This window comes from Pseudomonas sp. IT-P100, from assembly GCF_949767185.1.
GTDB lineage: Bacteria > Pseudomonadota > Gammaproteobacteria > Pseudomonadales > Pseudomonadaceae > Aquipseudomonas > Aquipseudomonas fluorescens_B.
Window position 1 is genome coordinate 111,701 of sequence record NZ_CATKQK010000057.1, and the last position, 57,671, is coordinate 169,371.

At 54.2% G+C, this 57,671-nt stretch carries 53 protein-coding genes and 1 pseudogene (2 of these 54 running past the window's edge); 43 read left to right on the forward strand and 11 right to left on the reverse strand.

Annotated features, from left to right (window positions below; genetic code table 11):
- Positions 1 to 256 carry the 5' end (the start) of a chromosomal replication initiator protein DnaA gene (gene dnaA / locus ACM6IQ_RS27350; RefSeq protein WP_017341708.1) on the reverse strand. 1,265 nt of this gene lie to the left of the window's left edge, so 256 of the gene's 1,521 nt are visible here — the first part of the coding sequence; its start codon is at positions 254 to 256; its stop codon lies beyond the left edge, outside the window.
- Between the two features lie 566 nt (positions 257 to 822).
- Between dnaA and rpmH the strand changes: the two genes are divergently transcribed.
- From rpmH to ACM6IQ_RS27480, 26 genes and pseudogenes are all read left to right on the forward strand, one after another.
- Entirely contained in the window at positions 823 to 957 is a 135-nt protein-coding gene (gene rpmH / locus ACM6IQ_RS27355) for a 50S ribosomal protein L34 (RefSeq protein WP_003213577.1), read from the forward strand.
- A gap of 16 nt (positions 958 to 973) precedes the next feature.
- Complete coding sequence (gene rnpA, locus ACM6IQ_RS27360; protein ID WP_031319201.1) at positions 974 to 1,375, forward strand: ribonuclease P protein component; 402 nt, start codon at positions 974 to 976, stop codon at positions 1,373 to 1,375.
- Positions 1,368 to 1,613 (forward strand): membrane protein insertion efficiency factor YidD, encoded by a 246-nt coding sequence (yidD, locus tag ACM6IQ_RS27365; protein WP_010207715.1) that lies wholly within the window; start codon positions 1,368 to 1,370, stop codon positions 1,611 to 1,613. The genes rnpA and yidD overlap by 8 nt, the downstream gene beginning before the upstream one ends.
- 2 nt (positions 1,614 to 1,615) lie before the next feature.
- Complete coding sequence (gene yidC / locus ACM6IQ_RS27370; protein WP_414880302.1) at positions 1,616 to 3,304, forward strand: membrane protein insertase YidC; 1,689 nt, start codon at positions 1,616 to 1,618, stop codon at positions 3,302 to 3,304.
- A 79-nt stretch (positions 3,305 to 3,383) separates the two neighbouring features.
- Positions 3,384 to 4,754 carry a tRNA uridine-5-carboxymethylaminomethyl(34) synthesis GTPase MnmE gene (gene mnmE, locus ACM6IQ_RS27375; RefSeq protein WP_017341705.1) on the forward strand — a complete coding sequence of 457 codons (1,371 nt, stop codon included), beginning with the start codon at positions 3,384 to 3,386 and terminating at the stop codon, positions 4,752 to 4,754.
- Positions 4,755 to 5,305: 551 nt separating this feature from the next.
- Positions 5,306 to 7,204, forward strand: coding sequence for a tRNA uridine-5-carboxymethylaminomethyl(34) synthesis enzyme MnmG (gene mnmG / locus ACM6IQ_RS27380; RefSeq protein ID WP_226298302.1), 1,899 nt, complete (start codon positions 5,306 to 5,308; stop codon positions 7,202 to 7,204).
- Complete coding sequence (gene rsmG, locus ACM6IQ_RS27385; protein ID WP_414880303.1) at positions 7,201 to 7,845, forward strand: 16S rRNA (guanine(527)-N(7))-methyltransferase RsmG; 645 nt, start codon at positions 7,201 to 7,203, stop codon at positions 7,843 to 7,845. Before mnmG ends, rsmG begins: the two co-directional genes overlap by 4 nt.
- Positions 7,846 to 7,863: 18 nt before the next feature.
- On the forward strand, positions 7,864 to 8,661 hold the full coding sequence (locus tag ACM6IQ_RS27390) for a ParA family protein (RefSeq protein WP_017341702.1): 798 nt from the start codon (positions 7,864 to 7,866) through the stop codon (positions 8,659 to 8,661).
- 9 nt (positions 8,662 to 8,670) lie between these two features.
- Entirely contained in the window at positions 8,671 to 9,543 is an 873-nt protein-coding gene (locus tag ACM6IQ_RS27395) for a ParB/RepB/Spo0J family partition protein (RefSeq protein WP_008027541.1), read from the forward strand.
- Positions 9,544 to 9,691: 148 nt separating this feature from the next.
- Positions 9,692 to 10,099 carry a F0F1 ATP synthase subunit I gene (locus ACM6IQ_RS27400; protein WP_010465473.1) on the forward strand — a complete coding sequence of 136 codons (408 nt, stop codon included), beginning with the start codon at positions 9,692 to 9,694 and terminating at the stop codon, positions 10,097 to 10,099.
- 16 nt (positions 10,100 to 10,115) lie between these two features.
- Entirely contained in the window at positions 10,116 to 10,985 is an 870-nt protein-coding gene (gene atpB, locus ACM6IQ_RS27405; protein WP_017341701.1) for a F0F1 ATP synthase subunit A, read from the forward strand.
- Positions 10,986 to 11,118: 133 nt separating this feature from the next.
- Positions 11,119 to 11,376, forward strand: coding sequence for a F0F1 ATP synthase subunit C (atpE, locus tag ACM6IQ_RS27410; protein ID WP_002555987.1), 258 nt, complete (start codon positions 11,119 to 11,121; stop codon positions 11,374 to 11,376).
- Positions 11,377 to 11,432: 56 nt separating this feature from the next.
- Positions 11,433 to 11,903, forward strand: a complete 471-nt coding sequence (locus tag ACM6IQ_RS27415; protein ID WP_008027535.1) for a F0F1 ATP synthase subunit B — start codon at positions 11,433 to 11,435, stop codon at positions 11,901 to 11,903.
- 12 nt (positions 11,904 to 11,915) lie between these two features.
- Positions 11,916 to 12,452: a F0F1 ATP synthase subunit delta gene (locus ACM6IQ_RS27420; RefSeq protein ID WP_017341700.1), complete on the forward strand. Its 537-nt coding sequence runs from the start codon at positions 11,916 to 11,918 to the stop codon at positions 12,450 to 12,452.
- Positions 12,453 to 12,473: 21 nt separating this feature from the next.
- Positions 12,474 to 14,018, forward strand: coding sequence for a F0F1 ATP synthase subunit alpha (atpA, locus tag ACM6IQ_RS27425; protein WP_017341699.1), 1,545 nt, complete (start codon positions 12,474 to 12,476; stop codon positions 14,016 to 14,018).
- Between the two features lie 50 nt (positions 14,019 to 14,068).
- Entirely contained in the window at positions 14,069 to 14,929 is an 861-nt protein-coding gene (gene atpG, locus ACM6IQ_RS27430; protein ID WP_017341698.1) for a F0F1 ATP synthase subunit gamma, read from the forward strand.
- Positions 14,930 to 14,956: 27 nt separating this feature from the next.
- On the forward strand, positions 14,957 to 16,336 hold the full coding sequence (gene atpD / locus ACM6IQ_RS27435) for a F0F1 ATP synthase subunit beta (RefSeq protein ID WP_008155715.1): 1,380 nt from the start codon (positions 14,957 to 14,959) through the stop codon (positions 16,334 to 16,336).
- Between the two features lie 45 nt (positions 16,337 to 16,381).
- Positions 16,382 to 16,807, forward strand: coding sequence for a F0F1 ATP synthase subunit epsilon (locus ACM6IQ_RS27440; protein ID WP_007969909.1), 426 nt, complete (start codon positions 16,382 to 16,384; stop codon positions 16,805 to 16,807).
- Positions 16,808 to 16,925: 118 nt separating this feature from the next.
- Positions 16,926 to 18,293: a bifunctional UDP-N-acetylglucosamine diphosphorylase/glucosamine-1-phosphate N-acetyltransferase GlmU gene (gene glmU, locus ACM6IQ_RS27445; protein ID WP_017341697.1), complete on the forward strand. Its 1,368-nt coding sequence runs from the start codon at positions 16,926 to 16,928 to the stop codon at positions 18,291 to 18,293.
- A 97-nt stretch (positions 18,294 to 18,390) separates the two neighbouring features.
- Positions 18,391 to 19,167: a DeoR/GlpR family DNA-binding transcription regulator gene (locus tag ACM6IQ_RS27450; RefSeq protein WP_017341696.1), complete on the forward strand. Its 777-nt coding sequence runs from the start codon at positions 18,391 to 18,393 to the stop codon at positions 19,165 to 19,167.
- A 1-nt stretch (position 19,168) separates the two neighbouring features.
- Positions 19,169 to 21,001 (forward strand): glutamine--fructose-6-phosphate transaminase (isomerizing), encoded by a 1,833-nt coding sequence (gene glmS, locus ACM6IQ_RS27455; RefSeq protein ID WP_017341695.1) that lies wholly within the window; start codon positions 19,169 to 19,171, stop codon positions 20,999 to 21,001.
- A gap of 267 nt (positions 21,002 to 21,268) precedes the next feature.
- Positions 21,269 to 22,162 carry a TnsA endonuclease N-terminal domain-containing protein gene (locus tag ACM6IQ_RS27460; RefSeq protein ID WP_414880304.1) on the forward strand — a complete coding sequence of 298 codons (894 nt, stop codon included), beginning with the start codon at positions 21,269 to 21,271 and terminating at the stop codon, positions 22,160 to 22,162.
- Entirely contained in the window at positions 22,155 to 24,320 is a 2,166-nt protein-coding gene (locus ACM6IQ_RS27465; protein WP_414880305.1) for a transposase, read from the forward strand. Before ACM6IQ_RS27460 ends, ACM6IQ_RS27465 begins: the two co-directional genes overlap by 8 nt.
- Complete coding sequence (locus ACM6IQ_RS27470; RefSeq protein WP_414880306.1) at positions 24,317 to 25,753, forward strand: ATP-binding protein; 1,437 nt, start codon at positions 24,317 to 24,319, stop codon at positions 25,751 to 25,753. Before ACM6IQ_RS27465 ends, ACM6IQ_RS27470 begins: the two co-directional genes overlap by 4 nt.
- Positions 25,754 to 25,778: 25 nt before the next feature.
- Positions 25,779 to 26,246, forward strand: a pseudogene (locus ACM6IQ_RS27475) (TniQ family protein); the annotation flags it as partial.
- Between the two features lie 216 nt (positions 26,247 to 26,462).
- A complete protein-coding gene (locus ACM6IQ_RS27480; RefSeq protein WP_414880370.1) occupies positions 26,463 to 27,275 on the forward strand; it encodes a TnsD family Tn7-like transposition protein in 813 nt (270 codons plus the stop codon).
- 11 nt (positions 27,276 to 27,286) lie between these two features.
- Here ACM6IQ_RS27480 and ACM6IQ_RS27485 read toward each other — a convergent pair whose 3' ends face one another.
- Positions 27,287 to 28,105: a hypothetical protein gene (locus ACM6IQ_RS27485; protein ID WP_414880307.1), complete on the reverse strand. Its 819-nt coding sequence runs from the start codon at positions 28,103 to 28,105 to the stop codon at positions 27,287 to 27,289.
- A gap of 760 nt (positions 28,106 to 28,865) precedes the next feature.
- On the opposite strand from ACM6IQ_RS27485, the gene ACM6IQ_RS27490 reads away from it, so the two are divergent.
- The 9 genes from ACM6IQ_RS27490 (at position 28,866) to ACM6IQ_RS27530 (ending at position 42,932) form a co-directional block, all read left to right on the forward strand.
- On the forward strand, positions 28,866 to 30,344 hold the full coding sequence (locus ACM6IQ_RS27490) for a sigma-54 interaction domain-containing protein (RefSeq protein ID WP_414880308.1): 1,479 nt from the start codon (positions 28,866 to 28,868) through the stop codon (positions 30,342 to 30,344).
- Positions 30,345 to 30,392: 48 nt separating this feature from the next.
- Positions 30,393 to 33,773, forward strand: coding sequence for a DEAD/DEAH box helicase family protein (locus ACM6IQ_RS27495; protein ID WP_414880371.1), 3,381 nt, complete (start codon positions 30,393 to 30,395; stop codon positions 33,771 to 33,773).
- Between the two features lie 8 nt (positions 33,774 to 33,781).
- On the forward strand, positions 33,782 to 35,638 hold the full coding sequence (rmuC, locus tag ACM6IQ_RS27500; protein ID WP_414880309.1) for a DNA recombination protein RmuC: 1,857 nt from the start codon (positions 33,782 to 33,784) through the stop codon (positions 35,636 to 35,638).
- A gap of 33 nt (positions 35,639 to 35,671) precedes the next feature.
- On the forward strand, positions 35,672 to 37,255 hold the full coding sequence (locus ACM6IQ_RS27505; protein WP_414880310.1) for a type I restriction-modification system subunit M: 1,584 nt from the start codon (positions 35,672 to 35,674) through the stop codon (positions 37,253 to 37,255).
- On the forward strand, positions 37,252 to 38,313 hold the full coding sequence (locus tag ACM6IQ_RS27510) for a restriction endonuclease subunit S (protein WP_414880311.1): 1,062 nt from the start codon (positions 37,252 to 37,254) through the stop codon (positions 38,311 to 38,313). The genes ACM6IQ_RS27505 and ACM6IQ_RS27510 overlap by 4 nt, the downstream gene beginning before the upstream one ends.
- 14 nt (positions 38,314 to 38,327) lie before the next feature.
- Positions 38,328 to 38,654, forward strand: a complete 327-nt coding sequence (locus ACM6IQ_RS27515; protein WP_414880312.1) for an AAA family ATPase — start codon at positions 38,328 to 38,330, stop codon at positions 38,652 to 38,654.
- 49 nt (positions 38,655 to 38,703) lie between these two features.
- Complete coding sequence (locus ACM6IQ_RS27520) at positions 38,704 to 40,425, forward strand: DUF3696 domain-containing protein (RefSeq protein ID WP_414880313.1); 1,722 nt, start codon at positions 38,704 to 38,706, stop codon at positions 40,423 to 40,425.
- A complete protein-coding gene (locus tag ACM6IQ_RS27525) occupies positions 40,425 to 41,318 on the forward strand; it encodes a hypothetical protein (RefSeq protein WP_414880314.1) in 894 nt (297 codons plus the stop codon). Before ACM6IQ_RS27520 ends, ACM6IQ_RS27525 begins: the two co-directional genes overlap by 1 nt.
- 171 nt (positions 41,319 to 41,489) lie before the next feature.
- Entirely contained in the window at positions 41,490 to 42,932 is a 1,443-nt protein-coding gene (locus ACM6IQ_RS27530) for a hypothetical protein (RefSeq protein ID WP_414880315.1), read from the forward strand.
- A 216-nt stretch (positions 42,933 to 43,148) separates the two neighbouring features.
- Here ACM6IQ_RS27530 and ACM6IQ_RS27535 read toward each other — a convergent pair whose 3' ends face one another.
- The 7 genes from ACM6IQ_RS27535 to ACM6IQ_RS27565 all read right to left on the reverse strand — a co-directional run bounded on the left by ACM6IQ_RS27535 (position 43,149) and on the right by ACM6IQ_RS27565 (position 49,722).
- Positions 43,149 to 43,709: a hypothetical protein gene (locus tag ACM6IQ_RS27535; RefSeq protein WP_414880316.1), complete on the reverse strand. Its 561-nt coding sequence runs from the start codon at positions 43,707 to 43,709 to the stop codon at positions 43,149 to 43,151.
- Between the two features lie 14 nt (positions 43,710 to 43,723).
- Positions 43,724 to 44,809, reverse strand: a complete 1,086-nt coding sequence (locus tag ACM6IQ_RS27540) for a patatin-like phospholipase family protein (RefSeq protein ID WP_414880317.1) — start codon at positions 44,807 to 44,809, stop codon at positions 43,724 to 43,726.
- On the reverse strand, positions 44,809 to 45,714 hold the full coding sequence (locus tag ACM6IQ_RS27545; protein WP_414880318.1) for a diguanylate cyclase regulator RdcB family protein: 906 nt from the start codon (positions 45,712 to 45,714) through the stop codon (positions 44,809 to 44,811). The genes ACM6IQ_RS27540 and ACM6IQ_RS27545 overlap by 1 nt, the downstream gene beginning before the upstream one ends.
- Entirely contained in the window at positions 45,711 to 48,125 is a 2,415-nt protein-coding gene (locus tag ACM6IQ_RS27550) for a dynamin family protein (RefSeq protein ID WP_414880319.1), read from the reverse strand. The genes ACM6IQ_RS27545 and ACM6IQ_RS27550 overlap by 4 nt, the downstream gene beginning before the upstream one ends.
- Before the next feature lie 315 nt (positions 48,126 to 48,440).
- A complete protein-coding gene (locus ACM6IQ_RS27555; RefSeq protein ID WP_414880320.1) occupies positions 48,441 to 48,728 on the reverse strand; it encodes a hypothetical protein in 288 nt (95 codons plus the stop codon).
- Between the two features lie 444 nt (positions 48,729 to 49,172).
- Entirely contained in the window at positions 49,173 to 49,457 is a 285-nt protein-coding gene (locus ACM6IQ_RS27560; RefSeq protein WP_414880321.1) for a hypothetical protein, read from the reverse strand.
- Between the two features lie 10 nt (positions 49,458 to 49,467).
- On the reverse strand, positions 49,468 to 49,722 hold the full coding sequence (locus ACM6IQ_RS27565) for a hypothetical protein (RefSeq protein WP_414880322.1): 255 nt from the start codon (positions 49,720 to 49,722) through the stop codon (positions 49,468 to 49,470).
- A gap of 119 nt (positions 49,723 to 49,841) precedes the next feature.
- On the opposite strand from ACM6IQ_RS27565, the gene ACM6IQ_RS27570 reads away from it, so the two are divergent.
- Complete coding sequence (locus ACM6IQ_RS27570; protein WP_122603514.1) at positions 49,842 to 50,714, forward strand: WYL domain-containing protein; 873 nt, start codon at positions 49,842 to 49,844, stop codon at positions 50,712 to 50,714.
- A gap of 456 nt (positions 50,715 to 51,170) precedes the next feature.
- Positions 51,171 to 51,293 (forward strand): ATP-binding protein, encoded by a 123-nt coding sequence (locus tag ACM6IQ_RS27575; RefSeq protein ID WP_241001815.1) that lies wholly within the window; start codon positions 51,171 to 51,173, stop codon positions 51,291 to 51,293.
- A 55-nt stretch (positions 51,294 to 51,348) separates the two neighbouring features.
- On the opposite strand, the gene ACM6IQ_RS27580 is transcribed toward ACM6IQ_RS27575, so the two are convergent.
- Both ACM6IQ_RS27580 and ACM6IQ_RS27585 read right to left on the reverse strand, forming a co-directional pair.
- Complete coding sequence (locus ACM6IQ_RS27580; protein WP_414880323.1) at positions 51,349 to 52,527, reverse strand: PD-(D/E)XK nuclease family protein; 1,179 nt, start codon at positions 52,525 to 52,527, stop codon at positions 51,349 to 51,351.
- Positions 52,528 to 52,889: 362 nt separating this feature from the next.
- A complete protein-coding gene (locus ACM6IQ_RS27585; RefSeq protein ID WP_414880324.1) occupies positions 52,890 to 53,978 on the reverse strand; it encodes a helix-turn-helix transcriptional regulator in 1,089 nt (362 codons plus the stop codon).
- Positions 53,979 to 54,076: 98 nt separating this feature from the next.
- Here ACM6IQ_RS27585 and ACM6IQ_RS27590 point away from each other — a divergent pair, with 98 nt between their 5' ends.
- From ACM6IQ_RS27590 to ACM6IQ_RS27615, 6 genes are all read left to right on the forward strand, one after another.
- On the forward strand, positions 54,077 to 54,946 hold the full coding sequence (locus ACM6IQ_RS27590) for a hypothetical protein (protein WP_414880325.1): 870 nt from the start codon (positions 54,077 to 54,079) through the stop codon (positions 54,944 to 54,946).
- A 102-nt stretch (positions 54,947 to 55,048) separates the two neighbouring features.
- Positions 55,049 to 55,417 (forward strand): hypothetical protein, encoded by a 369-nt coding sequence (locus ACM6IQ_RS27595; protein WP_414880326.1) that lies wholly within the window; start codon positions 55,049 to 55,051, stop codon positions 55,415 to 55,417.
- A gap of 187 nt (positions 55,418 to 55,604) precedes the next feature.
- Positions 55,605 to 56,240 (forward strand): helix-turn-helix domain-containing protein, encoded by a 636-nt coding sequence (locus ACM6IQ_RS27600; protein ID WP_122603509.1) that lies wholly within the window; start codon positions 55,605 to 55,607, stop codon positions 56,238 to 56,240.
- Between the two features lie 11 nt (positions 56,241 to 56,251).
- Positions 56,252 to 57,061: a hypothetical protein gene (locus ACM6IQ_RS27605; RefSeq protein WP_414880327.1), complete on the forward strand. Its 810-nt coding sequence runs from the start codon at positions 56,252 to 56,254 to the stop codon at positions 57,059 to 57,061.
- Between the two features lie 31 nt (positions 57,062 to 57,092).
- On the forward strand, positions 57,093 to 57,236 hold the full coding sequence (locus tag ACM6IQ_RS27610) for a hypothetical protein (protein WP_164488184.1): 144 nt from the start codon (positions 57,093 to 57,095) through the stop codon (positions 57,234 to 57,236).
- Between the two features lie 28 nt (positions 57,237 to 57,264).
- Positions 57,265 to 57,671, forward strand: the beginning of a protein-coding gene (locus ACM6IQ_RS27615) for a hypothetical protein (RefSeq protein WP_414880328.1). Its footprint extends 823 nt past the window's final position; the window shows 407 of its 1,230 coding nt (coding positions 1-407); it begins with the start codon at positions 57,265 to 57,267; its stop codon lies beyond the right edge, outside the window.

Here is a 57,671-nt window from a genome sequence, read left to right on the forward strand (position 1 = left end):
GCGCCGAACTGCGTTTGCTGCCTATTAATAAGGACAGCGCAGGCGCCATGCCATTGCCGTGCTCATCAAGCAGTTCAAGGACGCGACCCAGGTACTTTTCGTTAACCCAGTCGAGAACAAAACGATTTGGCGCGTAGACACGCAACTCGTCGCCTTCGGCTTCGACCTGTAGTGGACGGATCCAAGTGTTGAATTGTTGGGCAGGCAGCTCATCGCGCAAAAGCTCTACGCACTGCTGCCAAAGTTCCACTGACACGGATATCCCCTAAGTTGAAAGCCGGTGAGGCAAAAACAAGCGGCCATTGTAGCGACCAGACGCCGACTTATCCACACGTAGGTGGGTCACCGACCAAGAAGAATCAACGATTTATACGCAAAAAAGGCGACCAATGGTCTGTGCATAAGGTCTGTGGATAACCGACCCTGAGGTCGTTGTACAAGTGGGGGCGAAACTCGGTGGATAACCTGCCTGTGGATAACCACGCGTTTCACACACAGCTTATCCGACAGCGCAGCACAGGCTGACCACCGTTTTCCACCGTAGTTGTCATTCTCTGTACACCACGGGATATAAGGCCTAAATGTAGTTATCCACAGATGATCGGTGCCCTAGCTTTTATAAGCTTTACAGAAAAGCTTTAAATACTTTCCTTCTTTATTTTTATATTTGGCCAAGGCGGAAGACGAGTAAAACCACTGGAGATCTATTTATAAGGAAACGCTGGTTGGAAATTGACCTAGAGGCTTGCTTTCTCTAGAATCCCCGGTCTCTTAAAACGGGGGCCATTCCGGCCCGTTGTGGACGAACCAGGTAACACGACAATGAAACGTACTTTCCAACCAAGCACTATCAAACGCGCTCGTACCCACGGCTTCCGTGCTCGCATGGCTACCAAGAACGGCCGTGCCGTTCTGTCGCGTCGTCGCGCCAAAGGTCGTGCGCGTCTGGCAGTTTGATAAGCCGGCACTGGAGGTGAGTCAGGACTTCAGTCGGGAAAAGCGTCTGCTTACTCCCCGGCATTTCAAGGCAGTCTTTGACTCCCCTACCGGCAAGGTTCCGGGGAAAAATCTCCTGCTCCTTGCGCGCAACAACGATCTTGATCACCCCCGTCTCGGGCTGGTTATCGGGAAAAAGAGCGTAAAGCTCTCCGTCGAGCGCAATCGCCTCAAACGTCTGATGCGCGAATCGTTCCGTCTGAACCAGGATTCACTGGCCGGTTGGGACATCGTTATCGTCGCGCGCAAAGGTTTGGGTGACGTAGAAAACCCCGAATTGATTCAGCATTTCGGCAAACTCTGGAAGCGACTGGCACGCAGCACGCCGGTACCAGCAGTCAAAACCGAAACTGTAGGGGTAGACAGTCCCGATGCGTAAACTGGCACTCGTTCCGATCCAGTTTTATCGCTATGCCATTAGTCCTCTGATGGCCAGTCACTGTCGTTTCTACCCCAGTTGTTCCTGCTACGCGTTAGAAGCCATAGAAAATCATGGCCTTCTGCGCGGTGGCTGGCTGACCTTTCGTCGTTTAGGTCGCTGTCATCCGTGGAATCCCGGTGGTTATGACCCGGTTCCACCTATCCCTACCTCCCGTTCTTCTTCGATGGCCGAGTAATCATGGATATCAAACGCACGATCCTGATCGTCGCCCTGGCAATCGTGTCCTACGTTATGGTTCTTAAATGGAACCAGGACTATGGCCAGGCTGCCCTGCCGACTCAGAATGTTGCTTCCAGTACTACCGCACCGGGCCTACCGGACACGGCGACTGGCAATAATGCTTCTGTCAGTGACGACATTCCACGCGCCGCAAGCGATACCAGTGCCACTGCTCCTGCTGAAACGCCAGTAGCTGCAAGCAAAGACCTCATCCAGATCAAAACGGATGTGCTCGACCTGGCTATCGATCCACAAGGTGGCGATGTCGCCCAGCTGAAATTGCCGCTGTACCCACGTCGCCAGGACCATCCGGAAATTCCGTTCCAGCTGTTTGATAACGGCGGTGAACTGACTTACCTGGCGCAAAGCGGGTTGATTGGCACCAACGGCCCGGACGCAAGCCCGGCTGGTCGTCCGGTGTACACCTCGGAGAAGAAGATTTATCAACTGGCTGACGGTCAGGACCAATTGGTCGTGGACCTGAAGTTCAGCAAGGACGGCGTCAACTACATCAAACGTTTCACTCTGAAACGTGGCCTGTATGACGTAACCGTTTCCTACCTGATCGACAACCAGAGCGCACAGCCCTGGTCTGGTGCGATGTTCGCGCAACTGAAGCGTGACGCCAGCGGCGATCCTTCTTCAACTACCGCCACCGGTACCGCCACTTACCTGGGCGCAGCCCTGTGGACAAGTAACGAGCCGTACAAGAAAGTGTCCATGAAGGACATGGACAAGGCGCAGTTGAAGGAAACCGTCAGCGGTGGTTGGGTTGCCTGGTTGCAGCACTACTTCGTGACCGCATGGATTCCGGCGAAGGGCGAAAACAACGTCGTCCAGACCCGCAAAGACAGCAAAGGCAACTACATCATCGGTTATACCGGCCCGGCAATAAGCGTTGCCCCGGGTGCAAAAGCCGAAACCAGCGCTATTCTGTACGCCGGTCCGAAAAGCCAGGCCGTGCTGAAAGAGTTGTCCCCAGGTCTGGAACTGACCGTCGACTACGGCATTCTGTGGTTCATTGCCCAGCCAATCTTCTGGCTGCTCGGACACATCCACGCCATCGTCGGTAACTGGGGCTGGTCGATTATCTTCCTGACCATGCTGATCAAAGGGATCTTCTTCCCGTTGTCGGCAGCCAGCTACAAGTCCATGGCTCGTATGCGTGCAGTGGCCCCGAAACTGGCGGCACTGAAAGAGCAACATGGCGATGACCGGCAGAAAATGTCGCAAGCCATGATGGAGCTGTACAAGAAAGAGAAGATCAATCCGCTGGGTGGTTGCTTGCCAATCCTCGTGCAGATGCCGGTATTCCTTTCGCTGTACTGGGTTCTGCTTGAAAGCGTTGAAATGCGCCAGGCGCCGTTCATGCTGTGGATTACTGACCTGTCGATCAAGGATCCGTTCTTCATTCTGCCGATCATCATGGGTGCAACCATGTTTATCCAGCAGCAGTTGAACCCGACTCCTCCGGACCCGATGCAGGCCAAGGTAATGAAGCTGATGCCTATCATCTTCACCTTCTTCTTCCTGTGGTTCCCGGCTGGTCTGGTGCTGTACTGGGTAGTGAACAACTGCCTGTCCATCGCCCAACAGTGGTACATCACGCGTAAGGTCGAAGCGGCTACCAAAAAAGCCGAGGCGTAACTTACTCTGTGGGTAACCACTCAAAACGCCCCCTAGTGGGGCGTTTTGCTATCTGTCACTTTTGTCTGGATACCGGTTTATGAGCGTTCCTCGTGAAACCATCGCTGCCGTCGCCACCGCTCAAGGTCGCGGCGGTGTGGGCATCGTCCGTATTTCCGGGCCATTGGCGAGCGTTGCGGCCAAAGCGTTCAGTGGTCGTGAACTCAAGCCGCGATTTGCCCACTATGGCCCGTTCCTGAGTGAAAACGATGAGGTGCTGGACCAAGGCATCGCGCTTTATTTCCCGGGGCCTAATTCGTTCACCGGTGAAGATGTGCTGGAGCTCCAGGGCCATGGCGGCCCGATTGTTCTCGATATGCTGCTCAAACGTTGTCTGGAACTGGGCTGCCGTCTGGCCCGTCCGGGTGAATTCAGTGAGCGTGCGTTCCTCAACGACAAACTCGACCTCGCCCAGGCTGAAGCCATCGCCGATTTGATCGAGGCAAGTTCTGCACAGGCAGCGCGAAATGCACTGCGTTCCTTGCAGGGCGCCTTTTCCGACCGTGTGCATAACCTCACCGAGCAACTGATTGGCCTGCGTATCTATGTCGAAGCGGCGATCGATTTTCCTGAAGAAGAAATCGACTTCCTTGCCGATGGCCACGTGCTGAGCATGCTCGACAAAGTTCGCGACGAGTTATCCACCGTACTGCGAGAAGCCGGGCAGGGTGCGTTGTTGCGTGATGGCATGACGGTGGTCATCGCCGGTCGGCCGAACGCTGGTAAATCCAGCTTGCTGAACGCCCTGGCCGGACGAGAAGCGGCGATCGTGACCGAGATTGCCGGCACCACCCGGGACATTCTTCGCGAACATATCCACATTGATGGCATGCCGTTGCATGTGGTCGATACGGCAGGCCTGCGGGACACCGAGGATCAGGTCGAGAAAATCGGTGTGGAACGGGCATTGAAAGCCATCGGCGAGGCAGATCGCGTGCTGCTGGTCGTCGACGCCACCGCTCCTGAAGCACTCGATCCGTTCGCGCTATGGCCGGAGTTCCTCGAGACCCGCCCGGATCCGGCCAAAGTCACACTGATCCGTAACAAGGCAGACCTGACCGGTGAAGCTATTGCCCTGGAAGTCAGCGAGGATGGGCACGTCACCATCAGCCTCAGCGCCAAGTCTGCAGGCGAGGGCCTGGAATTGCTGCGTGACCACCTCAAGGCCTGCATGGGCTATGAGCAGACCTCGGAAAGCAGCTTCAGTGCTCGCAGGCGTCACCTTGAAGCATTGCGTCATGCCAGTGCTTCCCTCGAGCATGGACGTGCACAGCTGACCCTGGCAGGTGCCGGTGAATTGCTGGCCGAGGATTTGCGCCAGGCACAGCACGCTTTGGGTGAAATCACCGGCGCATTCAGCTCCGATGATCTGCTGGGACGAATCTTTTCCAGCTTCTGTATCGGTAAATAGTCTTTCCGTTATCCACAGACAGGCCGTTCGTGCCTGTCTGTTCTCCTTCCTTTTCTTGAATTGTCTCCAGTGCCGGGCAGATTCTTTCTGCTTGGGTGGATTTTCCATGCCTGGAATTTGACCACTCACCGTCTTTCTGTGGATTAAGCCCTGTGAATAACTGCCACTAAGGTCAGTTGATAACAGGGCCTCAAAACTGAAGATAACCGCCTCTGTGGATAACCACCCCTTTCATCCACAGGCTTACACCGGTTATCCAAGGCCCTAATTGGCACATGACCACAGGGTTTTGAATCTCTGTACATATTGAATTTAAAGGGCTGTATAAATCTATCCACAGAAATGTGCCTCAGTAGAAATAAACATAAAAACAAAGATTTAATAAATTTCTCTCTTTTTAATTTCTATAACCCCGACTTCTCCACAGCTGGTTAAATTTTGTGCAAAGGGTTCTTTAGGAAGGGCGAAGTCCCTATACTTGCCGCCCAGGTCCAAAAACCTGAGCTCAAACTATTCCTGATTACCTAACTGAAGCAGGCACGAGGTGCGTGGTGGATTTCCCTTCCCGTTTTGAAGTGATCGTCATCGGCGGCGGTCATGCCGGTACCGAGGCAGCACTGGCCTCAGCACGCATGGGTGCAAAAACCCTGTTGCTGACGCATAACGTGGAAACCCTCGGTGCCATGAGCTGCAACCCTGCCATCGGCGGGATCGGCAAAAGCCATCTGGTGAAAGAAATCGATGCCCTCGGCGGCGCGATGGCCATGGCGACCGATAAAGGTGGCATCCAGTTTCGCGTTCTGAACAGCCGCAAAGGCCCTGCCGTTCGTGCAACTCGCGCTCAGGCAGACCGGGTTCTGTACAAGGCCGCTGTCCGCGAAGCATTGGAGAACCAGCCGAACCTGTGGATATTTCAACAAGCCGCTGATGACCTGATCGTCGAGCAGGAACAGGTGCGCGGTGTTGTCACCCAAATGGGCCTGCGTTTCTTCGCGGATTCCGTGGTGTTGACCACTGGCACCTTCCTCGGTGGACTTATCCACATCGGCATGCAGAATTATTCCGGTGGTCGCGCCGGTGATCCGCCATCGATTGCCCTGGCTCATCGTCTGCGTGAATTGCCGCTGCGTGTTGGCCGCTTGAAAACAGGGACACCGCCGCGCATCGACGGTCGATCGGTTGATTTCTCGGTGATGACCGAGCAAGCCGGCGATACGCCGATCCCGGTGATGTCGTTCATGGGTTCCAAAGAGCAGCACCCGAAACAGGTGAGCTGCTGGATTACCCACACCAACGCCCGAACCCACGAGATCATCGCAGCGAACCTCGACCGTTCGCCGATGTATTCCGATGCAGGGTTGATCGAAGGCATCGGCCCGCGTTATTGCCCGTCGATCGAAGACAAGATCCACCGCTTTGCCGACAAGGAAAGCCACCAGGTCTTCATCGAACCGGAAGGGCTGACCACCCACGAGCTCTACCCGAACGGGATATCCACTTCCCTGCCGTTCGACGTGCAATTGCAGATCGTGCAATCGATCCGCGGCATGGAGAATGCGCACATCGTGCGTCCGGGCTACGCCATCGAATACGACTATTTCGATCCTCGCGACCTGAAGTACAGCCTGGAAACCAAAGTGATTGGCGGCCTGTTTTTCGCCGGACAGATCAATGGCACCACCGGTTATGAAGAGGCCGGGGCCCAAGGTTTGCTGGCCGGGGCCAACGCGGCACTGCGCGCGCAGGGCAAAGACGCCTGGTGCCCGCGTCGCGACGAGGCGTACATCGGCGTTTTGGTCGATGACCTGATTACATTGGGCACTCAGGAACCGTACCGGATGTTCACGTCCCGCGCCGAATACCGCCTGATCCTGCGCGAAGACAACGCCGACCTGCGCTTGACCGAAAAAGGTCGCGAACTGGGTCTGGTCGATGATGCGCGCTGGGCGGCTTTCTGCACCAAACGCGAAAGCATCGCTCTGGAAGAACAACGTCTGAAAAGCACCTGGGTTCGCCCGGGCACCGAGCAGGGCGATGCGATTTCCGAAAAATTCGGCACTCCACTGACCCACGAATACAACTTGCTCAACCTGCTGAGCCGTCCGGAAATCGACTACGCTGGTCTGATCGCCGTCACCGGCGGTGGCGCAGAAGATCCACAGGTTGCCGAGCAGGTTGAAATCAAGACCAAATACGCCGGCTACATCGATCGCCAACAGGATGAAATCGCCCGTCTGCGGGCCAGCGAAGATACAAAACTGCCTGTGGATATCGATTACACGAACATTTCCGGTCTCTCGAAAGAGATCCAGAGCAAGCTCGGTGCGACCCGTCCAGAGACCCTGGGCCAGGCGTCGCGTATTCCGGGCGTTACCCCGGCAGCGATTTCGCTGTTGATGATTCATTTGAAAAAACGCGGCGCGGGCCGTCAGTTGGAGCAAAGCGCTTGAGTTCGTTGGTCACCTCGCAACACGCAGAAGAGTTATCCACAGGTGCTCGCCAGCTCGGTGTCACACTGACCGAAACCCAGCACGCGCAACTGCTGGGCTATCTGGCCCTGTTGATCAAATGGAACAAGGCTTACAACCTGACCGCCGTTCGCGATCCGGACGAAATGGTCTCGCGTCACCTGCTCGATAGTTTGAGCGTGATGGCGTTCATCGAAAACGGCCGCTGGCTGGACGTTGGCAGCGGTGGCGGCATGCCGGGTATACCGCTTGCCATCCTGTTTCCAGCGTCGCAAGTGACCTGCCTGGACAGCAACGGCAAGAAAACCCGCTTCCTGACCCAGGTCAAACTCGAACTCAAACTGGATAACCTGCAAGTTATCCACAGTCGCGTCGAAGCCTTCCAGCCTGCGCAGCCATTCAGCGGGATCATCTCCCGGGCGTTCAGCAGCATGGAGAACTTCAGCAACTGGACGCGGCACCTCGGCGACGCCGATACACGCTGGCTGGCAATGAAGGGCGTTCATCCAGCCGATGAGCTGGTAGCATTGCCGGCAGACTTCCACCTCGATAGCGAACACGCCCTGGCCGTACCTGGTTGCCAAGGCCAACGCCATCTGCTGATACTGCGCCGCACGGCATGATTGGGAACACAAGCAAGAATGGCTAAGGTATTCGCGATAGCGAACCAAAAAGGTGGTGTGGGTAAAACCACCACCTGCATCAACCTCGCAGCTTCCCTGGTCGCTACCAAGCGCCGGGTGCTGTTGATCGATCTTGATCCACAGGGCAACGCCACCATGGGCAGCGGTGTGGATAAACACGGCCTGGAAAATTCGGTTTACGACCTGCTGATCGGCGAGTGTGATCTGGCCCAGGCCATGCACTACTCCGAGCATGGTGGTTACCAGCTGTTGCCGGCCAACCGTGACCTGACCGCGGCCGAAGTGGTCCTGCTGGAAATGCAGATGAAGGAAAGCCGCTTGCGCAGCGCGTTGGCGCCGATCCGTGAAAACTACGATTACATTTTGATCGACTGCCCGCCGTCGCTGTCGATGCTGACACTGAACGCTCTGGTCGCGGCTGACGGGGTCATTATCCCCATGCAGTGCGAGTACTTTGCGCTCGAAGGCTTGAGCGACCTTGTGGATAACATCAAGCGCATCGCTGAACTGCTGAACCCGAACCTGAAAGTCGAAGGCTTGTTGCGCACGATGTACGACCCGCGCCTGAGCCTGATGAACGACGTGTCGGCTCAGCTCAAGGAACACTTCGGCGAGCAGCTCTACGACACCGTCATTCCGCGCAACATCCGCCTGGCCGAAGCGCCAAGCTATGGCATGCCGGCGCTGGCGTACGACAAAACATCACGGGGCGCCATTGCCTATCTGGCATTGGCGGGCGAGATGGTTCGCCGTCAGCGCAAAAACTCACGCACCGCCGCTGCTCAGCCAACTTAAGGAATCCCCATGGCCGTCAAGAAACGAGGTCTCGGACGTGGACTGGATGCACTGCTGAGCGGTCCGACTGTCAGCTCGCTGGAAGAGCAGGCCGTACAAGCCGATCAGCGTGAGCTGCAGCATTTGCCCCTGGACCTGATCCAGCGCGGCAAGTACCAGCCACGTCGGGACATGGACCCGCAAGCGCTGGAAGAACTGGCGCAGTCAATCAAGGCCCAAGGGGTGATGCAGCCAATCGTGGTTCGTCCGATCGGCAGCGGTCGCTTCGAAATCATTGCCGGCGAACGCCGCTGGCGCGCCAGCCAGCAGGCTGGCCAGGAAACCATCCCGGCGATGGTTCGCGATGTGCCGGATGAAACCGCCATCGCCATGGCACTGATCGAGAACATCCAGCGCGAAGACCTCAATCCGATCGAGGAAGCGGTCGCCCTGCAGCGTTTGCAGCAGGAATTCCAGCTGACTCAGCAACAAGTGGCCGAAGCGGTGGGCAAATCCCGCGTGACCGTGGCCAACCTGCTACGCTTGATCGCGTTGCCGGAAGTTATCAAAACCATGCTGTCCCACGGCGACCTGGAAATGGGTCATGCGCGTGCTTTGCTTGGTTTGCCGGAAAATCAACAGGTTGAAGGGGCGCGACATGTTGTCGCACGGGGGCTGACTGTGCGCCAGACTGAGGCACTGGTTCGCCAGTGGTTGAGTGGCAAACAGGAGCCTGCCGAACCGGTAAAACCGGACCCGGATATCGCCCGACTCGAGCAGCGTCTGGCCGAGCGGCTAGGCTCTGCGGTGCAGATCCGACACGGAAAGAAGGGGAAGGGGCAGTTGGTGATCGGTTACAACTCCCTCGATGAGCTTCAGGGTGTGCTTGCGCACATTCGCTGAAACATTTCCTCATGTAGCGTGCAGTCGGAAATCACTACCTGACAGTTGAATAGGGGCAGAACCGCCCCTATACTCTGCGCGCATTTTGTCGGCACAAATTATGCCAAGTTATTGAATTCTGGCAGCCGACCATTGGGGAGTAATTGTGATGGAAAGCCGCACGCCAAACCGCTTGCCGTTCCATCGCCTGGCAGTTTTTCCGGTGTTGATGGCTCAGTTTGTCGTTTTGCTGATCGCCGCTTTGGCGCTCTGGCAATGGCACGGAGTCGTTGCCGGGTACTCGGGACTCTGCGGAGGCCTGATAGCCTTGCTACCCAATGTTTATTTCGCTCACAGGGCATTTCGGTTTTCCGGCGCCCGAGCAGCTCAAGCCATCGTCCGGTCTTTTTATGCCGGTGAGGCGGGCAAACTGATTTTGACGGCAGTGCTCTTTGCATTGACGTTCGCAGGTGTGAAGCCATTGGCGCCGCTAGCAGTATTCGGCGTCTTCGTGTTGACCCAACTGGTCAGCTGGTTCGCGCCCCTGCTGATGAGAACAAGACTTTCGAGACCTTAGGGCGTTTGAGGCAACCATGGCAGAAACAACCGCTTCGGGCTATATCCAGCACCACTTGCAGAACCTGACCTTCGGTCAGCACCCAACCGGCGGGTGGGGTTTTGCCCACACCGCAGCAGAAGCCAAAGAAATGGGCTTCTGGGCTTTCCACGTCGATACTCTCGGCTGGTCGGTCGCTTTGGGTCTGATCTTCGTTCTTCTTTTCCGCATGGCGGCGAAGAAGGCGACTTCCGGTCAGCCTGGTGCTTTGCAGAACTTCGTTGAAGTATTGGTCGAATTCGTCGATGGCAGCGTGAAAGACAGCTTCCATGGCCGTAGCCCGGTGATTGCACCGCTGGCACTGACCATCTTCGTCTGGGTCTTCCTGATGAACGCCGTCGACCTGATCCCGGTCGACTGGATTCCTCAGCTGGCCATCCTGATCACTGGTGATGCGCACATTCCATTCCGTGCCGTATCGACCACTGACCCGAACGCTACCCTGGGCATGGCCCTGTCGGTGTTCGCGTTGATCATTTTCTACAGCATCAAGGTCAAGGGTATCGGTGGCTTCATCGGCGAACTGACCCTGCACCCGTTCGGCAGCAAGAACATCTTCGTTCAGGCCCTGCTGATTCCGGTGAACTTCCTGCTGGAGTTCGTGACGCTGGTGGCCAAGCCAATCTCGCTGGCACTGCGTCTGTTCGGCAACATGTACGCCGGCGAACTGGTCTTCATTCTGATTGCTGTGATGTTCGGCAGCGGTCTGCTCTGGCTTAGCGGCCTGGGCATAGTTCTGCAGTGGGCGTGGGCTGTGTTCCACATCCTGATCATCACCCTGCAGGCGTTTATCTTCATGATGCTGACCATCGTTTACCTGTCGATGGCGCACGAAGAGAACCATTAAGACCAGTCTCGACTAGTCTGATGTCCCACCCGGTCAAACGGGTGGGTGCCCGAACAGGGCTATGAAACGATTTGTTTTACCGCTTTAAAATCTAAAAAACCTAAACCATACGACGTAAAAGTCGGGAGGAAAGATGGAAACTGTAGTTGGTCTAACCGCTATCGCTGTTGCACTGTTGATCGGCCTGGGCGCACTGGGTACCGCAATTGGTTTCGGCCTGTTGGGCGGCAAGTTCCTGGAAGGCGCAGCGCGTCAGCCAGAAATGGTTCCAATGCTCCAAGTTAAAATGTTCATCGTTGCCGGTCTGCTCGACGCCGTAACCATGATCGGTGTTGGTATCGCTCTGTTCTTCACCTTCGCGAACCCATTCGTTGGTCAACTCGCTGGCTAATCACTCGAACCTTCGAGTGATTGGTTTGATGTGCAACGAACGAGCGAGGTGTTGGCGTGAACATTAATGCAACCCTGATTGGCCAGTCCGTTGCGTTCTTCATTTTTGTACTGTTTTGCATGAAGTTCGTGTGGCCTCCGGTCATCGCGGCTTTGCACGAACGTCAGAAGAAGATCGCGGATGGACTGGACGCTGCCGCCCGAGCAGCTCGCGACCTGGAGTTGGCCCAAGATAAAGCGGGTCAACAACTGCGCGAAGCTAAGGCTCAGGCAGCTGAAATCATTGAGCAAGCCAAGAAACGCGGTAACCAGATCGTTGAAGAGGCTGTTGAAAAAGCCCGTATCGACGCTGACCGTGTGAAGGTTCAGGCTCAGGCCGAGATCGAGCAGGAACTGAACAGTGTCAAAGACGCGCTGCGTGCCCAACTGGGTGCACTGGCCGTCGGCGGCGCCGAGAAGATCCTGGGTGCCACAATCGATCAAAACGCGCACGCGGAGCTGGTAAACAAACTGGCTGCTGAAATTTAAGCGAGGGCGATCATGGCAGAATTGACCACGTTGGCCCGACCTTACGCTAAGGCAGCCTTCGAGCACGCCCAGGCCCACCAGCAACTGGCCTCTTGGTCAGCCATGCTCGGCCTGGCTGCAGCAGTGTCGCAAGACGACACCATGCAGCGCGTGCTCAAGGCCCCGCGACTGACGAGCGCAGACAAGGCCGCCACGTTTATTGACGTGTGCGGCGACAAGTTTGATGTGAAGGCACAGAACTTCATCAACGTCGTTGCCGAAAACGACCGTCTCCCGCTGTTGCCGGAGATATCCGCTCTGTTCGACCTGTACAAGGCCGAACAAGAGAAGTCGGTAGACGTTGAAGTGACCAGTGCTTTTGCATTGAACCAAGAACAGCAAGACAAACTCGCCAAGGTTCTCAGTGCACGACTCAACCGGGAAGTGCGCCTGCAAGTCGAGGAAGACAAATCCCTTATTGGGGGCATTGTCATCCGCGCCGGCGACCTGGTTATCGATGGCTCGGTTCGCGGCAAACTCGCGAACCTTGCCGAAGCATTGAAATCTTGAGTTTGAAGGGGCAGCAGAGCAATGCAGCAACTCAATCCTTCCGAAATAAGTGAAATTATCAAGGGCCGCATCGACAAGCTCGATGTGACCTCCCAAGCCCGTAACGAAGGCACTGTCGTCAGCGTATCTGACGGTATCGTGCGGATTCACGGTCTGGCCGACGTAATGTACGGCGAGATGATCGAGTTTCCGGGCGGCGTCTTCGGTATGGCTCTCAACCTGGAGCAGGACTCCGTTGGTGCCGTAGTTCTGGGCGCCTACCAGTCCCTGGCTGAAGGCATGAGCGCCAAGTGCACCGGCCGCATCCTCGAAGTTCCGGTTGGTAAGGAACTGCTGGGTCGCGTAGTCGACGCACTGGGTAACCCAGTTGACGGCAAAGGTCCGCTGAACAACACCGAGACCGATGCGGTCGAGAAAGTTGCTCCAGGCGTGATCTGGCGTAAGTCGGTAGACCAGCCTGTACAGACTGGCTACAAGGCTGTCGATGCCATGATCCCTGTCGGCCGTGGCCAGCGTGAGCTGATCATCGGTGACCGTCAGATCGGTAAAACCGCTCTGGCGATCGACGCGATCATCAACCAGAAAAACAGCGGCATTTTCTGCGTCTACGTAGCAATCGGTCAGAAACAATCGACCATCGCCAACGTGGTTCGCAAGCTGGAAGAAAACGGCGCACTGGCTAACACCATCGTCGTGGCAGCGAGCGCTTCGGAATCTGCAGCACTGCAATTCCTGGCACCGTACTCCGGTTGCACCATGGGTGAATTCTTCCGCGACCGCGGTGAAGACGCGCTGATCGTTTATGACGATCTGTCCAAGCAAGCAGTGGCTTACCGCCAGATTTCCCTGCTGCTGCGCCGTCCACCAGGCCGTGAAGCTTACCCAGGCGACGTGTTCTATCTCCACTCCCGTCTGCTCGAGCGCGCATCCCGCGTTTCGGAAGAATACGTAGAGAAGTTCACCAACGGCGCAGTGACCGGCAAAACCGGTTCCCTGACCGCACTGCCGATCATCGAAACCCAGGCTGGCGACGTTTCCGCGTTCGTTCCGACCAACGTGATTTCCATCACCGACGGTCAGATCTTCCTGGAATCGGCCATGTTCAACTCCGGGATCCGTCCTGCTGTGAACGCCGGTGTTTCGGTATCCCGTGTGGGTGGTGCCGCTCAGACCAAGATCATCAAGAAGCTCTCCGGTGGTATCCGTACCGCTCTGGCTCAGTACCGTGAACTGGCGGCATTCGCCCAGTTCGCTTCTGACCTGGACGAAGCGACCCGTAAGCAACTTGAGCATGGTCAGCGCGTTACCGAGCTGATGAAGCAGAAGCAATACGCACCAATGTCGATCGCTGACATGGCGCTGTCGCTGTATGCCGCTGAGCGTGGGTTCCTGACTGACGTTGAAATCGCCAAGATCGGCAGCTTCGAACAAGCGCTGATTGCTTTCTTCAACCGCGATCACGCCGATTTGATGGCGAAGATCAACGTGAAGGGTGACTTCAATGACGAAATCGACGCTGGCATGAAAGCCGGTATCGAGAAGTTCAAGGCCACCCAAACCTGGTAAGCCGCAGCGGGGGCCGCAAGGCTCCCGCTTGCTAACCTGATAGGTGTTACATGGCAGGCGCAAAAGAGATTCGCAGTAAGATTGCGAGCATCAAAAGCACGCAAAAGATTACCAGCGCCATGGAAAAAGTGGCGGTCAGTAAAATGCGCAAGGCACAAATGCGCATGGCTGCTAGCCGTCCTTACGCGGAGCGCATCCGCCAGGTTATTGGTCATTTGGCCAACGCCAACCCGGAATATCGCCACCCGTTCATGATCGACCGTGAAGTAAAGCGCGTCGGTTACGTCGTGGTGAGCAGTGACCGTGGTCTGTGTGGTGGCTTGAACACCAACCTGTTCAAGGCTCTGGTCAAGGACATGGCGGTAAACCGCGAAAACGGCGTCGAGATTGATCTGTGTGTTGTTGGTAGCAAGGGTGCGGCTTTCTTCCGCAACTTCGGCGGTAACGTCGTAGCAGCTATCAGCCACCTGGGTGAAGAGCCGTCGATCAATGACCTGATCGGCAGCGTCAAGGTGATGCTGGATGCCTATCTGGACGGCCGTATTGATCGCCTGTCCGTGGTGTCCAACAAGTTCATCAACACCATGACGCAACATCCTACCGTGGAGCAGTTGATTCCACTGGTGGCAACCCCGGATCAAGAACTCAAGCACCACTGGGATTATCTGTACGAACCGGACGCCAAAGAGCTGCTTGACGGCTTGATGGTCCGTTACGTGGAGTCGCAGGTCTACCAGGCAGTGGTCGAGAACAACGCGGCTGAACAAGCTGCGCGGATGATCGCGATGAAGAACGCTACCGACAACGCCGGTGATTTGATCAGCGATTTGCAGCTGGTCTACAACAAGGCGCGTCAGGCTGCGATCACCCAAGAGATCTCGGAAATCGTCGGCGGCGCTGCCGCGGTTTAACGGTTCAAATATTCAGAGGATCCAGCTATGAGTAGCGGACGTATCGTTCAAATCATCGGCGCCGTTATCGACGTGGAATTTCCACGCGACAGCGTACCGAGCATCTACAACGCGCTGAAAGTAGTGAGCGCGGCCGAAACCACCCTGGAAGTTCAGCAGCAGCTGGGCGACGGCGTGGTTCGTACCATTGCGATGGGTTCCACCGAGGGCTTGAAGCGCGGTCTGGAAGTCACCGACTCTGGCGCTGCCATCTCCGTACCGGTCGGTAAAGCGACGCTGGGCCGGATCATGGACGTACTGGGCAACCCGATCGACGAAGCAGGCCCGATCGACACCGAAGAGCGTTGGGGCATTCACCGTCCTGCGCCAACCTTCGCTGAACAAGCGGGCGGCAACGACCTGCTGGAAACCGGCATCAAGGTTATCGACCTGGTTTGCCCGTTCGCCAAGGGCGGTAAAGTCGGTCTGTTCGGTGGTGCCGGTGTAGGCAAAACCGTAAACATGATGGAACTGATCCGTAACATCGCCATCGAGCACAGCGGTTATTCCGTGTTCGCCGGTGTGGGTGAGCGTACTCGTGAGGGTAACGACTTCTACCACGAGATGAAGGATTCCAACGTTCTGGACAAAGTGGCACTGGTTTACGGTCAGATGAACGAGCCGCCGGGTAACCGTCTGCGCGTAGCATTGACCGGCCTGACCATGGCCGAGAAGTTCCGTGACGAAGGTAACGACGTTCTGCTGTTCGTCGACAACATCTATCGTTACACCCTGGCCGGTACTGAAGTATCCGCACTGCTGGGCCGTATGCCTTCCGCAGTAGGTTACCAGCCGACCCTGGCCGAAGAGATGGGTACTCTGCAAGAGCGTATCACTTCGACCAAGAACGGTTCGATCACCTCGATCCAGGCGGTATACGTACCTGCGGATGACTTGACTGACCCGTCGCCAGCGACCACCTTCGCCCACTTGGACGCCACCGTCGTTCTGTCCCGTGACATCGCTTCCCTGGGTATCTACCCGGCGGTCGATCCACTCGACTCGACTTCGCGTCAGCTGGACCCGAACGTGATCGGCCAGGACCACTACGACACCGCTCGCGGTGTACAGTATGTTCTGCAGCGTTACAAAGAACTGAAGGACATCATTGCGATCCTGGGTATGGACGAGCTGTCGGAAGCCGACAAGCAGTTGGTAAACCGTGCTCGTAAGATCCAGCGTTTCTTGTCGCAGCCGTTCTTCGTGGCTGAAGTCTTCACCGGTGCTTCGGGTAAATACGTTTCCCTGAAAGACACCATTGCTGGCTTCAAAGGCATCCTCAACGGTGACTACGACCACCTGCCAGAACAAGCGTTCTACATGGTCGGCGGCATCGAAGAAGCGATCGAGAAAGCCAAGAAACTGTAATCCCGGCGCCCGGCAACGGGCGCTAATTTAGTTTGAGGCAATCAGATGGCTATGACAGTCCATTGCGATATCGTCAGTGCGGAAGGAGAAATCTTTTCCGGCCTGGTCGAGATGGTGATTGCGCACGGTGCACTGGGTGATCTTGGTATCGCCCTGGGCCACGCGCCACTGATCACTAATCTCAAGCCTGGCCCGATCCGCCTGGTCAAGCAGGGCGGGGAAGAGGAGGTGTATTACATCTCCGGTGGTTTCCTCGAGGTTCAGCCGAACATGGTCAAGGTTCTTGCCGACACCGTGCAACGAGCTGCCGACCTGGACGAAGCCTCCGCTCAGGAAGCCGTTAAGGCTGCCGAGAAGGCCTTGCATGAGCGGGGCGCGGAATTCGATTACGGTTCTGCTGCCGCACGTCTGGCCGAGGCTGCAGCTCAGCTGCGCACCGTCCAGCAGATCCGCAAGAAGTTCGGCCACTAACAGGCCATCACTTGTTGCGCGATTGATTAAAAAGGGTAGCCTCGGCTACCCTTTTTTCTTTTCCGAATTTAATAAACCTGGTCACAGCCGCTGACCACCCCAGGATTGGTAGCCAGTCATGTCTCTTGAAATCGTTATCCTCGCTGCTGGTCAGGGCACTCGCATGCGTTCGGCATTGCCGAAAGTGCTGCACCCGATTGCCGGCAACTCGATGCTTGGCCACGTTATCCACAGCGCTCGACAACTTGATCCACAGCGCATCCACGTGGTGATTGGCCACGGTGCCGATGCCGTTCGTGAGCGTCTGGCGGCGGATGATCTGAATTTTGTCCTGCAGGACAAACAGCTGGGTACTGGTCATGCGGTAGCTCAAGCCGTGCCATTCATTGAGTCCGACACCGTTTTGATTCTGTACGGCGACGTGCCGTTGATCGAAGTCGAAACCCTTCAGCGCCTGCTCAAGCACGTTGCACCGCAGCAATTGGGTTTGCTGACCGTCGAACTGGACGACCCGACCGGCTATGGCCGCATTGTCCGCGATGGCGCCGGCAAGGTCACGGCGATCGTCGAGCAAAAAGACGCCAGCGAAGCCGAGCGCTCGATCACTGAAGGCAATACCGGCATCCTGGCGCTGCCGTTCGCGCAGTTGGGTGGCTGGATGAGTCGTCTCTCCAACAACAACGCCCAGGGCGAGTATTACCTGACTGACGTGATTGCCATGGCGGTCAGCGACGGTTTGGTCGTGGCGACCGAACAGCCTCACGACGCCATGGAAGTGCAGGGCGCCAACGATCGCAAGCAGCTCTCTGAACTTGAGCGTCACTATCAATTGCGCGCGGGTCGTCGTTTGATGGCTCAAGGCGTGACCCTGCGTGACCCGGCGCGTTTCGACGTGCGTGGTGAAGTCACCGTCGGCCGCGATGTGCTGATCGACATCAACGTGATCCTCGAAGGCAAAGTCGTCATCGAAGACGACGTGGTGATCGGTCCGAATTGCGTGATCAAGGACAGCACTCTGCGTAAAGGCGTGGTGATCAAGGCCAACAGTCATATCGAAGGCGCCATTCTTGGAGAAGGCAGCGATGCCGGACCGTTCGCTCGCCTGCGTCCCGGCACAGTCCTGGAGGCTCGCGCCCATGTGGGTAACTTTGTCGAGCTGAAAAACGCGCATATGGGCGAAGGCGCCAAGGCCGGTCACCTGACCTACCTGGGCGATGCCGAAATCGGCGCGCGCACCAACATCGGCGCCGGCACCATCACCTGCAACTATGACGGCGCCAACAAGTGGAAAACCGTCCTGGGTGAGGATGTGTTCATCGGTTCCAACAACTCGCTGGTGGCGCCTGTGGATATCTCCAGCGGTGCGACCACCGCCGCCGGCTCGACCATTACGCAGAATGTGGATAACGCACAATTGGCTGTGGGCCGTGCACGCCAGAAGAACATTGACGGCTGGAAGCGGCCGGAGAAAATCAAGAAGAGCTGAGTTATCCACAGATCTTTTTGTCGCGTCTCGCTTGACGAAGTTTCGCCGATAGGTTTTGATTGCTTCCGTTATCTTTCGAATCGAAACTTACTAAGCCATGTCGAAACGCAATACTCCCCAACGTCGTCACAATATCCTCGCCTTGCTCAATGAGCAGGGCGAAGTCAGTGTGGATGAGCTGGCCAAGCGTTTCGAAACTTCGGAAGTTACGATTCGCAAGGATCTGGCGGCGCTCGAAAGCAATGGCTTGTTGCTACGCCGTTACGGCGGTGCCGTCACCATGCCTCAGGAATTGGTGGCCGACATCGGTCAGCCAGTCTCCAAATACAAGCAGGCCATCGCCCGCGCTGCCGTCACGCGAATTCGCGAGCATGCACGGATCATCATCGACAGCGGCAGCACGACCGCTGCGATGATCCCCGAACTGGGGCAGCAACCTGGCCTGGTGGTGATGACCAATTCCCTGCACGTCGCCAACGCCCTGAGCGAACTCGAACACGAACCGGTGCTGTTGATGACGGGCGGCACTTGGGATCCGCACTCCGAATCCTTCCAGGGGCAGGTCGCCGAGCAGGTTCTGCGCTCGTACGATTTCGACCAGTTGTTCATCGGCGCCGATGGCATCGACCTGGTACGTGGAACCACCACCTTCAATGAATTGCTGGGACTGAGCCGGGTCATGGCCGATGTCGCCCGCGAAGTGATCGTGATGGTCGAGGCCGATAAGATCGGCCGCAAGATTCCCAACCTGGAACTGCCCTGGAGCAGTGTCCATACCCTTATTACCGATGATCGCCTGCCGCTTGAGGCACGGGATCAGATTCAGGCCCGCGGTATCACTTTGATTTGCGCGGCTGTCAGTCAGGAGAAATAGCATGTGTGGAATTGTCGGCGCAGTCGCAGAACGTAACATCACCGCCATCCTGCTCGAAGGCCTCAAACGCCTCGAATACCGTGGCTATGACAGCGCCGGTGTGGCGATCTTCACCAACGATGCAAAGCTTGAGCGCATGCGTCGTCCAGGCAAAGTCAGCGAGCTGGAACTGGCACTTGAAGCCGAGCCGCTGATCGGTCGCCTCGGTATCGCTCACACTCGCTGGGCCACACACGGTGCGCCGTGCGAGCGTAATGCGCACCCGCATTTCTCCGGCGATCTGGCAGTGGTGCACAACGGCATCATCGAGAACCATGAAGCCCTGCGCGAACAACTCAAGGCGCTGGGTTACGTGTTCACCTCGGACACCGACACCGAAGTCATCGCCCATCTGCTGAATCACAAACTCAAGGATCTGAAGGATCTGACCGTGGCGCTCAAGGCCACTGTGAAAGAGCTGCACGGTGCTTACGGTCTGGCCGTGATCAGTGCCGATCAACCGGATCGCCTGGTCGCTGCCCGCAGTGGCAGCCCGTTGGTGATCGGACTGGGTCTGGGGGAAAACTTTCTCGCCTCCGACCAGTTGGCCCTGCGTCAGGTCACTGACCGTTTCATGTACCTGGAAGAAGGCGATATCGCCGAAATTCGTCGAGACAACGTGCAGATCTGGGACGTCAGCGGCAATGCCGTCACCCGTGAAACCGTACAGTACCGTGACGGCGCCGAAGCGGCTGACAAGGGCGAATTCCGTCACTTCATGCTCAAGGAAATCCACGAACAACCGGCTGTTGTGCAACGCACCCTCGAAGGTCGTCTGAGCCCGAACGGCGTGCTGGTGCAGGCGTTCGGCCCACAGGCCGCCGAGTTGTTCGCCAAAGTGCGTAACGTGCAGATCGTCGCTTGCGGCACCAGTTATCACGCCGGCATGGTTGCCCGTTACTGGCTCGAAGAACTGGCCGGCATTCCGTGCCAGGTCGAAGTCGCCAGTGAATTCCGCTACCGCAAAGTGGTGGTGCAGCCCGACACCCTGTTCGTGACCATTTCCCAGTCCGGCGAAACCGCCGACACGCTGGCTGCGCTGCGCAACGCCAAGGAACTGGGTTTCCTCGCCAGCCTGGCTATCTGCAACGTCGGCATCAGCTCGCTGGTGCGTGAATCCGACCTGACTCTGCTGACGCATGCCGGTCGCGAAATCGGTGTCGCATCGACCAAAGCGTTTACCACTCAACTGGTCGGCCTGCTGTTGTTGACCCTGTCCCTGGGTCAGGTTCGCGGCACATTGGCTAAAGGCGTCGAAGCCACCCTGGTTGAAGAACTGCGTCGCCTGCCAACACGTCTTGGCGAAGCTCTGGCGATGAACAGCACCGTGGAAAAAATCGCCGAGTTGTTCGCCGAGAAGCATCACACGCTGTTCCTCGGTCGTGGCGCGCAGTTCCCGGTGGCGATGGAAGGTGCCTTGAAACTCAAGGAAATCTCCTACATCCACGCCGAAGCCTATCCCGCCGGCGAGCTGAAACACGGCCCGTTGGCGCTTGTGGATAACGACATGCCTGTGGTGACCGTGGCGCCGAACAACGAACTGCTGGAGAAGTTGAAGTCCAACCTTCAGGAAGTCCGCGCCCGTGGCGGCCAACTGATCGTCTTCGCCGACGAGCAGGCCGGCATGACCAACGGCGAAGGCACCCATGTTGTGCACATGCCGCACATCCACGACATCCTGTCGCCGATCCTCTACACCATTCCGCTGCAGTTGCTGTCGTACTACGTCGCGGTATTGAAAGGCACGGACGTTGACCAGCCGCGTAACCTGGCGAAATCGGTGACGGTGGAATAAGTTATCCACAGCTGAAACAAGGGGCTGTCTGCGACAAATAAAGGTTGTCACAAGTAAATAAACCTTGTCACAGCGGAATAAAGATTGTCACGGTTGCTACCCTACGCCGGGGTAGCAACCGCAATCATCAATCAGGTTCACGATCTTTTGTGAGGTTGTGATGCTATGTACCCTGCGTTGCGATTCGACAGCATGGGTTCCCCCCTCTCTACCAGCAATGCTCCTTACGGGGCGTCGGCAAGTCATTTAGGTAGTCCGGTTAGCCAGATGAGCCAGGTTAAATTGTCACCTCGCAAGCCAGTGCGCTCGAAGGTCATCACACAGGAAAAGATAGATAAACGGATAGCCGCCGGCGATGGCCAAGGGGTCAGAGAAGAGTACATTCCCTGGATCAAGGTGAGGGCATTTGCATCGCGCGGTACTTCGCACATTGTGCCAGGAGTGAAGATCCATCGAGCTCACCACCTGCTTTCGAATGCCGAGTACCACTACCACGTGATACTTGAGCATGACCGGTCAATCATTGATATTCGGGAGCAGTTCCCCCTGCTGTCTGCTGCCGAAACCCATGCGATCGCCTCGAGCTTGAACGTCCGGCCGCCGGTTTATCCTGGGACTTCCGTACCTCTCGTGCTAACGACTGATTTTCTAATCACCCAGGTGGACAGTGCGGGTAAGGAACGATTGGTTGCGAGATCAATGAAGTATGCAAAAGAGATCGAAGAAGCCTCGAAAACCGAGCAGGACAGATTGCTCGAAAAACTCGAGATTGAGCGACTTTTCTGGGCAAGAAGAAATATTGAGTGGAAGTTGGTTCTCTACGAAAGACTTTCGCAGGTCAGAATTAGAAATCTGTTAATTCTTAGAAGCTACGCGCTTATCTCTCCAGTAATTATGACTGAAAAAAATATACATCGGATGGCAGAGGTTATCTCCACGGCGAGAACCGATGAGATACCGTTGAAGACCCTTTTGATCAAAATTGCGAAATCTCTGTATATGGAATACATGGCAGTGAAGTGCCTATTTTTCCACATGCTTTGGGTCGGGAGACTGAGGATTGACCTGAATTCAAAGATCATCGAGCTATCGAAGCCTCTGCATGTGGAGGTGATGAGCTTGAGTGAATTCTCTTCGGGTGAGGTTACCTGTCATGCTTAATTTCAAAAACAATGCCATCGTTTCTCCTGGCGAAGGGTCACAGCTACTGGAACACCCGGTGAGGGTTCTGGGGTTTAGAGACAATCACGCTGTCGTCATCGAACTTTCCTCTAACCCGCGAAAGCCTTGGGTGGTAGAGAAGCAATTGCTTGCTGGAGAAATCGAAAGCGGGGCCTCGGTTCTAAATGTTGAACTGCCGCTCCATTTTATGATTCGCCATGAAGATGAGTTGAGCAATCGAGAAAAAAGCAGTCGCGAGAAAAGCTGGAATTTAATCAAGGATATGGTCGAAGGCAAGTCACCCCTAGATGTTCTGACCTCCAGTTTCGGTGCAGATGTAAAAAAACATGCCGAAGTGAAGGGAGTTGATAGAAAGCAAATCTATCGGCTGTTGTTTAGGTATTGGAGTATGGGACAGGTTAAAAATGCTTTCCTGTGGAATACATCCAACTGCGGTGGAAAGGGTAAACCTAAAAGTCGAGAGTCCGGCATCATCCCTGGACGTCGACCAAAGTATCGCGGCGTCGTCGTTGAGGACGGTGCGGTTCTTCTAAATGAGCGCCACCTGTCTGCGATCAAGTTGGCGTATAGCCGTTATGCGAGCGGGAAGTGCGGGTCTATCCGAGACTGTTTCTCTTGGATGTTGAATAGATTCTATAGAACAGTCGCCGCAGATGGCTCCAAGGGCGATGTTGTAAGGGGTAGCCATCCCAGTATGGGGCAGCTCAGCTACAACGGGAAAAAATTCTTTGATGCGTTGTATGTCCTGAAGGGGCGTCGTGGTGGGATTCGCTGGAACAAAGATTACAGGCCTCTGTCTGGCGAAGCGGCTCAGGATCTTTCTGGTCCCTGCCATCGTTTCGAGATCGATTCAACCATTGCAGATGTCTACCTCGTCCACCGAGTTAATAGGAACTGGCTGATTGGACGGCCAGTGCTATATGTGGTCGTTGATAGCTATACGCGGATGATTGTCGGCATTCATGTGGGCCTTGAAGGGCCAAGTTGGAATGGCGCCAGGCATGCGTTATTCAATGCATATACCCCCAAAAAAGAATTCTGTAAGCGATATGGGATTGATATTGAAGAGGCCGAGTGGCCATGCTCCCATTTGCCTGTCGAGTTAACCGCGGACCGGGCAGAGTTACTCAGTAAAGCTGGTGAGGTCATGTGTAACACCTTGGGCACCGTCCTAAATATACCTCCGCCTTACCGGCCAGATTGGAAAGGTATCGTCGAAAGTCGTTTTCGTTTGATCAATGAAAGACTGGATCTAAAGTTCATTCCGGGTGGAGTGGATGCTCGGCGACTGGAACGGGGGGACCGGGACTACGAGCTCGACGCAATCCTAGATCTTGATGAGTTCACCCAAATGATCATCGCGGGGGTACTGGCTCATAACAAGAGCCTGCAGCTTCCTCATCTGCTGACGCCAGCGATGATGGCGGATGATCTTGAACCTACTCCAATCAACATCTGGAATTGGGCGATGGAACACAACATGGTCAACACGAAGGTTGTCACACCGGCGGAGTTAAAGATCGCGCTGTTACCCTCGCAGGAATGCCGCATTACTCGCGCTGGGATCCAGTTCCAAGGTGTTCTCTACACCTGCGAATTAGCTCAGCGGGAAAACTGGCTTGCGCACTCGCATAATTTCCAGAGCCGGTATGTCAGGGTCTGGTACGACCCGAACTCAATTGAAAACTGTTGGATCAAAAATGGCGCCGAGTTTCAACCAATGACCATTGTCCCTCATCAGGCGAAAAGGTACGCCGGCTACCGAATGGAGGAGGTCGTCGATATCCTCAGCATTACTCGGCAGGTTTCTCCAGATTCAAAATCTGAGTCGTTGAATGACGCCGCTAAGCTGAAGGATCTCCAGGAAACGATTCTCAGTGAGGCCAAAGCCAAGAAGGATCGAGCGGGAAGTCCGAAATCCAAAGCGGACTTCAAAAGCAGAAAGCAGGAAAAGCGCAGCACTGAAGTGCAGGTTGAGCGGGATAACCATACGGCTGATCTGAATCAGCTTCGGTTTGTCGAAAACACGCAGCCGCGTGTGGAACGCCAAGCACCAATTCGCCAAAAGACCGGTTCGGTAAGGAGTGCCGCTTTTCTCAAGCTGATCGTTAGTGAAACTCAGGAGGTGGACGAATGAACATTCCATCTTTTGCTAATGCAACCTACGTGAAGACAGGAATGCCGCAGTACGATGGGAATCCATTGATTGAATGCCTGCCGGCGATTCTTACTGATATCGATGTGGTCCGAAGCATAGGGAATCTACCACCCAAGCCTACTCCTGCGGAGCTCGAATTTAGCCCAAAATTGCGGGGGCACGGTATAAATAGGCTGAAAGACGTAGTGATCCCGCTGGATATTCATCTGGAGCTAGAGGATTGTTTTAGCCAGTTGATCCGATATGGCTACACCGCCCGAAATCCATTCAGTCAAGAAACAGTCAGGTACCGTCAGGCTCCATTAGGTAACGTAGGGCGTGCTGGTTTCAAGTCCTCTGCCAACATCATGACACTAATTGGGTTGAGCGGAATGGGTAAGACAACCGCTCTAGATGCGATTACCAAACTTTATCCACAAGTTGTGAGCCACAGTAAGTATGGGCGTCAGGTGTTCATCCAAACTCAGGTGGTTTGGTTAAAAATCGAATGTCCCCATGATGGGTCGTTGCGCGGGTTTTGCGCTGCGTTTTTTGCGTCCCTAGACAATGCACTGGGCATTGAAAAATACTCATCGCTCAGCGTGAGTCGGTCCAGCGTAAGCGTGATGCTGCAGCACATAAGTCAACTGTGCAAAGCCTTTTTTGTTGGGGCTCTGATCATTGATGAGATGCAGCATTTGAACTCTTCGCGTGGAGGTACAGACCGGGAGAAATTACTTAATTTCTTTGTAACGCTTTCAAACGATGCAGGTGTCCCACTGGTTTATGTTGGGACAAATGCAATGCTGCCACTTTTCTCTGGTGTGCTGCGAAACGCTAGGCGTGCCGTAGGGATGGGTGAGATTACCTTTGACAGGTTCAGCGAGGGCGATCCTTTCTGGGAGCTTCTTGTCACTCGCCTCTGGGAATATGATTGGACAGGATCCGCAACGCCGCTGAACGATAATCTCCTGAGTAAAATCTACGACCTCTCTCAGGGCAACACAGACTTCCTCGTCAAGCTGTTGATGCTGGCACAGCGGTATGTGTTATCCGAGGCGCTTGAATTCGTCAGTTCTGACGTGCTTCAACGAGTTTACGATACTCAGATGAGAATGCTCCACAAGCCGATCGAAGCTTTACGTAGTGGAGATCCGCTCCAAATCGCTGACTTTGAAGACATGATGCCTACGAAAGATCAGGTCACTCAGATGATGAACCATGATCTTGCACGCCGTGCTAAGCGGGCGGACTTTGCTCTAGTTGCGCAAGCTATTCCTTCGGTGGTCAAACAACCGATCCCCAAATCTCCAGGCAGGGCGGTCGCTGCTGTGTCCACCGATACACTTGAAAATGTCCATCTTGACAAAAATGTGGATGTACAAGGAGAACTGCTTAAGCGAGGTTGGATTGATGAAACGCCTGATTGGTGAGCCCTCTTAATACAGGGGAAAAGAGATGGAGCGTTTGTTGGCTTTCCCCAAACCATTGCCGGACGAGTCGCTCTACAGTGTCGCAGTGCGTTACCACCGAACTATGGCCAATGATAGCTATCGTAAAACTAGTTTGGATTTGTTCGGGGCATATTCACGGACGTGTGGATCCACTCTACCGTGCTGCCTTGGGCATCTATCGGCGCGATTAGGAGGTCTTTACTCTGTCCAAGAGCTCGTCGAGGCTCAAACTTTGCTGCCGCTCTACAAACCCTTTCTACAGGATGGCAAATACGAGTCAGCGGTTCGGTGGATGGAAGGGGGGATAGGGACTGGACTTAAAATGAGCATGGGGATTACTGCCTCTGGGCTGCTGAAGCATGAGTCTTTCCGGTACTGCGAAGCATGTGTACAAGATGACATCCAGGACTTTGGGGTGCCCTATTGGCATCGCATTCACATGGCCGCGGGTGTCTGTGCTTGCCCACATCATGGAAGCGCCCTTCGTTCTGTACATTTTCCTAGTAGGTCGGACTGGCGTTGTATGCTTCTACCTGGTGAGTGCCTCAGCACGCCAGTTACGAACACATATGGTCTCCGAGTTGCCACACACATTGCGGAAATGCAGTTTTGGGGACTTAGCCACTCGTCATATGTAGCCGATTTGGTGCATCAGGGGTTCCTTAAATCGCGGCTCTTAGAGTTGGGGATGCTCAAAAAAGATCGGTTAATTGAAAAGGCGATCAAGGCCCATGTGGAGCGTAGGTTTTGGGATGCTCCACAGGAAAATGATTATCTAACGGTTATTGGCGATAGTGGCTGGGTACTACGACTTTTGCGCCCTCGTGGGCAAACAGTTCAACCATTTCGTTTTTACTTTTTATGCTGGTTATTGGGTGCGACGCTCGATGATCTGAGTGCATATGAGTCGGAACCTCCTGAAAAGAGGACTCCTAGCACTGCTCCGAATTTAGCTAGAAAGACAGTAGCCTCCGAAAAGGAAATTGCTGTACGACGTCGACTGTTTACCAGCGACTGCCATGAGAGATGTCACGAAAAGACTGGGTATTATTGGTTGTATCACAATGATCGGGGATGGCTCAAAAATTACTTGAACACTCATCAGCATCGCCGGATTCGTAAACCGCGCGTGGATTGGAAAGTAAGGGATACTGTTCTCTCAGAAGATCTTGTGACCGTCCATCGTAAAATAATGTTGCAACAGGGAAAACCAGTAAAACTTACGAAGTCGGCTATAGTCAGGAGCTTACCTTACCACTTTGATTTTTTGCGTCAACCCGCTAATTTTCCAAAAAGTATGAGAGTTATTCAGCGATTGATTGAAACGGAACATGATTATCAAGTGCGGAAAATTAGATGGGCTATGGAACAGTGTCACCGAAATAAATATTATGGGTTAACTTCGGTTTTGCGTATCGCCGGAATCCGGGTGCGGCGTATCTCCGATAACGAAATTAGAAAAATAACTGATCCGTGGATGGTGTGTGAGTCAAACTACTGATATATACGTATCTATCGTTTCTTTAGCTCATCCATCATCGATATCCGAACAGGTTTGTCACTCAGAGCATTTAAGTATGCCTCAGCCGTTTGGTACGCGAGAAACCCAATAGCAGAACAGATATCGGTACTAGTTCTAAAGAACGACTCGGGTGTCAAAATTATTCCTAGTTCTTTTCTTGTATGCTCTATCAATAACTCAAAGTCGTCATCGTATTTAATGATCTCCATTAATTTTAGCTTGGTTTTTATTGTTTTATTTACGTGATAAGCTTCGAAGTGTCTGCCGTCATATTTAAGAAGTTCGCTGGTAAATACGGAGTAGCTATGTTTTGTTGAACCAACCTCTCTAGGTGAGAATTTATAGGAATTGCAGCACTTCATATAATCACATATTTTATGTTTTGTTATTTTTTTTAAGCAGGTTGGACATTTGTCAAAAAGTTTAGATCCATGCACGCTGCAAACACTAACTGTAGTTGGTAAATGTCTGCAATGAATATAAGCTGTGCCGTATTGCTCCGCATTTTCAACTACGCAGTCGAGACATATTTTCCAAAAATGAACTGGTGTATAAATAGTTCTAATTAAGTTGCGACCAAAAGCTTTCGTAAGAGGGAATATCGTGTTTTCGTAAAGAACTTCCCGTGTGACACCATGTTCGATGAATAGCTTAGGAAATATCACGTCATCGCTTTGTGAGTTTCTATCTTTTCTAGGTATGTTTTTTATTAGATATTCAGCTTTGCTGGAATAATTGTTACCTATAGATTCGTTGCCTCTTTTGATACCTGATGCTACATATTCGCCGGGTAACGGGTTGTATATCACGAACGGACCTTATTTTTGGTTTTCGAAAACTCCTAAGGGCGCATTCTCGCAGAACTGATTCAGCGTTAAAACTAGTTACGTTGTTTGATTTTTGATCAATAGCTTTGCAACAGTGGACGTTGACGAGCAGCTGTTATTGACCGATTTTTTGGAAAAGCAGCTCCTTACGTAGCGTGGTTGGCACTAGTTTATAGATAAAATTTGTATTCGAGCATCGGGGTCGAATTCTCGGTTTCAGCCTGCTGCGGTCGCAGCGCGAAACTCCATGTAACTCTTTCAACCAAAACACAGGCCGTGCGTTCTGGCACGTCTAGGTTGCGACTTTTCACCACGGGCTACTTAGGTAATTGCATAGACCTGTCCTTTCCGCTTGCATTCAACCTGTCCAGTCATTTGTACCGGATTGGAGCTATAGGCGAGCCTCTCACAAATTATGAATTTCTCCATAATTGTGCATAAAGTTGTTTTATTAGCATTTTCTGCCAATTATGTAGTTTAAGTCGGGTTACGAAATCCAGATTTCCCTAATATAACACCATCCTTGTGTTCGTCTTTGCTCTTGACTCGATAGCAGCCTGCGCTTAGGCATTCGATTTACTGTACTCATCTCGTCTTGCATAAGTCCTTTTGTCGATTGCTGATTTTGCGTCGTATCAAGACCCAAAACGATTGATGGTTTACTATCCAAGTCGCGAACCAGAGCACATTTTTCCCCAGCCTGTTAATGGGCAAGAGGGAGGCCGGGAGTACATGGACAGTGGTGAAAAAACAACGTGTGCTGGCCAGTTGGGTTGGCGGGAATGATCTCAACGCAGTTTCAGGCGGTGAGGCTGGCCCAATTCTGTCAACGCTAAAAGCTGTATCTGCCGATAGCGTCCAGTTGCTTTGCTCGTATCCCGCGGAGCGCGTTGAGCCCTATCTTGCCTGGCTCCGCCATCAGGTCGATGTGCCGATCACTGCATACTATGAAAAATTATCGTCCCCGGTCCATTTCGGGGAGATCTACCAGGCAGCTAATCAGCATTTAAAACGTCTGAGTGTTCCAGGCGCTCAATTGTCTATCCTGCTCAGCCCCGGTACACCCGCCATGCAAGCGGTGTGGATTCTTTTGGGTAAGACTCGCTATCCGACAACCTTCTACCAATCCTCCCTTGAGCAAGGCGTCCAGCAAGTTGAAGTGCCCTTTGAAATCGCGGCTGAGTATGTGCCCGCGGCTAATGCGATCAGCACCGATAAGCTCCTCCAGCTTGCAGGGCTAGACGCGCCAGTGGATGCCGCCTTCGACAGTATCGTCACGCAAAGCGAGCGCATGCTCGCTCTTAAGGCTCAGGCGCAGATTCTGGCACTGAAGCAGGTACCTGTACTGATTTACGGCGAAACCGGCACTGGCAAAGAGTTGTTTGCCAGAGCGATTCATAATGCTGGACCGCGTTTCGAGGGATCTTTTATCGCCGTCAACTGCGGCGCCATTGCTCCTGAGTTGATCGATTCCACATTGTTCGGCCACAAGAAAGGTGCCTTCACGGGGGCGGTGGCGGAACGGGCGGGCGTTTTTCAGCAGGCACACGGCGGTACGCTGTTTCTGGATGAATTCGGGGAACTGACGCCACATGTGCAGGTACGCCTCTTGCGAGTGCTACAGGAGGGCACCTTCACCCCAGTTGGGGCGAGTCAGGAACTAAAAGTTGACGTGCGGCTGATCACTGCGACTCACCGCAATCTAATGCAGGAAGTTGCACAAGGCCGCTTCCGTGAAGATCTCTTCTACCGTATTGCCGTTGGCGTTTTGCACCTCCCGCCCCTCAGGGAGCGGGAGGGCGATCTGCTTTTGCTCTCTGAGAAGTTATTGTCTGGTATTACTAGCCAAGACCCCAGTCTCGGCGATAAGAAAATTTCCGCAGAAGCAAAAAATCTTATCCTTCAGCACCCTTGGCGTGGCAATGTCCGTGAGCTGCAATCCACGTTGCTCCGCGCTGCTCTATGGTGTCGAAGTGATCTGATAGCTGCTAGCGATATCGAACAGGCACTGTTCAAATTACCACAAACAGATGCTGATTTATTAGTCGCGGATGTTTCGCAAGGTATTGATGTACAAGAGATAATTTCTGTAATTGCGGTCCGGTATATACGTAAGGCGCTTGCGATAACTGGGAACAACAAAACTCGGGCCGCCAGCCTGCTAGGCCTTAAAAGCCAGCAAACGCTGAGCAACTGGATGGATAAATACGGCATCGAATAAAACTGGCACGGTCCTCGCTATAGGATCGATATGGACAGAATAGCCTTTATGAAATCACTTAACTTCGAGTTCCTTCGCACCGGCAACCAGCTGCTGGCCAACTTGGCTGGCCTTGCTGAAGCGGTGCTGCACATTGATCCCGGCAGCGCCCTCACCCGGTTACGCAGCTTTGCCGAAGAGCTGACCAAAACCATCTACAAAGAAGAACTGCTGCCGCGTATGCCGCAGTCGAGCTTCTATGAGTTGGTGAAAGGCTCCGTGTTCAATGATTGCGTCAGCAAATCGCTGGTTTATCAGATTAACTTCCTGCGTATTCAGGGTAACGACGCTGCTCATGGTGGCGAGGGCGATTTGCGCAATGCCAAGCTGGCTTTGAATGCAGCGCATGAGCTTGCCAAGTATATGGCTGTAAAATACTACGGCGTTACTCAGGCGGCGCTGCCGGAATTCATTGAGGTCAAGGATCCGACCGCTGCGCTGAGTCAGCTTCAGCAATCAGTTTCCACCTATGAGAAAGAACTGCAGAAGCAGCAGGAAGAGCTGCAGCGAGTTATGGACAAGCTGGAGCAGGAGCGCACCCGCAACCTCGACAAGCTGGACCAGCCTGCCAAGCCAGATCAACAAAAGCGTCAGCAGCAGAGTCAGAAAGTTGCCGACAGCCTGCAATGGAATGAAGCCAAGACCCGCGCACTGCTGATCGACGCCATGCTTCTGCAGGCCGGCTGGGATGTCAGTAACCCGGCTCAGGTCGGCCATGAAGTGGAAGTCGACTTCCCCGGAAACACGTCCGGCAAGGGGCGTGCGGATTACGTACTATGGGGTGACAACGGTCAGCCCCTGGCCGTGATCGAAGCCAAGAAGTCCGGCAATGTCAGTCTGCAGGCAGGGCGCGAACAAGCTCGTATGTACGCCGACGGCTTCGAGCGCATGGGCATGCAGCGCCCGGTGATTTTCTACAGCAACGGCTACGAAACCTTCATCTGGGACGACAAGCAGTACAACACCTATCGCCCGGTGTACGGTCTCTACAGTAAGGACAGCCTTGAATACCTGAACTACCAGCGTCAGTACCGCATCGCCGAGCTGGAAAAACACAACCCCGAGCTGAGCATTGCCGACCGGCCATACCAGATTGAAGCAATCAAGACTGTTGCTGCGCACTTCCAAAAGCAGCGCCGCAAGGCGCTGATCATCCAGGCCACCGGGACAGGAAAAACCCGTGTGGCCATTGCCTTGGCCGAGCTGCTTCTGCGCACTGGTTGGGCCAAACGGGTGCTGTTTCTCTGCGACCGTAAGGAGCTTCGCGTGCAGGCTGATGAGGCCTTCAAGCAGAATCTGCCTAGTGAGCCGCGCTGCGTGATCGGTGAAACCAACAAGGTGGATCAAACCGCACGTATCTATATCGCAACCTACCCGGGCATGATGAACCGCTTCGCTCAGCTCGATGTGGGCTTCTTCGATCTGATCATTGCTGACGAGAGTCACCGCACCATCTACAACAAGTACCGCGACCTGTTCGATTACTTCGATGCCCTACAGGTTGGCCTCACCGCCACTCCGGTGAAGTTCATCAGCCGCAACACCTTTGATATTTTCGACTGTGAAACCACCGATCCAACCTTCGAGTTCGGTTTGGATGCCGCCATCAACAACGAACCCCCTTACTTGGCACCGTTCCGTGTACGTGACCTCACCACCGACTTCCTGCGCGACGGAATCCATTACAACGACCTAAGCGATGAGCAGAAGCGCCAGCTGGAAGATGACCTCGGCGAGGAGGAGGCCAAGCGCACCACCATTGCAGGCAAGGACATTGGTCGCAAGATTTTCAGTGAGGACACCGATCGCATTATCTTGGAAAATCTGATTAACAACGGCATCAAGGATGAGACCGGTTCACTGGTCGGCAAGACCATCGTCTTCGCCCAACGCCAGGACCACGCCGAGCATCTGGAAAAGCTCTTCTGCAAGCTCTACCCTCAGTATGGGGCCAAGGTTTGTAAGGTCATCCACAACGATATTCCGCATGTGGACACCCTAATCAAGGAATTCAAGAAGCCGGATAACCAATTCCGCATCGCCATTTCGGTAGACATGCTCGACACCGGTATCGACGTTCCGGAAGTGGTCAACCTGGTATTCGCCAAGCCTGTCAAATCCTGGGTCAAGTTCTGGCAGATGATAGGTCGTGGCACGCGTTTGAGGCCTAATCTGTTCGGCACTGGTAAACATAAAAGCGAGTTCCTGATCTTCGATCACTACGGCAACTTCGATTTCTTCGAGCAGGATTACCAGGAACCGGATGACACCGGCGGCAAATCCCTGCTGCAAACCACTTTCGAAGCTCGTCTGGAGCTTGCCCAGGCCGCACTCCGTCAGAATCATGCAGCAGCGTTCGACGCAGCCATTGAACTGCTACGTGCAGACATCAATGACCTGCCGGAAAACAGCGTGGCGGTGAAGCGCGAGCTCCGTGTCGTCCACCAGTTGCAGCAAACCAATCTGTTGCAACAGTTCGATGCTAAAACCCAGCACCTGCTCAGCAATACCATTGCCCCGCTGATGTCGGCCCGGGTGCTACGCGACAAACACGCCACGGCGTTGGACAAGTTGATTGCTGGCATCCAGCGTTGCCTGGTCGAGAAGGCCAGCTGTTTCGATGATGGCAAGATCATCCTGCTGGCCGAGTTGGACAAGCTTGCGGTCAACATCCAGGCCGTGCGTCAGAAGGATGTTCTGATTGCCGAAGTGCGCAGCGCCGGTTTCTGGCAGAACCCGAGCATCGGCAAACTGGAAAACGCACGCAAAGAACTTCGCGGCATCATGAAATACCGGCAAACAGGAACCAGCACGGGGTACGGTATAGACACCACAAAAACCAGGGATGACAACGTGCAGGGCGGGGAGCGAGCGGTGTACATCGCCGGTGCCAGCGAAGCGATGATCTATCGCCGTCGCCTCAAGGACATTCTCGACGGCATGCTCGCGGCTAACCCGACCCTGCAGAAAATCCACAAGGGCGAACCCATTGCAGAACCGGAGCTGAAAACACTCACGTCGACCATCCTCACGAGCCACCCCGGCGTCAGTCTGGAAGTGCTGAACGAGTTCTACGGTCGCACGGCAGATCAGCTCCAGCTCACCGTGCGCGAGATCATCGGCTTAGATGCGCAAGCCATCGAGGAACATTTCAAGAGCTTCCTCCACGCCCATCCCAGCCTCACCGCCCAGCAGGTGCGCTTTATGAACCTGCTTAAAAACTACATCTCTCAGCATGGCAGCATCATCGTGGAAAAACTCTACGAACCCCCGTTCGATAGCATCTCCCACGAGGGTATCGACGGTGTCTTCGCGCCTGCCGATGTCACCAAGTTAGTGGCTGTACTTAAACCCTTTTTACGCGGGAATACCCCGCCTAGCAGCCTCTAGGAGTAATCATGCTAGCCAGCCAATGGACGACAGAAATTATCGTGATCAGCGTAGCGCTCGCCATTGCCAGTGCGGTGATTGGCTTCTTCATCGCGGCCCTGCGGCAGGGGAGGCAGGTCAGCATGCTGACTGCGAAGCTAGAACAGGCACAGCAAGGCCAAGCGGTTGCTGATGCCCAACAGACCGCACTGCGAGGCCAGCTCAAAGCAGAAGAAGCGCAAGGCCATAACCTGCAGGTGGAGCAAGGCAAGCTGCAGACACAACTGCACGCTGCAGCCGATACAGCGACACGCCTCTCTGCTGACCTGCTGGCAAGCAAAGGCACAGGCGCGGCATTGCAGCTGAAACTGGAAGAGGCGAACCAACATCATCATGAGACAGCCAAACGCTTGGAAACGGCCCAGGCTGAAGTGCGGGGCTTTCAAGAGCAGGTCGCTGAGCTGCGAGAGCGGCTTACGGCTGCAGAAACGAAAAACGCGTCCATGCAAACTGAGCGCGACGGTCTGAAGGACGAGCTGGCGAGCGAAGGCAAACGGGCTAAGGCGCTAGAAACCTCCGAACGAGAAGTGCGCGAGCAACTTGCAGAGGCCAAGCAAACGCATGCCCAGCAGATAGAGTCTTTCAACCAGTTACAGGAACGTCTGCATAAGCTCGGTTCCGACCATACCGAACTCAAAACTACCCTACAGAAACGTGAGGAGCACTTTCAGGAGCAGATGACCCAATTGTCTGACACCAAGAAGTCGCTCACCCAGGAATTTGAAAACCTGGCCAACAAGATCTTTGAAGAGAAAGGCAAGACATTCACTCAGACCAGTCAAACCAGCATCGACGGTCTACTCAAGCCTTTCCGCGAACAGATCGAGGGTTTTCAGAAGCGTATCAACGACGTGCACGACGCCTCTCAGCAGGGCAACACCAGCCTCAATGGTGAGATCAAAAAGGTTCTTGATATCGGCCTGCAAATGAGCAAAGAGGCAAATAACCTCACTTCAGCTCTCAAGGGCGACTCGCAGCAGCGCGGCGCTTGGGGTGAAGCCCAGTTGCGTAGGACGCTTGAAATGAGTGGCTTGATTGAAGAAGCACACTTCGAGGTACAAAGCGCCTTTAAGGATGCCGAGGGTAAAAGCAAGCAGACCGATTACCTAGTAAAAATACCGGATGGTAAGCACATCATTATCGACAGTAAGGTGTCCCTGAACGCTTATGATCGCGCTGTCGGCGCTGAGTCACCCGAGGCATACCAACTTGCTATGGCCGACCACATCAAAGCCGTGCGCAAGCATATTGATGACCTTGCATCCAAGGATTACACCAACCTCGTTGGCATGCGCAGCCCCAGCTTTGTGCTGATGTTCATGCCTATCGAGCCGGCCTATATCGAGGCTATGAAGCACAACAAGGATTTGTTTGAGTACGGCTACAAGAAGGGCATCGTGCTGGTCTCGCATACCACCCTAATTCCCATCCTGCGCACGGTTTCCAACCTTTGGATGATCGAACGCAGCAACGCCGAGGCGCGGGAAATCAGCGAGAAGGCTGGCGAGATCTACAACCAGGTCTGCACTGTGGCTGAGCGCCTCGGTAAGCTGGGCGGCACGCTCAATACCGTAAGCAACCACTACAACGAAACCGTCAAGGCACTGGCCGGTAAGCAGGGTCTTTACGGCAAAGTGGAGCGTTTCAACAAGCTCTCAGCCAAAGTCAGCAAAACTCTGCCGGCGCTGGAGCCTACTCACATGGACTTTGAAAGCGAGCGGCTGTCACTGATTGTCGAAGCCATCGACGAAGATCCAGCGGCAACCGAAGCTGTACAGCTACTTGCCCAACAATCATCCGAAGAAGAGCTGGCTGTCCAGCTCTGATCTCCAAATTTCTGAATTAGAGAAGTACCTCGCATGCTCACTGGTAAAATCCGCACCGATATCGACAAGCTCTGGGAAAAGTTCTGGACGGGCGGCATCACTAACCCGCTGACTGTGATCGAGCAGATCAGCTACCTGATGTTCGCCCGTATGCTCGATATGCAGGAAGACGTGGCCGAACGCAAAGCCAATCGCACCGGCAAAGCCTTCGACCGCCTGTTCCCCAATACGCCGGAAGGGCAGCTGTTGCGCTGGAAAAACTTCCGCAATATGAGCGGCAAGGAGCTGCACAAGCACCTCAAACAGAAGGTATATCCCTTTTTCGCCAAGCTCGGCAGCGCCGGCGGCGAGGGAGGTGAGCGTGAAGGTCTTGGCCATATCAGCGAGTACATGCAGGACGCCGACCTGGAGATCAAGAACGAGTCCGTACTGGCCTCTGCTGTGGAGATGGTCAACGACCTGCCGTTGACCCAGAGCGATGTGAAGGGCGATATCTACGAATACCTGCTAAGCAAGCTCACCACCGCCGGCATTAATGGCCAGTTTCGCACGCCGCGCCACATCATCGATGCCATGATCGAGCTGATCGCCCCACAACCGACAGACGTGATCTGCGACCCCTCCTGCGGAACGGCCGGCTTCCTCGCCCGCACCATGGAATACCTCAACCGCGAGCACTCCAGTGAGTCGGGCATCTTCACCGATGAAGATGGCAATCACCACTTCACCGGTGACCAGCTCGAACCCTACCGTCAGCACATTAATACGCAGATGTTCTGGGGCTTTGACTTCGACACCACCATGCTGCGTGTTTCCAGCATGAACATGATGTTGCACGGGGTAAACGGCGCAAACATTCGCTACCAGGATTCCCTGAGCAAATCCATCAAGGAGCACTACCCACGGCAGGAACAGAACTTTTTCGACGTGGTTCTGGCCAATCCGCCATTCAAGGGGAGCCTGGATGAGAGCAACACCAACCCCGAGGTGCTTGGGCTGGTGAAAACTAAGAAGACTGAGCTGCTCTTCGTCGCCCATATATTGCGTTCGCTAAAACTCGGCGGCCGCGCCGCGGTGATCGTCCCGGACGGAGTGTTGTTTGGCTCCAGCAAGGCTCACCACCAACTGCGGCAAGAGTTGCTGGAGAACAACCAACTTGAAGGCATTATCAGCCTGCCCAGCGGCGTGTTTAAACCCTACGCCGGGGTCAGCACCGCCATCCTGATTTTCACCAAGGGAGGTAACACTGAACGGGTGTGGTTCTACGACCTCCATACTGACGGCTATTCCCTGGACGACAGGCGCACCGAACTGAAAGGCGAAGGTGGTAACGACCTCCCCGATGCCATCGCCCAATGGAAACGCTACCGGCAGATGATTGAAAGCAATATAAGTGGCAGCACCATCAATACGGTATTCGGTGATAAGACCAAAAAGGCTTTTGTTGTTCAGGCAGCTGATATAGCTGCTAACAAATACGACCTTTCCATCAACCGCTACAAGGAGGTGCTGTACCTGCAGGAGCAGTACGAAGATCCCAAAGTGATTCTGCAAAGGCTCAAAGGGCTGGAGCAGGATATTCTCGCGGATCTGGATGAGCTGGAGGGGATGCTGTGAGTTTTTTCCAAAACCACTCAGGCTGGCCTCTGGTTCCTCTCAAGAATATCGCGACTTTGAAGCGTGGATATGACTTGCCGGTTGGGGTGCGAAATGAAGGGGCAGTTCCTATTTATGCTGCCAATGGAAAAAATGGCTGTCACGATGAAATTAAAATTGAAGGGCCGGGGGTTATTACTGGGCGATCTGGAACAATTGGTAAGGTCCACTATTGTGACGAGGCGTTTTGGCCGCTCAATACTTCCTTGTATGTGATGGATTTCCACGGGAATCACCCTCGCTGGGTCTATTACATGCTATCGGTATTCAAGTTGGAGCGATTTTCGGAAGGGGCAGGTGTTCCTACTCTCAATAGAAATTTGGTGCATGATGAGGTGATCCCTCTCCCGCTCCTGCCCGAGCAAAAACGCATCGCCGCCATCCTCGACAAGGCCGACGCCATTCGCCGCAAACGCCAGCAAGCAATCCAGCTCGCCGACGACTTCATCTGCGCCGTGTTTCTGGACATGTTCGGCGATCCAAACTCCAACCCCAAGAGAGCCGACCTTTTACCGATGACAGAGGTTTTTGAAATTAAGACCGGGAAGCTCAATTCGAATGCTGCGATCGATGGTGGGGAATATCCTTTCTTCACCTGTGCAAAGGAAGTTTTTGCTATTGATAGCTTTGCCTTCGATCAGGAAGCTTTGTTATTGGCTGGAAATAATGCGCAGGCAGATTACGACGTGAAATATTATAAAGGCAGGTTCAATGCCTACCAACGCACGTACGTGTTAACTCTAAGGGACTCGGGATGGAGTTATCCATTCTATAAGTTTGCACTTCAATATCAGCTTTCTAACTTGAAGCGTGCTTCGAAAGGATCAAATACAAAGTATATAACCTTGGAAATCATGGAGAGGACAATGTTGCCTGTTCCTAGTCAAGGAGAGCAAAAGAGATTTGTAGAGTATTTTGACCAGGTGCAAGCTGTTCAAGCGGCGCTTTTGGTGCAGGCTCAAAATGATGAAAAGCTATTCTCAGCCCTAAGCTATAAGGCCTTTTCTGGTCAGTTATAGATAAGGAAATCACCATGCGCCTCAAGTCCGTCAAGCTCACCCATTTTCGCGGCTACCGCGCCACCACCGTCATTCCAATTGACGAAGCCATGACTGGCATCGTCCGCCGCAATGACTATGGCCAATCGACCATCCTAGAAGCACTGGCCATCTTCTTCGAGACCGAGGATTTCAAGGTCGATAAGGGCGATATGAATTGCTTCTGCTTAGCTGAGGGTATCGAGCAGTTCGAGATTGCCTGTAAGTTCGACAACCTGCCCGCGGCGCGGGTACAAGCAGAGGCGGGCGTCCTGGGCGCCTTCAGGCGGCTGTCCAATAGCGGCATAAACGTTACAAACTAATTCGCCGGTCGCGGACCGGCTTTATGGATAGCAGCAGAGCACAAAAGCCATGCGCATTACGGAAATCTCCCTCACCAACTTTCGCTCCTTTCAGGCCACCCAATCCATAGCGCTGGCACCTGTCACGCTGCTATTCGGGCCGAACAGTGTAGGCAAAAGCTCAGTGTTGATGGCGCTGTTCTATATCCAGCAGATGCTGGAAAAAGGGCAATGCGACCCCCAGCGCATTGATGCCTTGGGTGAAAAGCACATCGGTGGCTTCAAGAGCCTAGTCAACGGCCGGGATATTGCCAAGCGGATGGTCATCAGGCTGAATCTCGATAAGTCCGACTCAATCGGCACCAGCTACAACCAAATCTTGGATCTGGTGGGGGACGATTTCGCGCTACCCGTCGACAGCCCAACGGCCGACGCCAATCGCTTGGCTTTGGAATTTCATATCGCCTGGTCAAAAGCCGAAGATACGGCTTATGTAGCTTGCTACAAGGTGTGGCTGGATGACTGCTTGATTGCCGAGCTCACCAGTGATGCCGGCCTCAGGCAGCCAGTCATTACCTGGCTCAACTATCGGCACCCGGCGTTGTTGACCGAGGCCGACCAGGACGAATATATAGACGGGGATTTTGTCAGCCGCCTCCATGAGTTGCTCAATGCCAATCGCAATCCAGAAATGGTTACGAGAAAAGAGGTAGGACAAAGCGAAGAGGTTTCTTTCCTGCAAGCCGTCATCGGCTTCGAGGGGCTTGCCGGTGCTTTACCTTTGCCGGGCAAGCGGCTTAAAACGGTGATCGACGCGGATGATCCGATCCTGACGGCACGTCTGCACGAAATCCTGTCAGATGTGGTGGTTGCCCCCCTCGACAACCTGTTGGCATTGCTGAACCAGAGCCTGTGTATCGGCCCGTTGCGCCTTATCCCTGACGCCCTGCATCAGCCCAATCCCTACCCGCAGCAAAAGGACTGGTACTCCGGTGCCGCCGCCTGGGATGTAACGGCACGTCTGAACGCGGCCAACATGGCTGAGATCAATCATTGGCTGAATACGCCGGGCACTTTAAACCTCGGCTATTCCCTGCGCTCAAAGGTCGTGGTCAGTCAGGTCATTTACTCGGGCGGAGACGACACGCTTAGTGAGTTGAGGGCATTTATTGGTACTTTTGGGGATGAACTCAGCCTGACTCTCGCCGGCGCAGATAAAGACGGTAATCCGTTGCTCGAGGAGCGTTCAATCGACCTTGACGTGCTGAAGAAAATTCTTGAGTTAGAGAAGAAACCCTCTGAAGCCAAAGCCCGGCAGCTGCTTGCGAGGGAGCACCACAGCAAGTGGGTGTTGTGGGACGACCTCAACAACATTGAGGTGGCGTTTTCCGAAGTGGGCGTCGGGATTTCTCAACTTTTCCCGCTTGTGGTCGCAGCGGTTCAAGCCAGGCAGGGCATCATCGCCTGCGAGCAGCCTGAACTGCATGTCCATCCGAGGATTCAGGTTGGCATCGGTGATTTGTTGACGCAGTCCAATAACAAAAGCTGGTTCCTGATCGAAACCCATAGCGAACACATCATCCTCCGGATATTGCGCCGAATCCGTGAAACCTCCGAAGGTGATCTGCCGGAAGGCATGCGGCCCATTTCTCCTGACGATGTCTCAATTGTCTATATGGAGCCGAGCGCAACCGGCGTTAGAACCCGGCGTATTGAAATTGACCGCTCTGGTGAATTCACCAGTCGCTGGCCTGATGGCTTCTTCGCTGAGCGTGGCGAGGAGTTGTTCTGATGCACGCTGTATTTGCCATAGAACCGGACGCCATCAATAACTGGCATGACTTGCGCTATACCGTGGAGAAGTTTGGCTACAGCAAGGGGCTGCTGATTGCACGCTACCCAGGTAAATGGGAGCGGATGGTGATGGAAACCTGCAGGAATAATAATGTCGGCGATCTTGACTTGGCTCGCATTGTGGAGAAGTTGCGAACAATTAAAGGCGACCGCCTTGTGCGGATGGGGCTAGCCTATGGCGATGGTAATTGGCTAGAGAATGTTGGCGTTGAGGCTGTTTTGAATCAGCTGTCAGCGGTCTTGGTGCGAAATAAGATTGTCTCAGATAAATTTCACCGCATCGATGATGCCCACGAAAATCTGTTTGAGAATCGACGTGATTTCCGTGTCAAGCGTAATGCGAATGCGCTGGCAGAGGCAGCGAAATATGTATTGACCGCCTCGGATCAACTCGTGCTGGTGGATCCCTATTTTCAATCCAGACGCAGATGTACAAAAGTTATTGATTCTATGCTTCGGATTTGCCAGGTTAATGACTCAATACCGAGTCAGGTGATTGTATTTTCAGACTACAGTACTGATCCGCGTGACTCGACTGTGGTGCGGCAGGAATATGAAGGACTCCTTAACTTATGGATTGAGCTTGATGTCAGAATCACCATTTGCCGGGTGGCAGGCGATCAGCTGGATCAAGATTTTCATGCGCGATATCTGTTTAATGAAAAGGCAGGCCTGCGCTTTGATCGAGGCTTTGTTGAGCCCGAAGCTCATAACGAGAGAGAACATGAAACTGACGTTATATGCATTGATGCGGCCTTATCCAACGAGTTATATGCTCGCTTCATAGGGGCACGAGAGTCGATTAATATCGTGGATGAAATTGTGCTCTAGGGGCTGGTAGAGATCTTGCTGTGATTCAAATTGCTTGATCTCCGAATACTATGCGTGCATCGATTGGGCTTCCTCGATTCATCGTGCATGAAATGAAAGCAATCGTTTGGTTGGCTGGCGATAGGCTATCATTGGCGGCTTAACTCTTATGGCAGCCGTGGGAGACACCTTGTGTCTACGTTTCATGATAATGAAGTCTTAAGGGCTGGAAAATTAGGGGCGTTCAGGGTGAATGCTCTGATAACGAGGATCGGATGGGAGGGAGACCTTCATCCTGAATCCGGATCGATTTTGCCTGGTGCAGTGGCCCTGCATGTGCACGAATACATACACTATCTGCACAATCTTTCAACAGTGGCCGGACTGGATGCCCTAACAAGCTGTCTGTTATTAGTTCAGCCTTTTTTAATACAGTCAGCTAAAACCGATTCGGAAACCGATTCAGAATCATTTTCCGAAAAACTCGTCCGAGACTCTCCGGAAGACAATCAAAGTAATACCATTGACGAACACGTTGCGATGGCTTTTCGAAAAATCCGATCTATGAGAGGGTTTGCTCGAAATATTCCAAAAGATTACGTCTGGAAAAAAACTGTCGAGTGGCAATTTGCCGAGATGGATCATCAAGATACAAGCGAGTTTAAAGACGGGTACACTCAGCTTGATGATGAGATTCGATTTCGGGTTAAAGCAATCTTTGCCGATAAATCCTGTTTGGATTTTGAGCTGCAACCGGGGCTTGATTTTATTACCGAAGGAATTGCATATGAGGCTGAGAGGTATATCTTAAATGCAAAATTCAATGGTAGTGTTGATGTGGATGGGACCGTTCCGAGTTATCCATATTTGGCATTTTCACCTTTAGTAAAAAGTCTTGTCGGGAGGGAGACATCACCTACAGAAAGAATCGTCATTGGGACTTTATCTCTATTATCTCCAAGTCCTTCTGAGGCGCTTGTAAATATTTGCAAGGTTTTTCGTTTTGAGGTTGAGGTTGCCGGAGTTAATATTGTAGAACAACTAATGCGAGATATAATTGCGCAATTCAAAAGGTATGCAGATTACGTAATTAATTCAATCGTGCCAATGCTTCGTCATGTTTTTGAAAATTCGAAAATTTTGTCAGATGGTTTTGAAGTGTATGAGACTTTAATACTCACTGCTCTCAATACGCGCTTGAAATCGCCGGTGATGGAATTGGCGTTCCTTAAGCAGCCCATGGATGAGAGATTATTCAGTAATATTGCGCTCACTTACCTAGAGCGCTGGATCTCTCAAGAGAAGTCGAATGGAGAGACCGAGATAATGTGGCTTGGTAGACGCGGTAGCGTTGCATCATGGCCTCCTGAGAAACATGAGGCCTTTGCAGTTCTACAGTCGAGTATTCACTATGTACAACACCATTTTACTCAAGACGGACGAATGGTGAGTACTGAAAAACTAGCGGTGACGCTTTGCCCCTTCAGCGGGGCATGCTCAGTGGAACGCGATGCAGGGTATCCTGAAGAGTGCAAGACCAAGCCATGGCGGGCTCAAGAAGCGGGCGTCATGAGGGATTTGTGTGCTTATGAATTGGGAGTTATAGCCATCAAAGATGCGATTCGGTCTACATAATCAGATGTGTGGACATATGTTTATCAGTACTGTGTCTGTTGCTTCGGCAGCCGGCCGCGAAAATGTTTGATTGGGGGGCTGTCAGTCAGCGTTTACTCGGATAGCCACTCATCGGTATGTTGCTTGCTCGGTAGGCTGTCCTGTAGAGGCTTTGGTTCTCCATTCCGAGCCTCTGTAGACTTCATTATTATGTGACAAGCTTTACTTTTTTTGCATTTAAACCCTCAACTCTTCCAGAATAGTCCGCTGGTAAACGTCATACATAGGCGAGCTTTTCATTGGCTGCACCGCCCAATGAAAACGCATGCCGCGGCCAATCATGATCGCGCTGCGGATTTCGTTCATTGGCTCAAACACGTGGTTTGATTTCTGAAATTCCATTTGCCTGTTCCGCAGCGGAGCCGCGCCGTATATGTCTCGAAACTCGTGGATCAGCATCGCTTCGAAATCGGAATAAACCTTCGAGGCGTTTCTCGCCCGTGGGAAACAATAGCCGATGAGAAATTCATACTCGCCTTGCAGATCCGCGAGCTCCATCAGCCAGTTCTTGTGCTGAGTAATGCGTTGTTCAAAGTTTCCCTCGCCGATATAGACCGTGGGAGAAACGCCTAGCGGGTACTGAATGGCGAAAAGACCATTGAGCCTGATCACATAAACGCATCGTTCAAGGTCCTGCTGCTTAACCCCTCTGCGTTGCAATTCCGGCCAAACATCCGTACCCCAAGTCTGACTGCAATTCCAATGCAGCCAATCCCACTCAATTTGTACATTTGCCACTTCATAACTCCTTGTCAGGGCTGCTTGGCTAACCGCGCCATCGCATCGGCCAGTGTTTCATCGGCGCCGGCGGACTCACTTCCGATGCCTGCAAGAGTCGCTTCCGCGATACGCAATTCGTCGCGGCTTTGTTGAGTTTTCATGACCCGTCCAACGCAATGCAGCGTGTCCCGATAACCCTGTTCGATCCAGGTGGGGATCTTGTCGACATCAAAACCGAGCAAGTCCTGAGCCCCACTCATGAAACCAGTAGCTCGGTTCAGGCTTTGCTGGGGACGAATTTCCAGAATGGTCGCATCCGGAAATCGTTGACGACTCCATAGCGATCCATCGCTCAGATGAGTGACGATCACTAGGTTGCAGCCAGCTTCCAGCAATGGGGTGATTGGCGTATTACCTTGCATTGTCTGCCAGCCACCTTGGCCGCCGTCCGAGTAGCGCTTCTCGCCGTGTTTGCGGGAGGCGAACAATAGCGGGATTGCAGCAGAGGCCAGCAACGCCTGTTTGCGTTGGTCTTCCTTGAGGGACTGTATATGCACGAATTCCGAATCCGGTGTATTACTCAGCCCGAGCTCGGCCATGAATGCTGACGCTAAGTCCTGAAGGCCGCCGTTGCTGCGATACAACGACACATAGAGCGGCATCCCTGTCGCCAGCTGCTTGCTGTCGAGAAACTCATCCATTAGCTGCTTCAACGGCTGGTCGTCCAGCAAGCCTTCGTCCAGCACATCAAGCCAGCTCGGTAACTCGAACTCAAAGGCCCCGGCTATTTTCTTTACTGCGTGAACAAGCCCCAGCACAGCGCCCGCACCCTGAACCCGCAGGCCCGCTGCAGCCAACAGCGCCAGATACCCAGGAGCTTTCATGCTCAACGGGGATTCGTTGGCCAATCGTTCCCAAACGGCCTCAAGGCGCTCGATACCAATATCCAGTGATGGAGACGAAGCCAGAACGCCGCCGTTGAGGGCGCCAATGCTGGCCCCTGAAACCGCGTCGATGCGGGTGCCGAGTTCGCGCAAGGCTTTGAGCACTCCGACCTGATAGGCGCCCTTGGCCCCGCCACCGGAGAGCACCAACCCAACCTTCATGGGCGCAGTCATCACGAAGCCTCCAAAAACAGTTCACTGATCATCGCTTCTGTCACCCTTGGAGCTGCAATGATCCGTGGCAGGTGCAATGGCAACTCCTCAGGCATCTGAGAGGCCGCGAATGCAAACGGTGTTGCCTGAGGGCTGGTCCAGTCGCCCAGGTAACGGATAGCCTCCTCGCCGTCAGTCAGGAAGGCACTGTGCTCAGGGCGCGCCAACCACCGCTCGCGAGTCGCGATACGCTCGCCCTGGCCAATACCTGCATCCTTATTCAACTGAATGATCGCCCTGTTGGCTAGACGCTCCAGCTGCTTCTGGCGCTCGGCTCTAGATGCTGCCTGGCAGTAGTCGCCGAACGCCCCCCAACGGAGCTCTTCAAGCGCGGCATAGCAGCGTCCGGACAGCGTGAACATATTGAAATGCCCTGCTCCCCACTTTCCGAATACGTCGTCAAGGTGCAGATGCGCCTGTTGTAGGCAGTCGATCCTGGCGACATTGCGATCAAGCGCGTTACAGCGCTCATCCAGGCGCTGGGAAAGCAGGTTGATCGTCTGACGACTCTGTATCGAGAAATCAACTAGTGTGGCAACGTCAAGCTTGAGAGCGTTGACGCGGGCGTTGACCTGAACAATCGCACGGTTGCTGCTGGCCAAGGATTCGCTTAAATCCTTCAACCAGTTCAACGCACCTTCTACGCCATCGGTGAGACTTGCGTTGACCTCGGCCTGATGACGATCACCTTGTCCGGTAAAACCGTCATAAAGGCGTGCGAAAAAACCATCTCGCGTCCCCATATGGCGCTGGCGTTCACGTGCGACATCAATGCCGTTGGCAAAATCCACAACGAACTTTTCAGGCAGGCACGTCAGTATCTGGCAGATATCCGAGCGAGGCGAAATCGGGGTCTGTTCGCTCATGCCGCCACCTCAACGCCCTCGGACGGGACGTCACGTTTGAGCGCATCACTGTCCTTTTGAATACCCGGGACATTGCGCTTGAAGCCCGCTAGAAGCCCGGCCAGTTGCTGCTGCTGTCCTTGGTCGGACTGTTTGTCTCGAATGCTCTGATTCAGGTCGCTGCGAATCGATTCCACGGTCAACTTGAGTTCGTCGAAGAACTTGTCGACGCTGTCCTTGAGTGGCGATTCAATCGTTTCTACGGTCGCGCGTGCAAGACCATCGAACAAATCCCCGAGCGTTTTTTCGATGGAGGCCTTTACCTTGGAAATATCGATTTCGTAAACGGCCACTTTAGTGGTGTACGACTCCCAGCCCCAGTCATCAGTATCAAAATAACTGCAAATGCTGCCCCATACGCCCTCCGAACGACGACGTCGCTTTACGGTGCGATGTTTGTTTTCGATTACGCCACCCAACAGTTCACTGCTGGAGGGACGCATCGACAGCGCAGGCATTGACGGAATGTTGATGGCGATTGAAAAACCGCTACGGTTCAGACGCAGATTGAGATCCGTAATGATCTCGCTGGCTTGAGTGGAAATGCCCTGCTCGAACAAAACGTGAAACTTGCGAAGAATCTGTTCGGACTCTGCCAACAGGCGCTTTTCATTGCGCTCAATTATCAGCCGAACTCCGCTCTCAATGCCCCGCGTGATGGCTTCAGCCTCTTCACGGTCATTGAGCTTAATTACTGTGGTCGTTTCGTCGAAGTCATAACCAAAATTGGTACGTTGCCTCCCCAACCTCCGCTGCCCTGCCAAACTATTTAGTATTCCGATGATTCCGGTAGCCGCGCCTTTTTTTCTCTCTAGTTCTTGCTGCTCTTCGGCTTGCTTACCCGCCTTGAAACCTTGCTCGACCTCGGTACTGATGGCTGTACGAATGTCAGTGAAGACCTTATCCATTTGCCCGTTGATTGTTTGCAGCGCGTGCTTGGCGTCCGTTTTGGTCTGAACTTCTAGGCTGCCAATGCGATCGATATCACTGCGCAAGGAGTTGATCTGCTCGTTCAACTCCTCGACATTCTTTCCCAGTGCAGCCTCACGCACGGCGAGGAAGTTGTTCAATTTTGCGGCAATGTCAGATAGCTTGGCGGCGGCGGACGCCACCGCAAGTGTCGCCGCGCCGCTGTGAGCCTTACGGATGATCTGATCCAACGGGGCGGCAAACAAAGAGTCTTCCCAGAGCGCATCGGCAGCTTCTTTCACTTCTTCTGGATCAGTAATCTTGTGCTTCCATCTAGTGCCCAGCGCGGCTTTGCCGAAATCCGCCACCCAAGCGTTCTGATCACCATCGACCTCAGGGAGAGAACCATTGATCGCCAACTCGCGACGGGCGCGGTTAGCGAGATCAGCCAGCTTGGACGACACCGGGAACACCTGTGAAGGCTGCAACCTACCACCCAACAAAGAGTCAGCGACCAAGCGTCGGGTTTGCTCCTCATCATCGCTATTGCGGTCTTTCTCGTCGAACTTATTAACCAATACGAAAATTCGCCCCTGAGCTACATCGGCGATTCGCTCAAGCTCGGCTCTCACCTGTTCATCGGCATCAGATTTAAGCTGGGTGAAATCCAGAACCGCCAGAACAGCTGAAGCATTCTTCAATTGCTCGCCGAGCATTTTGCGCAGATGTTGCTGGCCTGCCTCGTTAGGGCCAGGCGTATCGAGCAGCGTCAGGCTACCCAGGCTCTCCGATGTGCCTGCCAGATGGGAAAACTCGACTTCGATAGCGGGGATCTCATGGATCTCGTCGTAACTCTCGAATGGAAAATGCACGTCTAGCGCAAATGCCACGCGAACCAGGTCGTTCAAGCTTCGGAGGAACCAGAAAATTCCCTCAGGTCCTTGATAGCAATTCTTGAATCGACCATTTTCTTTGATGAGCTGCAACAAGGGTTGCAGGTCTCTATCGCTCGCAAGCTTGTCAGCGACTGCACTCGCATCGTGACTGTTCAGCACTTGGTGCAGTTGGGCAATTACAGCATTGATAGGGCCATTATTTTCCAGGCGCAGTATTGGTTCGATTTGCCCTGGCGTGTGACGAATCAACGTCGGTAACGCCGTCATAGGCCTGTTGCGATTTGGCAGCACCTCGGTGCCGACAATGGCGTTGATCGTGGTCGATTTTCCTGCCTTCATCGTTCCTACAACGGCCAGTACCATCTCCAGGCGCTGAAGCTTTTCCGCTTCGCCCCGAAGCATTTGCAGATCCTTCTGAATGCTGGTCTGCGTAAAAGTCTGGTGCTCATGGCCGTGTTCATCGACCACTACCCCGTCTGCGCTCTTCATTCGTTGCAGCAGATCGATTTCCACTTCCAGTAAACGAAGGGATTCTTCCCGCAGCAGTTCGATATTTTTCTCGTACATCTGATCTCCTTGAAAACCAGCGGACCGGATTGTGGCCCTTGAATCTGCCAATGCTTTATCCACAACTGCTGCCAGTGCATCACTAATCGACCAGGCCAAGTGCTTTCAGAATTGGCACCACGTAAGTGATATTTCGCGGGCCATAAATGCGCCGCCTTTAACTCTCAGGCGTAGTAGCACTCTGGTAAACGGCGATTCGGGTAACGCACACACCTTATCCGCTGATACACCGCAAACCTTTAGGCAGAGCCCTTCTGTCGATATGAATGAATCACCTGCAACCCATAAAAAATCGGGCAACGCTCGATGCCTAGCTCAGTCGGCAACAAAAAGCCGCTTTGCAATAGCAGTGATTAATTTCAGGCACACTACGACCCCGGTGAATACCGCAACGCCTTTGGCGACAATGAAGAAGTAGTCTTCAACACCACGGAACATGGTGCCTAGCACCAGGCCCATGCCTGCGATCAATCCGGCGATCAGCAACAAACCGATATAGGGACGGAGTAGACGAGAACTGGCACCTTGAGCGCCTTTCTCGACAAGGCTGATAACGGTGCCCAGTGCGATCAGGAATACGAAAACACCAACTATTACACCCATCTTTCACCCGTATTCGCTCAGACGAAGACCGTGCAGGATCTGCTCGGGTATAACTCGACCAAGTCATCATTTGAAAAATCTGAAAAGTGCAGACCGATCCATGACTAGGAGCCCGAGGCACGAGTGTTTGCCTGTAGTTCCAAGACCGTCAATATGGCGTAGGAAAGGATGCCGCAAGCGCTTGCCTGTGCGTGAATCACTTCAATTTGCTTTGGCAACGGCGATCCGATTATGCACAGGCATACACCAAAATGCCATCACGCCGGACACCGAGCAAAGTTCTAACGGCGCGGCCAGAGCTCCACCAGAAACCTCTCTAGTCCGCTGACCGTACGCATTTTCAACGCGTCGTTCCCACATTTCGGGCACCGCGTGAACCAATCCCCAGGCCACAGGCAATCACTTTTGGGTGCAACTGTTTTCTTCCAGCCACAATCGCCGCACTCAAAGGTGACCGGACGAGGTCTTATCGGCATGTTGAGCTCCTTGGATATTGCATTTCGATAGACGGATTAAATTCCTCTCCATACCCGAATAATCCCGCGGCACTCGCTCGATATCCTCTGCCAACTTCTCAATTACCTCATAGGCCGGTGCGTAGCTGACGATGCCTTGCGCGCTGAAGGTGGCGCGGATGGCGCTCCATTCGAGGAGTTCAACGGGCGCGCCCAGCTCGTAGTCCACTACGCCAACAAGCAGGCAGCCTTTAATCCATTCGATTTTGTTCATGTGCATGTCCTTACGAGGCCGGAATCAGCGCTTGCAGCAGGTCCAGCTTTCTCTTTAGCTGCTCGACGTGGGCCTTCTCCGCTCGCAACGCCGAACGTAACTCTTTGTTTTCCGTTTCCTGAATCTGCGCCCAGCGCGTCTTGCTCTTGCAGTCGACGATCAACTGCCAGATGTCCTGCAGCTTCAGATACTGGATCAGCAGCACTACGGCAATCGCTGCCATCGTCACCAAGGCCCCTGTCGAAATCGCATCCGACGTAGTCATCTGTACTTCCTTTCGTAAATTCGAATCATCTCGAAGACGGGGTCAGAATATGTAGTGAATCATTACATGTATATAATGTAGACTTATACAGGTAAACAAATCACGCACATGGAGGGGGCATGAAACGCACGCAAGGCATCGAGCAAGTTCGCTGGGATCTGGCACTTCGCTATCGTTTGATCGAAACCGTCGCTTGGTGGGAAGGCCGCCTGACCACGGGACACCTGATCCAAAGCTTCGGGATCAGCCGTCAGCAGGCGTCCAAGGACATCAACACTTATATCAACGACCATGCGCCTGAAAATCTTACATATGACAAGAAAGCCAAGGGCTATGTACCCAGCGAAGGCTTTACGCCACGCTTTATCGACGACAGCGCCAGTGCTTATTTGCATCTGCTGAACCAGACTCACTCCCGCTCGCCACATGTCGAAGGGCTGGCCCTTGCGTATGCGCATACGAAGGTACTGGAAGTGCCGGACCGCACTATCCGCGCCGAAGTCCTGCGGCCACTGCTCAAGGCGTGTCGGGATAGTGAAGTGATCGAAGTGGAGTACGTTTCATTGTCCAACCCGACGCCTGAAGTCCGTCTCATCGCCCCCCACACGCTTATCTACACCGGCATGCGCTGGCATGTGCGGGCGTACTGCGAGAAGAACCGCAAGTACCGTGATTTTGTGCTGAGTCGCTTGCGTGGCGAAATCTCTTCCGAGCGCAGGACCGAGAATCTGATCGACGAGGACGAAGACTGGAACACCGAGGTGGCGGTCGTCATCGCGCCCGACTCACGCCTTTCGCTGGAACAGAAAGCGATCATAGAAGCCGATTTCGGGATGCAGAATGGCGTACTGGAAATTCCTACCCGCAGGGCACTGGTCAAATACGTGCTACAGCGCTTTCAGATCGACCCGAAAAAACTCGACCCCAAAGCGGCGGCGCAGCAGATCGTGGTGAGCAATCTCGATGAATTGAAGCCTTGGTTGTATGAATAATCCGCCACCGCATTCGTTTGGTTCTTCTGGGCGCCAGTAACTCGGAGCGGCCAATCTGTATCCAGCCACTGTCTGGCGAACGAGGTACTGAAAATCCGGCCTCTGTGATATCTCGCAAGCACAGTTGAAGGTAAGACTGTTGACGCCGAGGCTGAATTGATCCAGTTGCTGAGATGTCGCTGATCCAGTCTGTTTTCCGCGAACCATTGTTGTTGCTCCATTTTTGCAGATTTAGAGGCGGGTCAGTCTTGGATTAGCGCGCGGGTCAATTCGGCGGTGGCGTCGACAGGGTGTGGGAAGAGGGGGCATGGCGAGGTGGGGGTAGCATCCATTTTTCGCACCTGAAGGCACGATCGCCTTAATCAATATCGGACCTTGGAAGTCGTAGAGAGGACGCCCTATTGCGCACTTCAGCTCATATAGGCTTTTATCCGCACAACACGGATGGAGACTTTCATGTACCTCGCTGAGCTGACTATCAAGAATTTCCGCAAGCTACGTGACGCCAAGCTGAAATTTCAGCCTGGGTTGAATGTGCTGGTACCAGCCTTCTCGTTGTTGGCGCCGACCGCCGAATGAATGGGAGCGCGCCCCGTCGTTGTCGGAGTACTCGGCACACTCCGGGGCCCGACATTTACACCTGGTCAGAGGGCGCCTTGGTCAGTTGCTTGATGGTTTCAAAAACCTGCTCAAGCAGCTGGTCGGTGGCCAACAGGCGATCCATGTTGCGGCCTACGTTTTCCTCGTAGACGCTCGACAACCATTTAAAGGCCCTCCAGTCCCGATAGATCAGGTGCTCAGGAATTGGATGGGCACCCTCCCTCAGTTGCTCAATGTACCCTAGCTTGCCGTTGCTGATAGGCACCAGTCCGTAGTGAAGAGCATCCGTTGCGACCTCGATCCTCAGCAATGCGCCTTCGACACCGATGTCATGGAACATTCCAACGTTCTTTGGCCTCATGCCCTTGATCCTGAACCAAGCGCAGCAGCTCTCCTCATTGAATTCCAAGCCTGGGAAACCGGCCGGCGGCTGTGCACGCGTGTAGGTCTGCGACAATGATCGGTCTACGGAGTCAAAGAAACGCTGCAGCGCGGCACCCTTTGCAAATGGAAGGGCCTCAGCAATAGCGTCTGCGGATTTGAAGTCGTTGCCGGCAGAAATCAACTGGATCAGCGCGCGCTTGGTGTTCTGGGTCATGGACGTTCCAGTGATTTTACGGACGATGTTCGCGTATTGAATCAACGCGTGCTGAAGCGCAGATGTATCGGCTGCTGCAGCGACACATTTCTCAAGCCAGTCCAAGATGTGCTCCCGGTACGCCACACGCCGATAGGCAACTCCTCGACAACTGCTCACATCGGCGTCGGTGCCCAGCAGGGTGAGGTACAACAGATCCCAAAGCTTGCCTGACGCCTGGCCGACATGAGCGTATCTCTTGAGTTGCTCATCCCCATCCTCGGCATCGACCTTGTTCTCGATGAGGATTATTCGGTTCGGTAAATGAATAACGATGTCGACGCGCCCCTGCACGGCAGCAAATGTCTCCTCTTTGCGCACGCGAGCCTCCGCCAGGCGCGGCTCGTGTTCAATCCCCATGTGGGACAGGAATAGCCCAAGGAAGAGCGGTCCCTTTCCATGCCGCCCTCGGGGGTTCAATATCTCCGCAAGCATCGCTGAGTGAGTGTTGACTTCGACTCGCTCGGTTTTCGTGATGGTGAACAGGTTGAAGGCTTCGCCCGATGCTACCTGCTTTGCATGGGACTCCTGCACCAACACTCCTGCCTTGCTCAATAGCAACTGTGTCTTTTCCATGAACGGCACACTCTGAATGTCGCCGCATTCTACGGTGACTTTGCAGCTACCCAAATGGCGCAGGTGCAAGGCACCGGTATGTCCCTTGCTCAGAAGTTACGCTGACAAAGATCGGAAAATGCTCAGAACAGCTTTTACTGGGTCAGTTTTCGGTCAGCGGCAACAGGACAGGTCGACATCTGCCAGCTAAGGTCTTGGTCTAGGTCAGTGTGAGATTTCATTGTTGTACTGGAAAGATCAGAGCAAAACAGATCTGACGAATAGCACCCCTAATAATGCATGCAGAGTCTGAAAGCCCTCAATGGCGTAGGGCTTGAAGGTAGAAAATCTGCGCCAGGTGCCGCGGACCTTTCCGTTCGATTTCAGCACGTGTACTGCGCTAGCGCTATTTCGAGTTGCTCGCGGACATGACAGCGAAGGTGCGGGGGCGACACGACTTCGACGTCTGCGGCATTGCTCATCAGGAATAATCTGAGCCCCTGAGTGTCGAGCAATTCACATCGCAGCAACCACCGATCGCCATCTCTTTCGACCTGCTGATTCGCCGCGAGCGCGTTTTCTGTGAGACGGTTGTGAAGGTTCTCCTTCAACCGCAGCACCAGCTCTATCGTCTCGTCTCCGTGAACAGTAATCAGATCTCGCTGAACCTCGATGGAACGAACGTCATAGCCTTCAGGTTCTTGGATAGCATCCCTCGCTACCCGCACGTCCAGCATCCGATGCAACATCAGCGCACAGGTTTTACCAATCCCGTTGCTGCTGTACTTTCCTCTTGGCAATCCAGGATCGGGCGCGGCTCCATGCCAGGTCTCCTTGGCTATAAATGCTGACAGGTAGATGTTGCTGTCTTGGTATGCCAGCGCGAGCGGTTTCAGAAGGTAGGAGCACTCCACGCCGCCGACATCTCGAGGTCGATAACGCACGGTCAGGCTATGATCGTCGATCAATGCACCTTGAATGAGCTTGAGGTGCCCATGGTCATGCTGCCCTTGTTCCAGCACAGTGAATCTCGTGCCAGTGATGATGCGACCTTCAGCGACCAAATGCCGGGCTGATCTAGACTTCAGCTCCCAGGCGGCGTACTCGCGCAGCTTTGTAAGCTCTTTCGTGTCCGTCCAAAAACCGAAGCGTTCAGCATGTTGGAAAATAGCGCTGAGGGTCATCGATTCTTGCGGCGAAAGCGCCAAGTCAAAACTGCCCTTGCCCAATTTCCAGCGATGCGATCTGCGTCGCTGTCCTGATTCTTCGGGTATTTTTTCTACAAACCCTTCCGCCTTCAACTCAAACAGGTCACGCCGAGTTGTCCTCGGATTGGCGGTCCCGTCCGCCCATTCGAGCATCTCTTGATGCAACTCCTCGGTCGACAAAGCGCGGCCTGCACGTTGGAGAATCTTTCGCAAATGCCTGCGCCGCTTTTCCCGGTGTTCGGTTTCATCTGATGTAATTCGCATAATTTTTTAACTCGGACAAATTAGTGTCTAGTAGGGCTGCATCATAGCCCCGCTGGCACGCAATTGGGCGTCGAATATGCCAGCCCACAGGAGCATTCATGAGCACTAAACAACCCTACGCTAAGCTTGATCACGTCTCCGAATTCATCGACTGGTTGGCGGGTCATCTTGATTCGGACACGCTCATCAAGCATGAGTACGTTGATCGTCGCTCGGGAGTACGGTGGTCGTGTAATAGCCTGTACAGCGCGTTTACCTCGTATAGCTGGAATCACCCGGGTAATACCCGCCTCGCGTTCAACCCAGGGGTTAGCACTGCCAGTAACGAAATGGCGCTGTCCGCACTGCGTGCAGACTTGATCGCCGCTGGCAGCAGCGATGCGTTGATCCTCCAGGCGTCTCTCGACGTCATGGCCTGGGGGGGTGTCACCTCCCGCAACAATGAATGGTTGAAAGCCAACAAGACTGGTCTTGCAAAGATGATTTCGGATGTCGCTACAGCACTGGTAGTCAATGATCCCGACGCCCCGATTCTTCGTAATCAATCGCTGCGCTTCAATTCGGGGATGACCAAAATCTATTCGTTGCTTTGCCCTGATTTCATCATCTACGACAGCCGGGTAGCCGCTGCATTGGGATTGCTGGTAGTCAAATACTGCAATGTCAAATGCCTGGCGAAAGTTCCGCCGGCGCTTAATTTCCCTTGGGCCGGAGCGAAAGAGTCGACCACTGCTCTTGCACCTAAACGCCGTAACCCAAGTATCGGAAGTCTTCAGTTCAAACGCTTGCGCTCAGGGTCGCATCACGCACGTTGGAACATGCACGCCAGCTACGTGCTCAGCCAAGTGGCAAAACATCCTCTCTGTTCGCGGAGTCCTTTCCGGGTCGGTAAAACCACCCAACAAACACTTCGCAGCATCGAGCAGGCGCTGTTCAGTATTGGGTATGACTTGCCGGTGAACGACTGACCACCATTGCTTGGTGAAACGATCTCACAAGTCACCCTGCTGGAGGAGGTGAGGGGGCGTCCTGCGCCCTTGCGCCCCCACTAACTTAAATCGGAGGCCCCAATGGCCGAGATGACCTCGCTGCAACTCATGATTGTCGAGTTGGCGAAAAGCGGTATTAGTTCGTCGGGGCTCAAATCTGCTGTCCTAAGCGCTCACCCACACCTGAACGATGGTGCTTACTTGGGGGAATTGGCCACCTTGCAAGTCGAAGGCCGGCTTGTCGGTGGCGAGGAAGAGGGCGTCTGGTTTTTCACTTCTTTCACCGACGACATGATCGCTGGCCGGGTACCTGAGTACAGCCCGGAGTTCGCCGAAATGATTGTGGCCGCGGATTGTGGCAACTGGACCGAATTGGACCCGGATGAACTCATAGCGCAGCTGGATGAAATGCTCAGAAAGGCAAACGCCCGGCGTTCGGGAAAAGCATAGTGTCGTGCTACCTCGTGGATTTAGCTCCGTTGGTGGCGTCACCCTACCAACGCACAGGATAATGGAGTTACAGCGCTCCAGACCCTATCTTGAAATTCTAAAAATGGAGTGACAGCGATCCAATCAAGCCTTTCGCTACGCCAAAAATATTACTAAAGTGCCATCATCTAATAGCGAGATGATGGCAATGAATATCCTCACGCCTCAACCCATTCAGGTTTCGCTCGGGCAATGGTTTAGCCGCAACCTATCCTCCGTTCTCGCTGTCGCAGGTGCGCTGCGGGAAACGCAACACGATGCCGACGGCCCCAGGCCTTTGTCCGCGGTGCAGATCCAGCAGCAAACCGGCATCGCTCGTAGCACGCTGCGGACCCTGAAATCACCAGCGCAAGGTAGCGATGCCAACCCGGACCTGAGCACTATCGAGCGTCTTGCCCAGGCTCTGGAGGTGCCACCTGCTTTCCTGTTGATGCGCCCCCAGGACTGGGCACTGCTGGCCAGCGCGATCGGCAACAGTGGCGATTACCTGGCTGCAGCTCACAAGTTGGAGGCCGAAGAGCGGCTTCAGGCGGTCAATCCGGTGGAAAAGGTCCTGCGCGAATGCAAGGTCCATCCGGATCAGCGCCCCAGTATTGTGGGTGCCTCGCCGGAAGTTGACCGGGCCAATGCCCGCGATGAGTGGCGTAGACGCGCCTGTCTCAAGCTCGATGCGCTGATGCTGCGCGAGATTTCAAAATCCGGCCCACGCAAGTGGTTGGCCGCGATAGCGGGCGCCTGGGTCAGCCAGACCACGCCACACGATCCTTCTTCTAGCGAACAATAAGGAGTGCCGGGATGCCGATCATTCACGACCCCGATCTTGCCGATGTATTGATGAGTGCCAGCGCCGACGACATGGGCCTGTTGATAGATGTGATCACCGACAACGGCAAGGGCCGCATCTCTCTATCATCTTCAGTCTGTCGTCAGTTGATGGACGACAAGGACAAGGGTGTCGGCGAGTCGACCCGGGCTATTTTCGCCGAGGAGCTGACCCGCTTTGGGGGCAACTCACTGGTCAACCTGTTCCGCGGCGGCAGTGGTGTGCCGTACCGCGAGCTGTTGGCGGATGTGGCCGGGCACGTCGGCGCGAAGAACAAGGCGAGCGCCAGCTGCGCCGAGATGGAAATGGCGATCATCACCAAGGTATTCGCCCAGTCCCTGGCGCGGATGAGCGAGGAAGACCGCAAAACACTGTTCGAATCCCTGGGCGGACTGGCGTACCGACCCGGCATGGGGCCGGGGGCATTGGCGGCCTTGCTGGCTTCACTCGGTAGTTCCGGGTTGGCTTCCTACAACGTGGCGGCGGTGGTCGCCAGCGCGACCATGAGCAGCCTGGTAGGGCGTGGCGTGGTGCTGGCGGGTTCGAGCACCTTGGGTCGTGGTCTAGCATTGCTGGCTGGCCCGGTGGGCTGGGCCATCACCGGGATCTGGACGGCATTCGACCTAGCAAGCCCGGCGTACCGGGTCACCGTGCCCTGCGTCATCCAGATCGGTCATATGCGCCAGAAGATGTTGCTCAAACCCACCTGTCCCGGTTGCCACGCGATAGTCGCGGCCGGCGCCAACTTCTGTGGCAAATGCGGGATACGCCTGGGCGCCTGATGCCCTCTTTAGACGACCAAGGAGTGAGTCCATGAACCCTGTGATTTCCCCTCTCGAATTTCTCCTGACCAACGTCATCTGCTTCGCTGCCGGCGCGGCCACGGTGGTCGCGCTCAACCTTGCGGCGAAAGCCGTGCATGCCTCCGGCAAACGCGCCGCGCAGAGCGCCACCTGAACCAACGGATTGAGTAGGAGCGAGAACCGTGTACAGCAACCATCACGCCAAGCGACTGGTATCCCTCAAGGGGGAAATCAAAAAGATCAATGCAGACATCCAGAATCTGCGTGCCGACCTCCAATGGTTCGAGCGATTCGACCAAGAGAGCAACCATAGCAGGCTCGCGCAGGTGCAACGGGAAACTCTCGCCGCGCGGGAGCAGCTTGCCAGGGTCGAACAGAGCATCAAGGCCAGCCGCGCTGAGCTGAACAACGCCAAGGGCGTTGCCGAGGCGGGCTGGTCGCCGTTGCACTGGTTTTCCAGTGAACGGCGCGTGGCTGAGCGCCAGGTCAGCACCCTGCAGGAGCGGCTGGCGCAGTTCAAGAGCCGGCAAGAGGGCTTGGTATCCTGGCTCGTCGAAAGCGAACGGGAGCAGCTGCGCCTGAGCGCCAA

What these genes read in the sequence shown, in the direction of transcription:
- rpmH (WP_003213577.1), top strand. Translation starts at nt 823, where the DNA reads ATGAAACGTACTTTCCAACCAAGCACTATCAAACGCGCTCGTACCCAC.
- yidD (WP_010207715.1), top strand. Translation starts at nt 1,368, where the DNA reads ATGCGTAAACTGGCACTCGTTCCGATCCAGTTTTATCGCTATGCCATT.
- yidC (WP_414880302.1), top strand. Translation starts at nt 1,616, where the DNA reads ATGGATATCAAACGCACGATCCTGATCGTCGCCCTGGCAATCGTGTCC.
- mnmE (WP_017341705.1), top strand. Translation starts at nt 3,384, where the DNA reads ATGAGCGTTCCTCGTGAAACCATCGCTGCCGTCGCCACCGCTCAAGGT.
- ACM6IQ_RS27390 (WP_017341702.1), top strand. Translation starts at nt 7,864, where the DNA reads ATGGCTAAGGTATTCGCGATAGCGAACCAAAAAGGTGGTGTGGGTAAA.
- ACM6IQ_RS27395 (WP_008027541.1), top strand. Translation starts at nt 8,671, where the DNA reads ATGGCCGTCAAGAAACGAGGTCTCGGACGTGGACTGGATGCACTGCTG.
- ACM6IQ_RS27400 (WP_010465473.1), top strand. Translation starts at nt 9,692, where the DNA reads ATGGAAAGCCGCACGCCAAACCGCTTGCCGTTCCATCGCCTGGCAGTT.
- atpB (WP_017341701.1), top strand. Translation starts at nt 10,116, where the DNA reads ATGGCAGAAACAACCGCTTCGGGCTATATCCAGCACCACTTGCAGAAC.
- atpE (WP_002555987.1), top strand. Translation starts at nt 11,119, where the DNA reads ATGGAAACTGTAGTTGGTCTAACCGCTATCGCTGTTGCACTGTTGATC.
- ACM6IQ_RS27420 (WP_017341700.1), top strand. Translation starts at nt 11,916, where the DNA reads ATGGCAGAATTGACCACGTTGGCCCGACCTTACGCTAAGGCAGCCTTC.
- atpA (WP_017341699.1), top strand. Translation starts at nt 12,474, where the DNA reads ATGCAGCAACTCAATCCTTCCGAAATAAGTGAAATTATCAAGGGCCGC.
- atpG (WP_017341698.1), top strand. Translation starts at nt 14,069, where the DNA reads ATGGCAGGCGCAAAAGAGATTCGCAGTAAGATTGCGAGCATCAAAAGC.
- atpD (WP_008155715.1), top strand. Translation starts at nt 14,957, where the DNA reads ATGAGTAGCGGACGTATCGTTCAAATCATCGGCGCCGTTATCGACGTG.
- ACM6IQ_RS27440 (WP_007969909.1), top strand. Translation starts at nt 16,382, where the DNA reads ATGGCTATGACAGTCCATTGCGATATCGTCAGTGCGGAAGGAGAAATC.
- glmU (WP_017341697.1), top strand. Translation starts at nt 16,926, where the DNA reads ATGTCTCTTGAAATCGTTATCCTCGCTGCTGGTCAGGGCACTCGCATG.
- ACM6IQ_RS27450 (WP_017341696.1), top strand. Translation starts at nt 18,391, where the DNA reads ATGTCGAAACGCAATACTCCCCAACGTCGTCACAATATCCTCGCCTTG.
- glmS (WP_017341695.1), top strand. Translation starts at nt 19,169, where the DNA reads ATGTGTGGAATTGTCGGCGCAGTCGCAGAACGTAACATCACCGCCATC.
- ACM6IQ_RS27460 (WP_414880304.1), top strand. Translation starts at nt 21,269, where the DNA reads ATGAGCCAGGTTAAATTGTCACCTCGCAAGCCAGTGCGCTCGAAGGTC.
- ACM6IQ_RS27465 (WP_414880305.1), top strand. Translation starts at nt 22,155, where the DNA reads ATGCTTAATTTCAAAAACAATGCCATCGTTTCTCCTGGCGAAGGGTCA.
- ACM6IQ_RS27470 (WP_414880306.1), top strand. Translation starts at nt 24,317, where the DNA reads ATGAACATTCCATCTTTTGCTAATGCAACCTACGTGAAGACAGGAATG.
- ACM6IQ_RS27480 (WP_414880370.1), top strand. Translation starts at nt 26,463, where the DNA reads ATGCTCAAAAAAGATCGGTTAATTGAAAAGGCGATCAAGGCCCATGTG.
- ACM6IQ_RS27495 (WP_414880371.1), top strand. Translation starts at nt 30,393, where the DNA reads ATGAAATCACTTAACTTCGAGTTCCTTCGCACCGGCAACCAGCTGCTG.
- rmuC (WP_414880309.1), top strand. Translation starts at nt 33,782, where the DNA reads ATGCTAGCCAGCCAATGGACGACAGAAATTATCGTGATCAGCGTAGCG.
- ACM6IQ_RS27505 (WP_414880310.1), top strand. Translation starts at nt 35,672, where the DNA reads ATGCTCACTGGTAAAATCCGCACCGATATCGACAAGCTCTGGGAAAAG.
- ACM6IQ_RS27515 (WP_414880312.1), top strand. Translation starts at nt 38,328, where the DNA reads ATGCGCCTCAAGTCCGTCAAGCTCACCCATTTTCGCGGCTACCGCGCC.
- ACM6IQ_RS27520 (WP_414880313.1), top strand. Translation starts at nt 38,704, where the DNA reads ATGCGCATTACGGAAATCTCCCTCACCAACTTTCGCTCCTTTCAGGCC.
- ACM6IQ_RS27525 (WP_414880314.1), top strand. Translation starts at nt 40,425, where the DNA reads ATGCACGCTGTATTTGCCATAGAACCGGACGCCATCAATAACTGGCAT.
- ACM6IQ_RS27540 (WP_414880317.1), bottom strand. Translation starts at nt 44,809, where the DNA reads ATGACTGCGCCCATGAAGGTTGGGTTGGTGCTCTCCGGTGGCGGGGCC.
- ACM6IQ_RS27545 (WP_414880318.1), bottom strand. Translation starts at nt 45,714, where the DNA reads ATGAGCGAACAGACCCCGATTTCGCCTCGCTCGGATATCTGCCAGATA.
- ACM6IQ_RS27550 (WP_414880319.1), bottom strand. Translation starts at nt 48,125, where the DNA reads ATGTACGAGAAAAATATCGAACTGCTGCGGGAAGAATCCCTTCGTTTA.
- ACM6IQ_RS27555 (WP_414880320.1), bottom strand. Translation starts at nt 48,728, where the DNA reads ATGGGTGTAATAGTTGGTGTTTTCGTATTCCTGATCGCACTGGGCACC.
- ACM6IQ_RS27560 (WP_414880321.1), bottom strand. Translation starts at nt 49,457, where the DNA reads ATGAACAAAATCGAATGGATTAAAGGCTGCCTGCTTGTTGGCGTAGTG.
- ACM6IQ_RS27565 (WP_414880322.1), bottom strand. Translation starts at nt 49,722, where the DNA reads ATGACTACGTCGGATGCGATTTCGACAGGGGCCTTGGTGACGATGGCA.
- ACM6IQ_RS27570 (WP_122603514.1), top strand. Translation starts at nt 49,842, where the DNA reads ATGAAACGCACGCAAGGCATCGAGCAAGTTCGCTGGGATCTGGCACTT.
- ACM6IQ_RS27575 (WP_241001815.1), top strand. Translation starts at nt 51,171, where the DNA reads ATGTACCTCGCTGAGCTGACTATCAAGAATTTCCGCAAGCTACGTGAC.
- ACM6IQ_RS27580 (WP_414880323.1), bottom strand. Translation starts at nt 52,527, where the DNA reads ATGGAAAAGACACAGTTGCTATTGAGCAAGGCAGGAGTGTTGGTGCAG.
- ACM6IQ_RS27585 (WP_414880324.1), bottom strand. Translation starts at nt 53,978, where the DNA reads ATGCGAATTACATCAGATGAAACCGAACACCGGGAAAAGCGGCGCAGG.
- ACM6IQ_RS27590 (WP_414880325.1), top strand. Translation starts at nt 54,077, where the DNA reads ATGAGCACTAAACAACCCTACGCTAAGCTTGATCACGTCTCCGAATTC.
- ACM6IQ_RS27595 (WP_414880326.1), top strand. Translation starts at nt 55,049, where the DNA reads ATGGCCGAGATGACCTCGCTGCAACTCATGATTGTCGAGTTGGCGAAA.
- ACM6IQ_RS27600 (WP_122603509.1), top strand. Translation starts at nt 55,605, where the DNA reads ATGAATATCCTCACGCCTCAACCCATTCAGGTTTCGCTCGGGCAATGG.
- ACM6IQ_RS27605 (WP_414880327.1), top strand. Translation starts at nt 56,252, where the DNA reads ATGCCGATCATTCACGACCCCGATCTTGCCGATGTATTGATGAGTGCC.
- ACM6IQ_RS27610 (WP_164488184.1), top strand. Translation starts at nt 57,093, where the DNA reads ATGAACCCTGTGATTTCCCCTCTCGAATTTCTCCTGACCAACGTCATC.